The organism is Pseudotabrizicola sp. 4114, from assembly GCF_031457365.1.
GTDB lineage: Bacteria > Pseudomonadota > Alphaproteobacteria > Rhodobacterales > Rhodobacteraceae > Pseudotabrizicola.
Map to the genome: position 1 here is coordinate 334639 of NZ_JAVDWP010000001.1, position 53295 is coordinate 387933.

Below are 53295 nucleotides of genomic sequence, written 5' to 3' on the forward strand. Positions count from 1 at the left end.
GTGCCGGGCTCAACGGTGACATAGCCGCCCGAATGCAGATCCAGCTGATCCTTGACCAGTTCTGACGCCGGGGCATGGCCGATGGCGACAAAAAAGCCGTGGCAGGGCACGTCTTTGATCTCACCCGTCAGCAGATTGCGGGTGCGGACGGCGGTGACCGACAGGGGGGCTTCATCACCGAGAATCTCGGTGACTTCGGAGTTCCACAGCATTTCGATCTTGGGGTGCTTGAACAGCCGGTCCTGCATGATCTTTTCGGCGCGAAGGCTGTCGCGGCGGTGGATCAGCGTGACCTTGGTGGCAAAGTTGGTCAGAAACAGGGCTTCCTCGACCGCTGTATTGCCGCCACCGATCACCACCACCTCTTTGCCCCGGTAAAAGAACCCGTCGCAGGTGGCGCAGGCCGAGACGCCAAAGCCCTTGAACTTTTCTTCCGACGGCAGGCCCAGCCATTTGGCTTGTGCGCCGGTCGCAAGGATCACCGCATCGGCGGTATAGGTGGTGCCGGAATCGGCGCTGGCGACAAAGGGGCGCTGCGACAGGTCGAGCGATGTGATGTAGTCACTGATGATCTCGGCGCCCATAGCCTGCGCATGATCCTGCATCCGCACCATCAGATCGGGGCCCTGCACATGGGTATCGCCGGGCCAGTTCTCGACCTCGGTCGTGATGGTCAGCTGGCCGCCGGGTTGCAGACCCTGCACCAGAATGGGGTTGAGCATGGCACGGGCGGAATAGACCGCCGCCGTGTATCCTGCCGGGCCGGAGCCGATGATCAGAACGCGTGTATGCCGAGTGTTGCCCATGGTGCCCTCATCATTTGCCGTGCGGCTTTGATATAGGCGGTTGCGGGCAGGGCGGAAACCCCCCGTGACGGGCAGCAGCGTTGCAGTATTATGTGATTGGCGGATGGATATATGTGGCTGGCGGATGGATTTGTGAAATAATCCTGCGCGTTGGTGAAACATTGTTGCGCGACAGCGGAGGCGGGCCTAGATAAGCGCAAAAGGAGTTCCCCATGGCCGCGTCAAAGCTTGATCCGATCGACCGTCAGATTCTGGCTGAATTGCAGGCTGACGGGCGGATGACAAATGTGGAACTGGCCAAGCGTGTGGGCATTTCGGCACCGCCCTGTCTGCGCCGGGTGCGGACGCTGGAAGAGGCGGGCTATATCAAGGGCTATCACGCCGACATCGACGCGCGCGAGCTGGGGTTCGAGGTGCAGGTGTTTGCCATGGTGCGGCTGCAAAGCCAGGCCGAGGCCGATCTGGCGACATTCGAGGCGCGCTGCCGGGCATGGCCCTTGGTGCGTGAGTGCCACATGCTGAACGGCGAGATTGATTTCATTCTGAAATGCGTGGCGCCGGATCTGTCGTCGTTCCAGAGCTTTCTGACCGGCGACCTGCTCAAGGCCGAGAATGTGGCCAATGTGAAAACCTCGCTGGTGATCCGCTGCGCCAAGGATGACCCCGGTGTGCCGTTTGATGTGCTGGAGGCGCGGCTGGCCAAGACGGCCTGAGCCGTTTGACGCGCGCTGTGGCGGCCTGACACAGGAATCAGAGGGTTGTATCAGAGGGCTGCAAAAGCAAAAAACGGTCCCGTTAATGTGCCAGAGGAGCACCGGGACCGCTTTTGCCAAAGCAACAATCCTGCTGTCCGACGCTGCCCCCGTTTCTTCGCGTGGGTCTTACACCGTCGGCCAGACCACCAAGCAGGTGGTAGACCGTGATGAGGAGATAATGGCAAGAATCGGGCGCATGGTCAAAGGGTTTTCGCAATTGACGGCCATTTGCGACCAAACCGGGCCGGGCGGCCGTATTGTTGCGGCGCTGGCACCGCAAATCGGCCAATTATGGCCGGACCGTGTTGGTTGCGGGTCAAAAGCAAAACGGGCCGTGCAGTGCACGGCCCGTTTTGTATCGAAATTGATTCGGTAAGTGGGTCGGTCAGCGGGCGGCGATGGCCTGCGGTTTGGCCGGGGTGGCTTTCAGGGCCTCGGGCTTGCGGCGGGACGCGCGGGCCCATGGCAGCGAGACTTGCTGTTCAAAACTGGCGGTGATTGCGGATTTCAGCCAGCGGCGTTCTTTTTTCATGATCCGGTGTCCCTTGTTCTGTCTCTTTCGACCTTGAGACAAATCTGACGGGTCTTTGGGGCAGCCAAGGGGCGGCAAATGTGAAAGATTGTGGTCAGGCTGGGTGGGGCGGCTGGCAAATGTGGCAGGCGGAGTGCCGCGCGGATCACCCGTAAAACAAGGGGGCGCGGAAACAATCGCGGCGAAATCTGCGGGATTGTTTCCGGACTGCGCCGCCAGTTTTGCCGCAATCCTGCCGCAGATCGCGGACGGAGTGCCGCTAGAGCCGGATCACCGAGATCAGGCGGCCATAATCGGCCTCGCCCGCATGGGTGGTACGGCGAAAGGAAAAGAAACGGTCGGCGTCGTGATAGGTGCAGTGCCGGGTCCATTCGGCATGGCCCACGCCTGCCGTGCGCAGCCGGTGCAGGCCAAAGCCGGGCAGGTCAAACAGCATCCGGTCGCCGGTGCCATTGACAAAAAAGCGGCTGTTGGCCGGGTCTTCATCGGTAAAGGTCTCAAAAAACTCCGGTCCCACCTCATAGGCGCGCTGGCTGATGCAGGGGCCGATGACGGCGGCGATGTCGGCGCGGTCTGCCCCCAGCGTCTCCATCGCGTCCAGCGTCGCCTCCAGCACGCCATTGAATGCGCCGCGCCATCCGGCATGGGCGGCGCCGATCACGCCCGCCTTTGCATCGGCGAACAGCACCGGCTGGCAATCGGCGCTCAGCACCGACAGGGCCACGCCGGGGGTGGCGGTCACCAGCGCATCGGCATGCGGGCGCACCGGCAGGGGGCCAGTGGCCGCAATCACCTGCGCCGAATGCACCTGATGCACACCGATCAGGTGATCCAGCGGCACCTGCATCGCGGCGGCCACGCGGGCGCGGTTGATCGCGACCGCATCCGACAGATCGGTCGACCCAGCCCCACAGTTCAGCCCGGCAAAAATGCCCGAAGACGCCCCGCCCTTGCGGGTAAAGAACCCGTGGCGAACCGGCAGCGCGTCTGAGGTGATGATGTCGAGCATGGTGTCAGGCAAATCCGGGTGGTGGGGCTGTGCCGGGGCGGAAAAGCCCAAGCACTTTGAACAACGAACCCATTTCTTCGGGGTGGGTCAAGCGCCGATGCGCTGCAAGGTGCGATTGCAGGGCTGGCCCGGTCAAGGATTGGGCAAGCCGCGCCGCCCGCGCGTCGACCCCAAGGCGGGACAGGAACAGGCCCTGTTTGGTAAAGACATGCGGCAGGCCACACATCCGCGCCAGCGCCTCAAAATCGACATGGGCGGTCAGATCGGCCATGCCCGGCTCGGCCAGCGGGTCGGCAAAGGCGTGGGCGCGCAGGGCCTGAAACGTATCGCCCGTGGACCGCCAGCCGCCGTAATCGACGATCAGGGCAGCACCCCCATGGTCCCGGATGCGGGTGCCGATGGTCTCGGCATAGGGGCGGGCGGCCGGGCAGACCTCGACCACCCGACCCGGCACCGGATCGTTGAAGGCGGGGATATCAAGGGTCTGGTGGATCGGGTCGGACAGGCCAAAGGCCAAGCGCCCGTCCTGCACCCCGACCAGCCGCTCGCGCCACACGGTTCCGTCAAACTGGAACTGGTGGATCGGCAGGGCGTCGAAAAACTCATTCGCCACCAGAAACAGCGGCTGTTCGGGCAGATCGTCGATTTGACCTGCGTGGGTGATGGCATGCGGCTCCAGCCGCTTGCGTTGCTGCGCGCGCAGGGCGGGCGAGGCCTCCAGCAGCACCACTTGCGCGCCCGCGTGAAAGCCCGGCACGGCCCGGGTGGCGCGCAAGACATCGGCCATCAGCGTGCCGCGACCGGGGCCAAGCTCGGCCAGCGTAAAGGGCGCGGGTGCGCCCTGATCCAGCCAGCTTTGCGCCAGCGACAGGCCCAACAGCTCGCCAAACATCTGGCTGATTTCGGGGGCGGTGGTGAAATCGCCTGCCACGCCAAACGGGGGGCGGGTGGTGTAATAGCCGTGATCGGGGTGCAAAAGGCATTCGGCCATATACTCGGCCAGCGTCATCGGGCCGGTGGCCGCAATCCGTGCCGCGATGATCCGGCCCAGCTCTGTCATGCAGGCCGCGCGCGCAGCAGGAGCCACAGCCCTACCGCGATCATCGGCAGTGACAGGATCTGCCCCATGGTCAGCCCATAGCCGCCGATGTGCAGGGCAAGGCCCAGCGGATTGCCGTCGGTGATGAACTGCGCATCGGGCTGGCGGACGAATTCGACCACAAAGCGCGCCGCGCCATAGCCGGTCAGGAACAGCCCGGTCAGCGCGCCCGGCCATTTCAGCCAGCCGCGCCGGTAAGCCAGCCACACCAGCACAAGGCCCAGCAGCAGACCTTCCAGCGCCGCCTCATAGAGCTGGCTCGGGTGGCGGGCGCAGATGCCGGTCACGCCGGGGCAGGTCTGCGCCGCATCGCCGGGAAAGGCCACGCCCCAAGGCAGTGTCGTCGGGCGGCCCCAGAGCTCGGCATTGATGAAATTTGCCACCCGGCCCAGAAACAGGCCCAGCGGCGCGGCCAGTGCCATGATGTCGGCGGCCTTGAGCATCGGGATACCCTCCCGCCGGCAAAAGAGGATGCCGGCCACCACCACGCCCAGAAAGCCGCCGTGGAACGACATGCCGCCCTCCCACACCTTGAGGATCGCGGCGGGGTTCTGCAGATAGAACCCCGGCTGGTAGAACAGCACAAAGCCGAAGCGCCCGCCCAGAATGACGCCGATGATCACCCAGGTCAGCAACCGCTCCACCTGATCGGCGTTCATCGGCGGCGCGCCGTACCACAGCGCGGGCCTGCGCAGCGTATCGAGCGCCAGCCGCCAACCGCCGATCAGCCCGACGATATAGGCCACCGCATACCAGCGCAGGGCAAAGGTCATGCCGAAGATGTCGATGGCAAAGATCTCGGGCGAGATCTGCGGGAACGGAAGGTAAGACATGGCACCTCGGCTGTCGGTTGTCCGATATGTCGGCAGGGGGGTTGTCGGCAGGTGGGGCCGACTTGTCAATGTGCCGCACTGACTTGCGGCATGGGTCTGCGGGGCCATATAAGGATTGCAGAGCAACAAGGACCAGTCCCATGCAAAGCCGCAACAAGATCCTCGACGACATCAGCCAGTTGATGACCAATGCCATGGGCGTGGCGCAAGGTGCCAAGACCGAGGCGGAAACCGCGATGAAGGGTCTGATGGACCGTTGGCTGGCCGACCGCGATTTCGTCACGCGTGAGGAATTTGACGCAGTGCGCACCATGGCGGTCAAAGCGCGTGAAGAAAACGCAGCCCTTGAGGCGCGGATTGCCGCGCTCGAAGCGGGCAGCACCGGCAAGAAAGCCAAACCGGCGGTCTGATCCGCATCGGGCAGGGGTTCTGACGCAAACTTGACAGCAAAGGTCAGGGGCGGAGCCAGCATTCGCTTGATCCGCGTCAGGGCCGCTTTAGAGTGGCGCGCAATGATCCATGCCGGAGTGCGTTTATGTCTGCCCTGAAGCCATTTTTTCTAGCCATTGGTTTTGCGATTACCGCCACGGCCTCACAGGCCGCGTCCTGCTCTGATACCGGGGGCCGGTATGAGGCGTGGAAGCCCGAGATGGCCGCCGAGGCCCGCGCCGAAGGCGTCGGCGAGCGCGGGATCGCGGCCTTGATGGGCACGTCCTATTCGCAGGCCACCATCGGGGCCGACCGTAACCAGAAAAGCTTTCGCTACTCGCTGGACAAGTTCCTGCAGGTGCGCGGGGCCGACACGATCATCAAGCAGGGCCGATCGCGCAAGGCCAAGAATGCCGGAATGTATGACGCGCTGGAGCAGCGCTATGGCGTGCCCGCCGGTGTGCTGATCGCGATTCACGGCATGGAAACCGCCTTTGGCGGCTACATGGGCGATACCAACATCGTCTCGGCCATTGCCACGCTGACCTATGACTGCCGACGCAGCGGCTTTTTCCGCCCGCATCTGATCGGCGCGCTGAAGCTGGTGGACGAAGGCTCGATCACCGCGCGGTCGGTGGGGGCCAAGCATGGCGAATGGGGCCATACCCAGTTCCTGCCCGGCAACGCGCTGATGTACGGGGTGGACGGCAATGGCGACGGCACGGTCGATCTGAACAACCTGACCGATGCCATGGCCTCAACCGCGAATTTCCTGCGGCAAAAAGGCTGGCGCCCTGGCGCAGGCTATCAGGAGGGCGAGCCGAACTTTGCCGTGATCAAGCAGTGGAACGCAGCGACGGTCTATCAGCAGGCCATTGCGATCATGGGCAAACGCATCGACGGCTGAGCCGCAGCAAGAGTGACGGCAGAGCCGCAACAAGAGTCGCGGCTTTGCCGCAACAAAAGTCGTGACTTTGCCGTCACTTTTCCCCTTGCGCGTTGGCGGCGGCTGCCCTATTGACCCCGCCAGTGGCCCGTTCGTCTATCGGTTAGGACACCAGGTTTTCAACCTGGGAAGAGGGGTTCGACTCCCCTACGGGCTGCCACTTCCTTCTGTAAGCTGTTGATTTTGCTGCGAAATATCAAAGTGCCAAAATCCTACTACAGATCTGCTACGGCTAAGAGCGGGCCGCTTGGGCCTGCCAATGCGTTGCGCGCGATCACGCATCTGTGTTCCTCTCGTCCACTTGTAGCCTTTGATGCCTCACCCACCAAGGTCGCTGGAACGCCAACAACTGCGTAAGGTTCGAAAACCAACGTTTTCTTGCGAGCGTTGGTCTTGCAGGTTGACAGGCTACAACATGTTGTGGAAATGCTGACCCAAAGAGAGATTAAGTGAGGTTGGCATGAATTTCGCAGCGCGTTTGCCTATGTATCAGAAGATAGAGCAGGAGCGCGATACGAAGGTAGTGGCCTACGTCACAGGTGATCGACCAAATGCAGAGACCCAAATCGGCTCAGATTGTATCGACATGTTTGTCGATGCGCTTGACGCCATAGGACCAACTAAGCGAATTTCGCTTTTATTGCATACCAATGGCGGGAACACCGCCGCCGCGTGGCGACTTGTTAACCTAATAAAAACATTTTGCGACGAGTTTGAGGTGCTGATTCCTTACAAAGCGATGAGTGCTGGAACACTTATTTCGCTCGGAGCACACCGTATTGTCATGACAAAGCAAGCGGCCCTCGGACCAATCGACCCCAGCTTAATTCACCCACTTGGGCCACAGGTGCCCAATGGAAACCAACTCGCACGTGTCCCGGTCAGCGTTGAAGCAGTTCGGGGTTATATTGATGCCGCTAAACAAGACCTAGGCGTCAATGACCCGTCAGTGCTGGGCGGCATACTTAACGATCTGTCCAACAAGGTTCACCCGTTAGTATTGGGCGAAATCTTTCGGTCACGCACTCAAATTCGATTTTTGGCCGAAAAATTGCTAAACGAGCATGTGCAAGAGTTGGCAAAACGTCAGGCTATAATTGACTTCTTGTGTGCAGACTCAGGTAGCCACGATTATACAATAAACCGACGAGAGGCTTTGGCGCTGGGTCTGCCAATTGAAAAACCTAGCACGGACTTTTATGAAACGCTGAAAGCAATTCATAAAAGTTACAGTGAAGAAATGCTGTTAGGTGTGCCATTTGATCTGATGGCAGTTGCAGTTCCTAACCAAACTACAAACTACTCTTTGGTTCGCGGGATAGTTGAGAGCGTGGATTCCGGGTCATACGGATTTGTGACGCAAGGAAGCATCACAAGGCGACCTGTTCAAACACCCCAAGGGCCACAAGAGCAAATCGAAGAGCAACGCATTTTCGAGGGATGGAAAACGCTATGATTTCTTTCAGAGACACAACCGATGCCACTTTGGTTTATCGCGAGACTTCTGCGCTTCAAACTCTGCGCATGGACCGAACTTCCGATACAGGAAGTTTGCTCGGCGTGATCCGCAACTCTGTGATAGTAATTGGATCGGCAAAAGCTTTGCGCTCCAACGAAAAAGTGCCGGAAAGCCCACTTGGCACCATGGAAGCTGTATCACAAATTTAAAGACCAACTTTTGTGATTGATTGAGTCTCAAGACCTAGCGAAATAAGCAACTTGAATGCCTATGACATTGCCGTCGGGGTCGATACCCGCAGCGGTGCAGGCTTGGCGCATGGTGGCCCCTGTGGCGACCCGCAGCACGGCAACAGCGGGGAAATCGGGCCGTCCTGCCCCTGCAAGCCAAGCGACGTGTTGCGCCCTGTCTGCAAGCCTTGGCTGCCCCTCTGGCGCGGCCCATGTGGGCACATAGCCCGATGCCAGGGTGAACAGGGGCAGACAGCCCGCAGGCGCTTCCGACGGCACGTCGTCAAGCCCGACCGTGACCAATTCCCCGAACGGCCCAACGGGGATGCGATCACCCTTCGGCGACGTGCGGTCGCGTGACGAAGCGGCAAGCCATGCGGCGATTTCGGCGGCGGCGGTCATTGGCCTTCGCCCGTCGCAAGCGGGGCGTCAACTTCGACCCGCGACGCCATGCCAGCTTCAACGCCGGGGTTGTAGAACGTGCGGGGGATTTCCATTGCGACGCTGGCAAGCTTGCGGTCAAGCCCAGCGATTTCAGATGCAACGCGAACCCGTTCCGACGCTTCGGGGGCATGGGCAACGGCAGCGTTCATGCGAAGGGTGTTCATGCGTTCGGGCGAAATGCCGGAAAGCGCGGGCGGTGCTTCGAAAATCGCAGTCGCGAACCGAAGGTCGGTTTCGACCAAGCCCCGCAGTTCGCCGATGAAATCCGGGTCGCCCTTCTTCGACAGCACAAACGCGCGGATTTCGGAACGAACGACTTGCGCGGCGGTATCAATCGAAGGGGCAAGCGCCCGGTCGATTTCAGCCATTGCGACGACTGTTTCTTGGTCGGCCCAAGCTTTCAGTTCGGCGCGGGTCTTGTTGACTTCGGCAACGACCGCTTCGGCGATCTTGCGCCCGGCTTGGTGGCGCTGCGGTTCGGAACGGGTCTTGTCCCATTCTAGCGCCGAAACGCGCTTCACGGCGTCGCCAACCGCATAGTGCAGCTTCGCAAGCTTCGTCGCAGGCGCGGCGTCGTAAATGGTAAAATCGCCCATCATAGCCTTGCGCCCGGCGTCGGTCGAAAGGAATTGCATGGTTTGCAGGGCTTGGGGGGTCTTAACTAGGGCCATTTTTTCAGTTCCTTGTGAGGTTAAAAGCGTCGATTTCGCGACCTTGAATTTCCAGATAGCGGGGCCGTTTCTTTCCAGCGGGAAGCGGCGCAAGGCGATCATTGCCCACAATGGCCGGGGCTTCGGCTTGCGGGTCTTCGCCAAGAAGGGCGGCAAACCCGCGAAGCTGTTCTTGAAGTTCGGCTTGTTGCGTTCGGCAACGTTCGGCCCATTCGTCGTGTTCATAACGCGGCAAACAGTGAAGAACCCCGTCGCGCATAACTTCGCGCCACATCGGCGTTCCATCCACTGACACGCCAAGAACTTTCACCGCGACGCGCTTCGCAGCTTCAAGGCGGTCAATCCGGGCGGCAAGGTTCCGGGTCATGCGGCACCTTCCAAGCTACGAAGCCGTTCTTCCAAATCCGAACTTTCAAAAGAACGTTGGATCAACGACAGCATGTGAATTAGGCGGCTGGCGTCTTCGACCTTGCATTCGCCCCGGCGGGCTTCTTTGAAGATGCGAACCATATGTTCCCGAACGTGAATTACGTTGGAAATGGGCTGAATACGCTTCTTCGCTTCCGGGGGTATGGGGGTGACGGGCGAAGGCCATACAGGCTTGGGGTTTTCCATCGAAATACCGTTCAAATTCGACATGCAAGGCGGGGTTAAGGGTCACTTAGGGCGGTCGTTTTCAGGCTGGCAAGGGGGCAAATTGGGGTCAGACAACGGCAGACAAACCCGGACAAAAGAAAGTTTCTGCGCCCTACAGCCATGCCAATTTCAGCTTGCGAAGGTCGGCCCGGCGCTGCCTTTCGGCGTCATTCCGGGCCTTGCCCCGATCATCCGACCCGCCCGCGTTTTGCAGGCGGTTGTGGCGCTTGGCTGCGGTCGAAGCGTCCCGCTTCATGGCTGCGGCCATATCGGCAAGGTCTTGGTCGGTAAGCTGCGCCGGGTTCGCGAAAGCGGTGCGAAGACGGTCGTTCATTTCGCAACCTTCCGTCGGTCTGCCAGAACGGCAACAATCTTGTCCCGCAGCGCATGGGGATGTGAACCGGGTTCATAGGGCGCGGTCGGGTCTTCGGGGTTGATCTGAAAATGCTTTGCGTAGCGCCCTGCCAAGGCTTCACAATCGCGATTGGTGATTGCCTGCATTAGTTGCGCCAGCCATCGAAGGCGCAGCACATGGCCCAAGTTGTCGAAATGCAGCGGGTAGTTGTCGATAAGGTATTCGGCGGCTGACAACAGGAACTTCGACCCATATTGCTTGCCCTTCTGCTTGAACAAAAGGTTCGACGCTTCGCCGACAAACCCGCGCATTGCGATGCCCATATCGCAGCGCATCAAGCGAATGGTCAGGTTTGCCGCGTCTTCCATTTCGTCGGCAACAGCACAATCAGGCGCGAACATGACGGCAAGCGGCGACTGTCCTTTTGCGAAGGCATCAACGACGGAGGCAAACTTGGCTTCTTCGATAAAGTCGGCGTATTTCTGTTGCTGCGCAACGGTCTTGGCTTTCGATTTCATTTCGGCATTTCCTTAGTAGGTATGTAGTAGGTTTCTTCGACCGTCATTTCAGCTATGTTTTGTAAGGGTGTTTGGCAGCCGTGGGTGCTGCCGTAGTGCCCACACGGGGCAGGCCGACTGTCACACTCTGTCCCTTGCGTGTGTGGGGCGGGTAAGCCGTCCGGGCTGTCCCTTTAATAAGAGAAAGGGGAACCCCCCTGTTCTTCCGCACACGCAAGGGACAATGGCGACAAATAGGGGTTTGGCGGGGTGATCTGTCACACACTGTCGCCACCTTTCCCGAACAGTGACCGCAATTCAGCCTTCGCCTTGTTGCGACGGGTCATTTCGGCGTTTGCACGTTCTGCAAAAAGTGCATGAACTTGCGGGTTTACGACGTGTTTTGTCGAATTTCGGCGCGGGCCTTCAATGCTTTCGATCCAACCCAACGCGGCAAGCTGTTCAAACATTGGCTTGATTTCGTCGTTCTTCAAACTGCGCAAAGCCCGGTCGCCACGCTGCACAGTGCGGGCGTCGATTTCCTGCAACTTGTGGGCAACGATATAGGCGGCAATGTCCTGCAACCTGTCCCAATCCGACGAAAGCCCAAGGATATTCTGATAAAACGCGGCGGCATGTGGCAGAAGAAATTCGTGCATGAAGCGATAAACGCGAACGGCGACGTCTTCTTCAATTTTCGCTATCCGTTGAAAATCAACGGGGCTGCCGTTCAAGCCATTCGCAAGATGGTCAACGACATGAAAGACGACGCAAAGCCGGGCGAAGATGCCGTCATACTTTCCGATATGCGATGCCAGCTTCGGCGAAACGCTTTCGATGGATTGAAGTTCGTTATGCCGAATTTCAGTCCGGCGCTGCACCGCCTGCGCCTCTGGCGTGAACTCAAACGGCTTTGCGACAAGCGCAAAGCTATGACAGCCTTCAACAAGCTTCGAATACCATTCGTCTAAACCGTGTGGCGATGGTTCGGCGCTAGTTACGGTTGCCGGGCGAAGGATGATCGGCAAGAAACGCTGCAACAATCCGTCGTCAGCCGTATTCGCCGCAACTTTGCGGATAGCTTCGGGCTGAATAGCCCCAAGAATGCAGGCCGACCAATTCGGCACAACCCGCGTTCCGCGTTTGATCCTATCAACGACATATTCGCCTCCGTCATATGATTTCAGCCATGCGGCGCGGTCGGCCCCTGCGCTGTTGCCGTAGCGTTCAAGCGACGCAAACCAACCGCTAAGTTCGTCTTGTTTCGACATAACCCCGTTCGGGCTGTCGGCCAAAACTTCCTGCATGGCTTCAATAGTTGCGTCTTCGATCCGAAGGCGGGTCATTACAGGCGGCTTTTTCGCCTTACGTTCTTCGGGGGAAAGCGCGTCGTATTCGTCTTTGCGGCGCAGATAATCCCGAACAAGTCGGGCGTCTATTCGGCTCAAAGGTTCGGTCGCGGCGTTGAGGGTCGGCGTCTTCTTCGCCGACGGCGGGCCGATAAGCTTTGCCCACACGCGGGGACTTTCCAGCCAATTTCCATTCGGCTTGACCTTGACCATATGCCTGTCAGGGATTGCGGCGGCACAAGTGACCAAGGCCGACACGATCAACCCGGCGGGGTCGCAGCCAAGTTCTTTGGCCTTTGCGTTCGCCCACCATTCGATAATCGCGGGCGGCAAACCTGTGGGCACAGTCGGCGGTTGCAACTGCCCAAACAAGTCAACAGGTTGCGTCGCGGCAAGCTTTTCGCGCCCCGCTTCGACAAGAGCGGTATGATCGACGGCTTCAAATTCGCGGTCCAAGCCCTTCGCAATCAGGCCGTTCATATAGTCGTCGCGTTTCGCCTTATCGCGTTGACCCAAAGCTGAACTTCGGAACATGCGGGCAATCTGCGCTTTGTTCTTCGTGTAAAACGCGATGATATTGACCAAAGCTTGATCGGCTTCCGACTGCGACGGATAGTCGATCTGCCATTGCCCCGCCCGCAGGGCGCGGTATTTGTCGCCGTTGACGGCTGATGCTGCCCATTGGTCAACGTCTTCGTCAGACGCGGTTTGCGGGGCGTCAGGCACGTCCTGCGAAGCCTGCGGGGCTCTATCACCCAAGCTTGCCCACACGGCTTGAAACAGGTCTTGTTGCGGCTCCACAGGGCCGGGGCGGAACACATCGCCCGTCATGGTCATGTAGCGTTCGGACGAATAGACTTCGACCTTGCCGCGACGACGACCCGACGGAACCTGACCTTTGCCGATGATGTGAACGCCGCGACCCGAAGGCGACCGTTCGACATAGCCCCGGCTGCGTTCCAAGATCGACTGTTGCGCGTCGCTCGGGTCTTCCCCGTCTTCAACGTCCAAGTCGATAAACGCGAAGGGGTCGCTTTCGGTCAGAACGAAGCCGATACCGTCGCCGTTGCCAGCCGCATATGCCGCGCAAACTTCGGCGAACGTAGCCCATGTCGAAGGGTCAGTAACGGAAGCCCCGCGATTGCTTCGGGCGCAGTAGGGAACTTTAGTCTGTTTACCGTCGCGAACTTCGTAACGCCAAATGACCCATTGCGCCCAAGGCTTCATTTCGTCGGGAATGTGTTCGAACTTTTGCGGTCGCATCTTTTGGGCCATTCTGTATTAGGTTCTTAATAGCAATCGCGGGCATAATTTTTCCCCTTTTGCTTCAAACTCTTAGCTGTTATTTCGGCAGCCTATCCGGCTGCCATTACGCGCAATGCTTGCGGGCGGCAGTCAGTTGAATGACCAAGGCGCGAATTTCGTCGTCAGACTTTCCGGCGATACGGGCGGCAAGAATGGCGTTCACTTCGAACGCGGGCCACGCCGAAGACTTCGACCCCAACTTAATCGGCGGGGTCATAAGCCCGGCTGCAATCCAAGCGTAGATGGTGGCGCGTGAAGCACGGGCGACGTTGCCCAAGTCAGGCACCCCAAGCAAGGCGTTGGGCACAATCTGCATTGCGCCTTTCGGATGATCGGGCTGCGGGCTGGCAGTCGTGTTAGCAAGGGTGTTCATTGGTGCAGTCCTCATATGTTTCTGAGGATCACCATAGATTGGGCAGCACATGCCCGGCAAAGTCGAACAAAAAACGTCTTCGGTTAAGCTATTGTGAAAGCTTCGAAATTTCCGACGTTAGTTGCGATTTGAAGTAGCGACGCGATACGGTCATGCCTTGCGCGTATTCGGCGAAGAACTTTTCGACAGTGATTTCAACGTTCGCTTCGGCAGTAGCAACGTGCCATTCTGCGGCTTTACTAATGACCGCAGATTTGTGGGTTTTACGCGATCTGTTTCGTTTGCCCGTCTTTGCCTTATCCGTTGCGCCTTTCGGCCTTCCGCCTTTGTCGGGGTTGTGCGCCCCATGCAGCACGTCTTCGGGAACTTCCGGGGGCATTATCCATTCAGCCATCACGCAACCCCCGCCCGCATTTGAACGACCTTCGCGGCAACCGCTTCGCCCCGACAGAAGCCCGCCCAAGCCGCCATCATGGCCCGGCGCTGTTCAACAAGATCGGTTCGGCGATAACGCTGTTCGACTTCGTTGCCGACGCGATGCGCCAAGGCGATTTCGGATTGAATGTTGTCGATACCCGCTTCGGTCGCCCAATCCTTGAAGGTGCTGCGAAGGCCATGCGGCACGGCGGGGCGCGGTTGCGGGGTTTCGGCGGGGTCTTCGGGTTGTGTCAGAACATGCGGGTCAATCCAGCCCTTGCCGTTCTTCTTCGCCTTGGCTTCGTTCATGCGCTTCATAACGGCGGAAATGGTGGCGTCTGACATTTCGCCACCACGGGGGGCCGGGAAGACAAGCGCCTTCGGGTCGTTGTGATCGGCTTCGAAGGTCGGAAGCGCCTTCAAGACGGCAATCGTGGCGTCGGACAAGGGCACCGAATGCGGCTTTTTCATCTTCATGCGAACGGCGGGGATTGTCCAAATCTTCGCGGCAAGGTCAATTTCGCCCCATGTCGCGCCGCGAACTTCGCCCGACCGCGACGCGCAAAGGGTCACAAATTCCAGCGCCCGCGCTGCCATGCCTTCACGCTGGCGAAGATCGGCAAACCATGTGGGCAAGTCGGCTTGCGGGATAGCAGGATGGTTCTGCGCTTCGGCCTTCTTTTGGTTCCCTATCCAGACTTCAAGCGTCTTCGGCGAAGCCGGGTTGTCTGTTTCGCGGCAACCTTCGTCAATCGCCCATGCGAACACGCTTTCCATGCGACCGCGAACCCGGCGGGCCGTGTCGGTCTTCGTCGCCCAAATCGGCTTCAAAACTTCCTTCACGTCGTCAATCGTGATGGTGCCCACATCCTTGTCGCCAATCTTCGGCACGGCATGAAGGTCAAGGCTTGCCCGCCATTGCTTGCGGTGCTTGTCGCTGCGGAAGTCTTCGATACGACCCGACTTCATGTATTCGTCAAGCGCGTCGGCAAAGGTTACGACCTTTGGCGCGTCGGGCACGACCTTCTTTGCGCGGCGTTCTTCGACAGGATCACGCCCTTCCCGAACGACGACCCGTAGCCGATCAACTTCAATGCGGGCTTCTTTCAACGAAACGTCTTCATACGACCCAAGGCCCATGCCGCGCATTTTGCCGTTGATGGTGTAGCGGAAGACCCAAGACTTCGTGCCCCAAACCGACACTTGCAGGTAAAGCCCCCTGCCGTCGCGGTAGTGACCGGGCTTCGTCTTGGCCTTCACCGTCTTGTCGTCCAGAAGATCGGAACCCCGTGCCATGTGCTATCCTACTCAATTCCTACTACAGAAATTTGGCAGAAACAGGTGGACAACACAAGACGGCGGCAGACGACACAATGGGGCAAGCAATTAGAAACAATGGGTATTTTAGACGGTCCTAGACGCTGGCAGACATACCAATGGAAGCCCTACGGGCTGCCACTTTTCCTTGATCGACACTCTGCATGCCACCTTCGGGTGTTCGGTTATCGTCTGCCGTCTGTGCAGGCGCTAGCGGCGTTTCTTTTGCCGCTCTCCTCCTTCTCACGATCATTTGTCTCTCATCCGCTTTTGCCATTTGTGCCTTTCGCCATACTTCGCTCTAATGGGCTGCAACCAACCCCAAGGAGGCATCGACATGGCCATTTCCCCCCCCGAAGCCGATCTTGTGGCAGCGATTGAAGGTCTGGGTGACCGGCTGGGGCAGGCCAAGGCCTCGATCAATCAGCGCTTTATCGGGCAGGAAAAGGTGGTCGATCTGGTGCTGGCCTCGATGCTCTGCGGCGGCCATGCGCTGCTGGTGGGCCTGCCGGGTCTGGGCAAGACGCGGCTGGTCGATACGCTGGGCACCGTGATGGGTCTGTCGGCGAACCGCATCCAGTTCACCCCCGATCTGATGCCCGCCGATATTCTGGGCTCCGAGGTGCTGGAAACGGCAGAGGGCGGCGCGCGTGCGTTCCGCTTCATCGAAGGGCCGATCTTTTGCCAGCTGTTGATGGCGGATGAGATCAACCGCGCCAGCCCGCGCACCCAATCGGCGTTGTTGCAGGCGATGCAGGAAAAGGAAGTCACCATCGCGGGCCAGCACCGCAAGCTGGGGCAACCGTTTCATGTTCTGGCGACCCAGAACCCGATTGAACAGGAAGGCACCTATCCGCTGCCCGAGGCGCAGCTGGACCGCTTTCTGGTGCAGGTCGATGTCGAATATCCGACCCGCGCGACCGAGCGCGACATTCTGATCGCCACCACCGGGGCCGAAGATGCGCAATCGACGCAGGTGTTTACCGCCGATGAACTGATCGCGGCGCAGTCGGTTATCCGCCGGATGCCGGTGGGGGAGGCGGTGGTGGAGGCGATCCTCGACCTCGTCCGCGCCTGCCGCCCCGGTGAGGCCGAAGGCCGCGATCTGGAGGGCAGCCTGAGCTGGGGCCCCGGCCCCCGTGCCGCGCAGGCGCTGATGCTGACCGTCCGGGCGCGGGCGCTCTTGGACGGGCGGCTGGCACCGTCGGTGGCCGATGTGGCGGCGATGAGCCGCCCGGTCCTGACGCACCGGATGGCGCTGTCCTTTGCCGCACGCGCCCGCGGCGAGACCTTGTCGGGCATCATCGACCGGGTGACCTCGCGCATCCTGCGGCTTGAGGCTGCTGCGTGAGCCTTGACCTCCAGTCCCGCGCCGAGACGCTTGGCCAGTCGCTGCCGCCGCTGATGGCAGAGGCGGAATTGCTGGCCGCCACCGTGATGATGGGCGAGCACGGGCGCAGGCGCGCGGGGCAGGGGGATGAATTCTGGCAATACCGTCCGGTGAACGCGGGCGATTCGGCGCGGCTGATCGACTGGCGCCGCTCGGCGCGGGGCGATGCGCATTTCGTGCGCGAGCGCGAATGGCAGGCGGCGCAGTCGGTGACACTCTGGGTCGATCCGGCGAAGTCGATGGCGTTTTCGGGTGACAAATCCCGCGCGCCGAAATCTGACCGGGCCAAGCTCTTGGGGCTGGCCACGGCCGTGCTCTTGTTGCGCGCGGGCGAACGGGTGGGGCTGGCGGGTGATGCCGCACCCCCGCGTCCCGGCCGGGCGCAGATCGTGAAACTGGCGGCGGTGCTGTCGGGTGCGGCAGAGGGCGCGGAATATGGTGCCCCCACGGCGACCGGCATGGTCAGCCATGGCCGCGCGCTGTTCCTGTCGGATTTCTTTGGCGATCTGACCGCGCTGGAGGCGGCCTTGACCGCCGCCGCCGACCGTGGCGTGCGTGGCGCGCTGGTGCAGGTGCTAGATCCGGCAGAGGAAGAGTTTCCGTTCTCGGGCCGCACGATCTTTGAATCGATGGGCGGCGGCATGCGGCATGAGACGCAGCAGGCGGGCGATCTGCGGGCGCGCTATCTGGCGCGGCTGGCCGAACGTAAGGACCGGCTGGCCGATCTGGCCCGTGCGGTCGGCTGGCATGTGACCACGCATCACACCGGGCAACCGGCGCAGGCCGGTTTGCTGTGGATTTACACCGCCTTGCAGGGGGGGCGCTGATGTTCATGCTTGGCCCCGTCGGTTTTGCCACGCCCCTGCTGTTGCTGGGTCTGATCGCGCTGCCGCTGCTGTGGCTGCTCTTGCGCGCCGTGCCGCCCGCGCCGATCCGCCGGCGCTTTCCCGGTGTCGCGCTGCTTTTGGGGCTGCGCGATGACGAGGCCGAGGCGGACAAGACGCCGTGGTGGCTGCTCTTGCTGCGGATGGCGGCGATTGCCGCCGCTATCATTGCCTTTGCCGGGCCGGTGTTGAACCCGGTCGAACGGCAGGCGGGCAACGGGCCGCTCTTGATCGCGATGGATGCGACCTGGGCCGATGCCCGCGACTGGCCGCGCCGGATCGACCGCGCCGCGGCGCTGGTGGATGAGGCGGCGCGCGATGGCCGCCCGGTGGCGGTGATCCGGCTGACCGACGCGCCGGGGCAGGTGGCGTTTCAGGCCGCCGATGCGGTGGCCACCCGGCTGGGCGGGGTCACGCCGCAGGCATGGTCGCCGCGTGATCTGGGGGCTTGGGCTGGTGCGCTGCCCGAGGGCGGGTTTGACACCTTCTGGCTGTCGGACGGTCTGGATCATCCGGGCCGCGCGGCGCTGATGGCAGCACTTGGGGCCAAGGGCAGCGTGACGGTGTTTGAGAGCCCCCGCCCGGTGTTTGCCTTGCACCCTGCCACCTATGATGAGGGCGCGATCCAGCTGGCCGCCACCCGTCTGCCCGCCGCTGATCCGGTGTCGGTCGAGGTGTCGGCGCGCGGTCCCGATCCGTCGGGCGTTGAACGCGAACTGGCCCGCATCGCGCTCGACTTTGGCCTTGGGGATGAGCGGGCCGAGGCCGCGCTGTCGCTGCCGCCGGAACTGCGCAACCGGATTACCCGGTTTGAAATCGCGGGCCTGCGCTCGGCGGGGTCGGTCAGCCTGACCGATGACAGCCTGAAACGCCGCAAGGTGGCGCTGATCGGCGGCGGGGCGGATCGTGAAGGGCTGCAACTGTTGTCGCCGCTGCACTATCTGCGCCAGGCGCTGGAGCCGGTGGCGGATCTGATGGAAGGCTCGCTGACCGACCTGCTGCTTGCGTCCCCGGATGTGGTGATCATGGCCGATGTGGCGCGGCTGTCGCAAACCGACACCGATGCCTTGCTCGACTGGCTCGACAACGGCGGGCTGCTCTTGCGCTTTGCCGGGCCGCAGCTGGCGGCCTCTGACCTCAGCCGCACCAGTGAAGACCCGCTGATGCCGGTGCGCCTGCGTGAAGGCGGGCGCGCGGTCGGTGGCGCGATGAGCTGGGGCGAACCAAAGGCGCTCGCGCCGTTCCCCGAGGACTCGCCGTTCCACGGTCTGCCCTTGCCGCAAGATGTGACCGTCACCGCACAGGTGCTGGCGCAGCCCGACCCCGAGCTGGCGAACCGCACCATTGCCGCGCTGGCGGATGGCACGCCACTGGTTACGCGCAAGACCGTGGGGCAGGGGCAGGTGGTGCTGGTGCATGTCACCGCCAATGCCGAATGGTCCAACCTGCCGCTGTCGGGCCTGTTCATGTCGATGCTGGAACGGCTGGCGGTCTCTACCCGCCCTGCCGCCCCCGAAGCGGCCGATCTGGCGGGCCAGACCTGGGTGCCGGAAATCGTGCTGGATGCCTATGGCCAGTTGCAGGACGCGGGCGATCTGCCCGGCCAGCCGGGCGAGGCTTTGGCGCAGGCAATGACCGCAGGCCCCGGCCCGGATCAACCGCCGGGGCTGTATGCCGGGTCTGACCGCCGGGTGGCGCTGAACGTGATCAACGCAGATACCACGCTGACCGCCGCTGCATGGCCGCAGGGCACGGTGATCGAGGGGCTGGAAAGCCCGCCCGAACAGGCGCTGAAAAGCGCGTTTCTGTCGGGCGCGCTGGTGCTTTTGATGCTCGATATTCTGGCGGCGCTTTGGGTGTCTGGCCGTCTGGGCGGCTTTGCGCGCGGCGCGGCGGTGCTGGCGGCATTGCTGCTGACCACGCCGGATGCTCAGGCGCAGGACATGCCGGATGATGCCAAGGCGCTGGAAGCCACGACCGGGCTGGTGCTGGCCCATGTGCTGACCGGCGATGCGCGGTTGGATGACACGGCTGCCGCCGGGCTGACGGGACTGGGTGAAATCCTGTGGCAGCGCACCTCGATCGAGCCGGACCAGCCCATCGGCGTGAACATCGAAACCGATGAGCTGGCGTTCTTTCCGTTCCTGTACTGGCCGGTGTCTACCGCGCAGCCGCTGCCGTCCTCTGCCGCCTATTCGAAACTGAACGACTATCTGCGCACCGGCGGGATGATCCTGTTTGACACCCGCGACGCGGATATGGCTGGCGGGTCTTCGCCCGAAGGCCAGCACCTGCAACGGCTTGCTGCCGGGCTGAACATCCCGCCGCTGGAGCAGATTCCGGCAGATCACGTGCTGACCCGCACCTTCTATCTGTTGCAGGACTTTCCGGGCCGCCACCAGCGCAGCCCGCTGTGGGTGGAGGCCGCTCCGCCCGATGCCGAACAGGTGGAGGGGATGCCGTTCCGCAACCTGAATGACGGGGTGACGCCGGTGGTGATCGGCGGCAATGACTGGGCCTCGGCCTGGGCGGTGAATGCCTCTGGCGCGCCGCTTCTGCCGGTAGGGCGCGGCTTTGCCGGGGAACGGCAGCGCGAGCTGGCATATCGCTTTGGCGTCAACCTGATCATGCATGTGCTGACGGGGAACTATAAATCCGATCAGGTCCACGTGCCTGCGCTGCTCGACAGGTTGGGACAATGACGCAAAGCCTTATCTTCGCCCCGCTGATCCCGTGGCCGCTGATCTGGGGGGCTTTGGCCTTTGCCATCGTCCTGCTGACGCTGGCCGTGGTGCGCGGGTTGTCGGGCTGGGGCCTGCGGGCGGTGGCGGCGGGCGTGGTGCTGCTGGCGCTGGCGAACCCGGCCTTGCAGGAGGAAGACCGCAGCCCGCAGTCGGATATCGTGATCGCGGTGGTCGATGACAGCGCCAGTCAGCAGCTGGCCGACCGGCCCGACCAGACCGCCCGCGCGCTGGCGGCACTTCAGGCCGAAGTCGCGGCGCTGGACAATACCGAGTTGCGCGTCACCCGCGTGCCCGACGGGCCCGAGGATGCGGGCACGCTTGCCATGACCGCATTGGCCGAAGCGCTGGCCGAAGAGCCGCGCGCCCGTGTGGCAGGCGCGGTGATCCTCAGCGACGGGCAGGTGCATGATCTGGAGCTTGCCCCCGACATGCCCGCGCCCTTGCACCTGTTGCTGACCGGCGAGCCAGAGGATTGGGACCGCCGGTTGATCGTGAAAAACGCCCCCGCCTTTGCCATCCTGGGCGAAGAGGTGATGCTGACCCTGCGGGTCGAGGATCAGGGCGACGTGCCCGCCAACATCAGCCCGATGGCCGAGCTGACCATCGCCGTCGATGCCGACGCGCCGCAAACCTACACCGTGCCGGTGGGCGAAGATCTGGAGCTGCCCGTCACCCTGCCGCATGGCGGCATGAACGTGCTGCAATTCACCGTCGCCACCGTCGAGGGCGAGTTGACCGACCGCAACAATGCCGCCGTGGTGCAGATCAACGGCGTGCGCGACCGCTTGCGGGTGCTCCTGGTCTCGGGTGAGCCGCATGCGGGCGAGCGGGTCTGGCGCAACCTGCTGAAATCGGATGCCTCCGTTGACCTCGTGCATTTCACCATCCTGCGCCCGCCGGAAAAGCAGGATGGCATTCCGGTCAGCGAGTTGTCGCTGATCGCCTTTCCCACGCGCGAACTGTTCGTGGAAAAGATCGAGGAATTCGATCTGATCGTGTTCGACCGCTATTCCATGCGGGGCATCCTGCCGATGTCTTACATGGACAATATCGTGCAATATGTGCGCGGGGGCGGCACAGTTCTGGTCGCTGCCGGGCCGGAATATGGCGCGGTTGACAGCCTGTGGCGATCCCCCCTTGCCGAAATCCTGCCCGCCGACCCCACCGCCCGCGTGATCGAAGGCGGCTTTCAGCCGCAGCTGACCGACCTTGGCCGCCGTCATCCGGTGACCGAAGGGCTGGAAGATCTGGCCCCCGAAGGCGGCTGGGGCCGCTGGTTCCGCATGGTGGATGTGATCCCGCGCGAGGGGCAGGTGGTGATGGAAGGGCCGGACAACCGGCCGCTGTTGATCCTGAACCGGGTGGATGAAGGGCGGGTGGCGATCCTCGCGTCCGATCACGCCTGGCTCTGGGGGCGCGGGTATGAGGGCGGCGGGCCGCAGCTGGAATTGCTGCGCCGTCTGGCGCACTGGATGCTGAAAGAGCCGGAGCTGGAGGAAGAAACCCTGTCTGCCACCGTCTCGGGCCAGACCCTGACCGTGACCCGGCGCAGCATCGAGGAAACTCCGCCCGGTGATGTCACCATCACCGGGCCGGATGGCGCGGAAACCGCCGTGCCGCTGACCGAGATCTCCCCCGGCCGGCATGAGGGCGTGTTCGATGCGCCCACCGTTGGCCTGTACCGGATGGAGCAGGGCGAGCTGAGCCGGGTGGTCGCCATCGGCCCCTCCTCCCCACGCGAGTTCATTGAGACCATCGCCTCGGGCGAGCCGCTGGCGGCCACCGTGGCGGCGACCAATGGCGGCGTGATGCGCCTGTCAGACGGCGCGCCCGATGTGCGTCTGGTGCGCGACGGGCGGCCAGCCTCTGGCCGGGGCTGGATCGGGATCACCCCGCGCGGGGCTTATGTCACGCAGGATGTGCGGGTCGCGGCGCTGTTGCCCGGCTGGGCCTGGCTGCTGCTGGTGGCGGTGTTTGCCATCGCCGCCTGGCTGATCGAGGGCCGCAAGGGCGCGCGCAAGCTGACCTGACGGGGTTGCGCGCCGCCGCAGCGCTGATCCGGATCAGCGCGCCAGCATGACCTGACGCGAGGCCGAGGCGAATTCGCGGCGCAACAGCACGATGCAGGTGATGCCGGTCGCCGCCAGCAGCGCCCATGGCCCCAGCAGCCAGGTGATCGCAGCCAAAGCGAAGTAGATCGCCTGCAGCCCGCGATTGAAGCTTTTGGCCGCCGTGATGTTGATCGCCGCCGCCTGCGCCGCGCGCGGATAGGCCAGCGGGTCGGATACATCATTCGGCACCGCCGCCATCAGAATAGCGCAATAGCCGAACAGCCGGTGCGACCAGACGAATTTCAGCAGCGCATTGGCCAGAAACAGCAGCACCAGAATGATCTTCAGCTCGACCCGCACCCCAGCCGCCTCGAGCGTCAGGTCATGCGCCAGCCCTTCCAGCGTGCTGACATTGCCGATCAGCGCCACCCCGCCGCCGATGGCGATCATCGAGGCCGAGGCAAAGAACGCCGTGCTCTGCCGCAGTGAGTCGATGATATTGGCATCAAAGATGCGCGGCGAGCGGGTCACGAACTGCCGCAGCCAGTCGCGGCGGTACTGGGCCATCAGCACCGTGACCGAAGGCCGCGATTTTGGCGGGTGCTCGACGAGCCAGCCGGTCAGAACCCATGTCAGGATCAGCACTGAAAGCGCGATGGCGTCAGCCATACCAAGGGAGAGCGTTGAAAAAACCGGTGTCATGACCCAAGAATAGCCGGAGCGTTTCCGCTTTCCTATGCCCAAAATTGGTTATTTCGTTTTACCAATTGCTGCTATACATTAAGGCAGTCTAAGACAGATCACACTCTCGCAGGTCAGGGGTTGCCGATGGAAATGCCAGTGCCCGATACCATGGTCCTTTCGGCCAAAGCCCGCATCGTGGCGCGGCTGCGCACGGTCTTGCCCGCCGACGCCGTGATCGACGACGCAGCCGAGACTCGGGCCTATGAATGCGATGCGCTGACCGCCTATCGCTGCCCACCGCTGGCCGCCGTGCTGCCGCGCACCACGGCAGAAGTCTCGGCAGTGCTGCGGATCTGCCATGAAGAGGGCGTGCCGGTGGTGCCGCGCGGATCGGGCACGTCGCTGGCGGGGGGCGCACTGCCGACGGCGGATTGCGTTATACTGGGCGTGGCGCGGATGAATGGCGTGATCGAGACCGATTATGACAACCGCTATATCCGGGTGCAGTCGGGCCGCACCAACCTGTCGGTGACCGGCGCCGTTGAATCCGATGGCTTTTTCTACGCCCCCGACCCGTCCAGCCAGCTGGCCTGCGCCATCGCGGGCAATATCGCGATGAATTCGGGCGGGGCGCATTGTCTGAAATACGGGGTGACCACCAACAATCTGCTGGGCGTGACGCTGGTGCAGATGGATGGCACCGTGCTGGAGATCGGCGGGCCGTATATGGACCCCGGCGGGCTGGACCTTTTGGGCGTGATCTGCGGATCTGAGGGTCAGCTGGGCGTGGTGACCGAGGCGACCTTGCGCATTTTGCCAAAGCCAGAGGGCGCGCGCCCGGTTCTGGTCGGCTTCGATTCAAACGAAGTCGCCGGGCAATGCGTGTCGGATATCATCAAGGCCGGCGTGCTGCCGGTGGCGATCGAATTCATGGACCGCCCCTGCATCCGCGCCTGCGAGGCATTTGCCAAGGCCGGCTACCCCGATTGCGAGGCGCTGCTGATCATCGAGGTCGAAGGCAGCCCGGCTGAAATTGACGAACAGCTGGCGCTGATCAAGGCGATTGCGCTGCGCCACAACCCGGTCGAATTCCGCGAGGCGGCGGATGAGGAACAGGCCAAACGCATCTGGCTGGGCCGCAAATCGGCCTTTGGCGCGATGGGGCAGATCAATGACTACATGTGCCTGGATGGCACCATCCCCGTGTCGTCGCTTCCGTTCGTGCTGCGCCGGATTGCCGAGATGTCAAAGGCGGTGGGTCTGGATGTGGCCAATGTGTTCCACGCGGGCGACGGCAACATGCACCCGCTGATCCTGTTCGACGCCAACAAACCCGGTGATCTGGAGCGGTGCGAGGCGCTGGGCGCCGACATCCTGCGGCTTTGTGTCGAGGTCGGCGGTTGCCTGACCGGCGAGCATGGTGTGGGGGTCGAGAAACGCGATCTGATGGGCGTGCAGTTTGCGCCCGACGATCTGGAAGCGCAGTTGCGGGTAAAGGATGTGTTCGACCCGAAATGGCTGCTGAACCCCGCCAAGGTGTTTCCGCTGAGCGTGACTGCCAGTCGTCGCGCGGGTTGAGAATGCGGACTGGGGCGCTGCCCCAGACCCCGGAGTATTTTTGCCAAGATGAAAGGGCAGGGAATGCGTCCTGCGACTGAGGCCGACCTGGCCGGGATTATCCGTGACGTGACCGGGCCGGTTGTGGTGCGGGGCGGCGGTACGCGCTCTGTCGGCGCGTGCCGGGGCGAGGTGCTGGAGACCAGCGGGTTGTCAGGCGTCGCGCTGTATGAGCCCGGCGCGCTGACGCTGGTGGCGGGCGCGGGCACGCGGCTGGCCGAGGTCGAGGCGCTGCTGGCCGCCGAGGGGCAGCGGTTGCCGTTCGAGGTGCCCGATATGCGCGGGCTGCTGGGGCGGACGGGCGAGAGCACGCTGGGTGGGGTGGTGGCGGCCAACGCCTCTGGCCCGCGCCGGGTGCAGGTCGGGGCCTGCCGCGACAGCCTGATCGGGGTGCGCTTTGTCGATGGCGCGGGCACGGTGATCAAGAATGGCGGCCGGGTGATGAAGAATGTCACCGGCTATGATCTGGTCAAGCTGATGGCCGGGTCCTGGGGCACCTTGGGGGTGCTGAGCGAGGTCAGCTTCAAGCTGCTGCCGGTGCCGGAGGCGGGGGCGACGCTGATCCTGCCGGGTTTGAGCGACGCGCAGGCGGTGCAGGCGATGGCGGCGGCGCTGGGCTCGCCCTTTGAGGTGAACGGGGCGGCGCATTGGCCGGGGCAGGGCACGTTTCTGCGGATCGAGGGCTTTACGGCCTCGGTCGCCTACCGCGCCGCGCAGTTGCAGCGCCATCTGTCCGCGTTCGGCGCGGCGGAGGTGGAGCCGGGCACCGCGCGCTGGGCGGCGATCCGCGACGTTGAGCCGTTTCACGCGCAAGCGGGCGATGTCTGGCGGGTGGCGGTCAAACCCTCCGACGCGCCGGCACTGGTGGCGCGCATGGGGGCAGAGGCGGTGCTGTATGACTGGGGCGGCGGGCTGATCTGGGCGTTGACCGCGCCGGGCAGCGACCTGCGGGCGCAGCTGGGCGAGTTTGCGGGCCATGCGACGCGGGTGCGGGGCGACGGGCCGGGGGCCTATCGGGGGGCCTTTGCCACCGAGCCGCCGGGCGTGGCGGCGCTGACCCAAGGGCTGCGGGCAAAGTTTGATCCGCGCGGCATTCTGAATTCCGGCCTGATGGGGGCATGACATGCAGACCACCTTTACCCCTGAACAGCTGAAAGACCCCGGCATTGCCCGGGCCAATGAGGTGCTGCGCTCCTGCGTGCATTGCGGTTTTTGCACCGCGACCTGCCCGACCTATCAGGTGCTGGGCGACGAACTGGACAGCCCGCGCGGCCGGATCTACCTGATCAAGGATATGCTGGAACAGGGCCGCCCCGCCGATGCCCACACGGTCAAGCATATCGACCGCTGCCTGTCCTGCCTTGCCTGCATGACCACCTGTCCGTCGGGGGTGCATTACATGCATCTGGTGGACCACGCGCGGGAGTATATCGAGGCGACCTACAAGCGACCGCTGATGGACCGGGCTTTGCGCGCGGTGCTGGCGCGGATCATCCCCTATCCCAAACGGTTCCGGCTGGCGATGCTGGGGGCCAAACTGGCGCGGCCGTTCCGCGCGCTGGTGCCTGATGCCCGCCTGCGCGCCATGCTGGACATGGCGGCGGTGCCGATCCCGCCAGTCAGCCGCAACGATGACCCGCAGGTGTTTGCCGCGACCGCGCCAAAGCGGATGCGGGTGGCGCTGCTGACCGGTTGTGCGCAAAAGGCCTTGAACACCGATATCAACGACGCCACCATCCGCATTCTGCGCCGGTTGGGGGCCGAGGTGGTGGTGGCGCAAGGTGCCGGCTGTTGCGGCGCGCTGACTCATCACATGGGCAAGGCCGATCTGTCGCATGCCTCTGCCGCTGCCAATATCCGGGCCTGGATGGCAGAGCGGGAGGACGCGGGGCTGGATGCTGTCGTGATCAACACCTCGGGCTGCGGCACCACGGTCAAGGATTATGGCCATATGTTCCGCAACGATCCGCTGGCCGCGGATGCGGCGACCATCGCCGGGCTGGCGATGGATGTGTCAGAGGTGCTGACAAAGCTGGGGTTGCCCGAGGGCGCGCCGAAGGGGCTGCGCGTTGCCTATCACGCCGCCTGCAGCCTGCAGCATGGCCAGCAGATCAAGACCCTGCCGAAAGACCTGCTCAAACGCGCGGGCTTTACCGTGGTGGAGCCTGCCGACAGCCATCTGTGTTGCGGCTCGGCGGGCACCTACAACCTGTTGCAGCCCGAGATCAGCCAGCAGCTGAAGGCCCGCAAGGTCCAGACGCTGGAGGCGAAAGCCCCCGATGTCATCGCGGCGGGCAATATCGGCTGCATGATGCAGATCGGCTCGGGCACTGCTGTGCCCATCGTGCATACGGTCGAGCTGCTGGACTGGGCCACTGGCGGGCCAAAGCCCCGCGCGCTGGCGGCGCAGGGCTAGACTGGTGTGGTGCGCCCGCTGACCGGCGGGGGGGATCCGCGAATTATATCTGGGTTGGCGGCGGAGGTGGTGGCGGCGGTGGCGGCGGAGGCGGTGGTGGCGGAGGCGGCGGTGGTGGCGGAGGCGGTGGCGGCGGTGTGACAGGGGCAGGCGCCGGGGCAGGCGCTGGTGCCGGAGCGGATTTCTTGCGGCTGTTGGCCAGACCAAGGCCGACACCGACATCCACACCGCCACTGCCGAAATCAAAGCCGATATCCATGCCGACATAGCTTTTCGTGGCCAGATAGGCGACGCCGACATTGGGCCGCACCCGCTGCGTGCCCAGCATGTAGTCGACCCCCAGAGAGCCGACAAACGTCCCGCGCTCATCATCGGAAAACACCCGCAGGCCGATGCCGGTGTCGCCCCTGGAGCCGCCGCCCCAGGTAAAGGTCACGCCAAGACCCAAGGCCGGATCGGCGGCCGCCGGGGCTGACAGCGCCGCCACCATTGCAAGTGCGATAAAGGAAGATTTTTTCTGCATTCACTATGACCTGTCTGCTGCACCGGGTAATTCCGGCGGGCCGGCTCATTCCGGTTTGCACAAGGAGCCTAGCGCTGTATCGGCATTCCGGCAACCATTGGCATGGCCGGGGTGGGCGGCTCTGGTCAAACCGGCCAATCCCGGCCACAAATCCGACAAACTCGGCTGGCACAGCGCAAGTCTCGGTTAACGGAGGTTCCATGCACCCCATTCGCGCCCTGATCGCTGGTCTTGCGACCCTGCTCACCCTTTGCACCCCGGTCGGCGCGCAGGATTTCGGCCTGCGCAGCCTGCAGACCGGCGACGACTCGCGCGGCTGGGAAGCGGTGGGGCGGATAAATCTGGGCGACCGGGGCTTTTGCACCGGGGCGCTGATTGCCGAAGATCTGGTGCTGACCGCCGCGCATTGCCTGTTTGACAAGGAGTCGGGGGCCAGCATCGACGCGCGGGACATGCAGTTTCTGGCCGGATGGCGCAACGGGCGGGCAACGGCCTATCGCGGTGTCCGCAAGGCGCTGGCGCATCCGGAATATGTTTACGGCGGGCGTGAAAGTGCCGAACGGGCGCCGTTTGATCTGGCGCTGCTGCAACTGGATCAGCCGATCCGCCTGCCGTCGGTTCAACCCTATGCCACCGATGCCCGCCCGCAGACCGGCGATGAGGTGGGGGTGGTGTCCTATGCGCAGGACCGGGCCGAGGCCCCGTCGCTGCAACAGGTCTGCCATGTGCTGGGGCGGCAATCGCTTCAGCGGGCCGGGGTGATGGTGCAACGGAGCGACACCTTTGACACGCTGGTGTTGTCCTGCGATGTCGATTTCGGCTCGTCCGGCGCGCCGGTGTTTTCGCTGCGTGATGGCACCTTGCGGATCGTGTCGGTGATTTCGGCCAAGGCCGAGGTGGACGGGCAAAAAGTGTCGCTGGGCACGCCGCTGGCCGATCATGTCGCGTTTCTGCGCGCAAAACTGGCCGAGGGCGGCTCGCGTCTGCGGCCCGCCAATGTGCGGGTGTTGTCGGGCGGATCGGGCGGAAAATTCGTGCAGCCCTGAGCGTTCAGGGCTCGCGCGCTGGTCTGCAAAAAGACCCTTGAAACGCCGCATCAGCCTTCCCAGATATCTGTCATCCGGGTGCCACAACGGGCCCGGATCACCGACTGGCCCGCCCCTGACCGGGGGGCCATCTCTGACATCGCTTTTGAAAAGGATGACCCATGCGTAGCTTTGATCTTGCCCCGCTCTATCGTGCCACCGTCGGCTTTGACCGCATCGCCGACCTGATGGACCGTGCGCTGACCGCCGATGTGGCGCAGCCGACCTACCCGCCCTACAACATCGAAAAGACCGCCGATGATGCCTATCGCATCTCGGTCGCCGTTGCCGGTTTCACCCCTGACGAGCTGTCGGTCGAGGTGAAAGAGGGCGCTTTGCATGTCACCGCCCGCAAAACCGCCGAGGCAGAGGGCAAAACCTATCTGCACCGTGGCATCGCCACCCGCGCGTTTGAGCGGCGCTTTGCGCTGGCCGATCATGTCCGTGTGACCGGCGCTGTGCATGAGCATGGTATGCTGCACATCGACCTGATCCGCGAAACGCCCGAGGCGCTGAAACCCCGCCGCATTGAAATCGGCCGCCCCGCCGATGTCGAGGCCAAGGCGCTGGAAACCACCACGGTCTGATCGCAGCGCAGATCTGACAAAAAGGCCCGCCGGAGCATGCTCTGGCGGGCCGTTTCTTTTGCCATCCGCGAAAGCCGCTCAGCCGCTGAACAAAAAGTGCAGCACGTCGCCGTCCTTGACCTCATAGGTCTTGCCTTCGACCCGGAACTTGCCGGCTTCTTTCGCGCCAGCCTCGCCCTTGCCGGCAATGTAATCGGCATAGGCAATCGTCTCGGCCCGGATGAAGCCTTTTTCGAAATCGCCATGGATCACGCCCGCCGCCGCCGGGGCAAGCGTGCCCTTCAGGATGGTCCAGGCCCGCGCCTCTTTCGGCCCCACCGTGAAATAGGTCTGCAATTCCAGCAGCTCGTACCCGGCGCGGATCAGCCGGTCCAACCCCGCCTCGGTCAGCCCCATTTCGTCAAGGAACATCGCCGCCTCATCCTCGGGCAGCTGGCTGATCTCTTCCTCGATCCGGGCGGAAATCACCACCGTGCCCGCGCCTTGGGCCTTTGCCATCTCGACCACCCGCGCCGACTGGCTGTTGCCAGAGGCCGCCGACGACTCTTCGACGTTGCAGACATAGAGCACGGGTTTGGAGGTCAGGAGTTGCAGCAGCCGCCAGGCGCGCAGGTCATCCGCCGCCACGGCAATGGTGCGCGCCGGTTTACCCTCTTCCAGAACCTTCTGCGCCATGGCGAGCAATCGGTCCTGATCCGCGCTTTCCTTGTCGCCGCCCTTCATCTTGCGGGCAAGGTTCGCCCGCCGCCGCTCGATGCTTTCCAGATCGGCGAGCATCAGCTCGGTCTCGATGGTCTCGGCATCGGCCACCGGGTCGATCCGGCCTTCGACATGGGTAATATCGCCATCCTCAAAGCAGCGCAGTACATGGGCAATCGCATCGCATTCGCGGATATTGGCGAGAAACTGGTTGCCCAGGCCCTCACCCTTGCTGGCACCCCGCACCAGCCCTGCAATATCGACAAAGGTCATCCGCGTCGGGATGATCTGCTTTGACCCGGCAATCGCCGCCAGCTTGTCGAGCCGCGCGTCGGGCACTGCCACCTCGCCGACATTGGGTTCAATCGTGCAGAACGGAAAGTTCGCGGCCTGCGCCGCCGCCGTCCGGGTCAGCGCGTTGAACAGGGTCGATTTGCCGACATTCGGCAGACCCACGATACCCATCTTGAAACCCATCTCGCGCACTCCCTGACCATGCCGGGCCGCTTCTAGTGGCCAGTGCCGGGATTATCAAGTTCCGCGACTCGGGGGCGCCGTGTTAGCCTGACCGCCCCAGACCGGAGGCGATGCCATGCCGATGCCATATATCCACTTTCAGGGCCATTGCGCCGAGGCCCTGACCTTTTATGCCGATGTGTTCGGGGCCAGTGACCTGTCGATGATGCGCTACTCGGACGCGCCCGAAATGGATGATACCCTCCGCGATCCCACCCGTGTGATTCATGGCCAGCTGACCCTGCCGGATGGTGTGCTGATGGCGTCGGATTTCCCGCCCGGCATGACCGGCGATCCGCAGGCCGCCGTGTCGCTGATGACCGTGGCCGACACCGTGACAGAGGCAAAGCGCATCTTCACCGCGCTGGCAAAGGACGGCGCGGTCATTCAGGATTTCGGCTCCACCTTCTTTTCGCGCGGCTTTGGCATGCTGAAAGACCGCTACGGCACGCATTGGATGGTCTCTGTCACACCCGAGGCGCCGCTTGATGCCACGGCCGATGCCTGACGCGGCCATTGATTTTCCCGCGCCAGCCGTGCAAACCGCTGGGGAACAACGGGATGGGGCTGAACATGACCAGAATCGACGATACCTTCGCACGCCTGCGCACGCAGGGGAAAAAGGGCTTCGTCGCCTATATCATGGCCGGTGATCCGGATATTGCCACCTCATCAGCGGTGATGAAGGGTCTGCCGGGGGCAGGGGTCGATATCATCGAACTCGGCATGCCGTTTACCGACCCGATGGCCGATGGCCCGACGATCCAGCTGGCCGGTCAGCGCGCGCTGGACCACCATATGAAGATGGATCAGGTGCTGGATATGGTGCGCGACTTCCGCAGCGCCGACACGACCACCCCCATTGTGCTGATGGGCTATTACAACCCGATCTATGCGCGTGGCGTCGACCGCTTTCTGGTGGATGCGGTATCGGCAGGCATCGACGGGCTGATCGTGGTCGACCTGCCGCCCGAGGAAGATTCCGAGCTGTGCCTGCCCGCACAGGCCGCCGGGCTTAACTTCATCCGGCTCGCCACGCCGACGACCGATGCCAAACGCCTGCCTGCCGTGCTGAAAAACACCTCCGGCTTTGTCTACTACGTCTCGGTCACCGGCATCACCGGCGCCGCCGCCGCGCAAGCCGCCGACGTGGGGCCAGAGGTCGCACGCATCAAGCAATCCACCGACCTGCCGGTGATCGTCGGCTTTGGTATCAACACGCCGGATCAGGCACGGGCCATTGCAGGCGTCGCCGATGGCTGCGTGGTGGGGTCCGCGATTGTGAAGGATATCGGCGCAGGCAAGCCGGTGGCCGAGGTGCTGGCGAATGTCGCGGCTCTGGCGGCAGGGGCGCACGCGGCATAGCGCCTTGCGCCTCCAGGCGTGTGTCCCTACGGTAAGTCTCTCCAGACCCTGAACAAATCGTCAGACCGAACCGACAGGAGATCGCCTTGCCCTTCCTCATTGCTCTGCTCGCCGCTGCCGGAGGCATCATCTGGTGGTGGATCCGGTCAAACCCGCGCGACGCCTTGTCCCTCGCAGACGATGCCATCACGGTTGTGCGCAATGCCCCCCGCAAGATCGCCTTCCGGCGGCAGGCCCAGGAACATGCCGTCGAAGGCATCGACGATGCAAGACTGGCGGTCGCAACCATCGCCGAGGCGTTTCTCCATCTTGACGATCTGCCGACAAAGGAAGCCCGGCACCGCCTGCACGAGGCGCTGCGCCGGTTGTACAGCCTGAGCCCGGAGCAGGCCGAAGAGATGGACGTGCTGGCCCGCTGGTTGCAGGACCAATGCGGCAGCCCGTCTGCTGCAATCAGCCGCGTCGGACGCAGGCTGTTCAAGATTGATGCGGACAAATCCTGGGGCGAATTGACCGAGGCGCTCGGTGCCGCCAGCGGCGACACCATGTCCGCACGGCAGGAAGAGGCCATCGCCGACTTGCGGATCGCCTTCCGGCGGCGCTAGGTTGGCGGGCGTGTGATGCCGCCGGGCGGCTCAACGCTCCCTGACGGTCGCTTTTCGCGAAGCGGGACCGCAAGGGACCGATGAGCATCAGGGTCAGGACGTCAACCGATTCCTGATTTTACAGCTATAACCGGTTGACTGAAAAAGAACTTTCCCCCTGTAACACAGGGGGAAGCCCTCGCGTTACAGCCCGGCCGTCTCGTCCATCCCCAGCATCAGGTTCAGGTTCTGCACCGCCGCCCCTGACGCGCCTTTGCCCAGGTTGTCCAGCGTCGCCAGCAGCACCACCCGGTCGCCGTCCGGCCCGGCGTGGACCGACAGCTCCATCACATTGGTGCCGTTCAGCCGCTCCGGGTTGACCCGGGGCAGCAGGCTGGCCGCGTCGACCACCTTCACGAACGGGCCGCCCTCATAATGCGCGGTCAGGGCCGCCTGCAGATCGCCCGCCGTCTGGCCGGCAGGCAGATGCAGCGGGATCTGCACGATCATCCCCTGAGCATAATTCCCGACTGAGGGAACAAAGATCGGCCGCCGCGTCAGGCCGGTGTGGGCCATCATCTCAGGCACATGCTTGTGCTTGTGCTCCAGCCCGTAGACGAAATACGCCCCGGCGGTGCCCGCTTCAAATTCCGCAATCATCGCCTTGCCGCCGCCCGAATAGCCCGAGACCGCGTTGATCGACAGGGCCGCATCCGGGTCGATCAGACCTGCCGCCACCAACGGGGCCAGCAGGGCAATGGCCCCGGTGGAAAAACACCCCGGGTTGGAGACGCGGGTCGCCGAGACAATCCGGTCGCGGTTGGCCGCAGACAGTTCCGGAAAGCCAAACGCCCAGTCCGGGTTGACCCGGTACGCCGTGCTGGCGTCGATGATCCGCGTCGGCAACCCCTCGCACAGCGCGACCGCCTCGACCGCCGCCGCGTCGGGCAGGCACAGGATCGCCACATCAGCCGCCGCAAACGCCTCGCGCCGCGCCTCGGGGTCCTTGCGCCGGGCGGGGTCCACCTGCACCAGTGCGATATCGTTGCGCGCGAGCAGTCGGTCCCGGATCTGCAACCCGGTGGTGCCTGCTTCGCCGTCAATGAACACCGATGCTGTCATGGGGATCTCCTTTGTCTGAGGCGGTGCTAGCGCATCCTGACCAAAGGGGAAACAGGCTTTGGCCCGCTTGTGATTGCAATTGCGCGGATCAGCGCCAATTGGTAATCCGGACTGACCACATCAGAGGGAACGGAAGATGCCAGTGATTACCTGTATCGAGGATCTCAAACGCATCTACAAACGCCGCACCCCAAAGATGTTCTACGATTACGCGGAATCGGGCAGCTATACCGAGCAGACCTTTCGCGAAAACACCTCGGATTTCGCCCAGCTTCGTCTGCGCCAGAAGGTTGCGGTGGATATGCTGGGCCGCAACATTGCCAGCACCATGGCAGGATTGCCGGTCACCATGCCGGTGGCGCTTGCCCCCATTGGCCTGATGGGAATGCAGGCGGCGAATGGCGAGATCAAATCTGCGCGGGCTGCTGCCAGATTTGGCGTGCCCTATACCCTTTCGACCATGTCGATCTGCTCGATTGAAGATGTCGCCGCAAATTCCCCCGCGCCGTTCTGGTTCCAGCTTTACGTGATGCAGGATGAGGATTTCGTTGACCGCATCATCCAGCGCGCCAAGGATGCAAAGTGCAGCGCATTGGTGCTGACGCTGGATCTGCAGATCCTGGGCCAGCGGCACAAGGATCTGAAAAACGGCCTGTCTGCCCCGCCGAAACTGACGCTGCCGGTCTTGCTCGACCTTGCCACCAAATGGGGCTGGGGGCTGGAGATGCTGGGGACAAAGCGCCGCCAGTTCGGCAATATCGTGGGGCACGTCAAGGGGGTGGGCGATACTTCCAGCCTGATGAGCTGGATTTCCGACCAGTTCGACCCGCAGCTCGACTGGACCAAGATCGCCCGGATCCGCGACCAATGGGGCGGCAAGTTCATCATCAAGGGCATCATGGATGAGGATGACGCCCGCAAGGCTGCCGATTTCGGGGCCGATGCGATTATCGTGTCCAACCATGGCGGGCGGCAGCTGGACGGGGCGTCATCCTCCATCCGCATGCTGCCGCGCATTGTCGATGCGGTGGGCGACCGGGTGGAGGTCTGGATGGACTCTGGCATCCGGTCCGGTCAGGACGTGCTGAAGGCCCTTGCCATGGGGGCGAAGGGCACCATGATCGGGCGCAGCTATGTCTATGGTCTGGGCGCGATGGGGGAGGCGGGGGTGACAAAGGCGCTGGAGGTGATCCGCAAAGAGCTGGACACCACCATGGCGCTGTGTGGCGAGCGCGATGTGCATGACCTTGGCCGCCACAACCTGCTGATCCCCAAGGGGTTCTCTGACGGCTGGGAGTGATCAGCGCTGCATGCGCGCCATAAGGGGTGACAGCACCAGCACCATCATCAGCAGGCAGGCGGCAAAGACAAAGGCCATGCGCAAGCCAAAGCTGCCCGCGATAAAGCCGAGCATCGGCGGGCCGAAGAAATAGCCGAAATAGCCGAACAACGTGGCGCGGGCGACGGCGCGCGCCCGTGCCTCGGGCCGCGCCAGCCGCCCCACCAGCGAAAACGCGGTCGGGGCGATGACGGAGGCCCCAAGGCCCATCACGATGAACCCGGCATAGGCCATCAGCGGTGTCTGCGCCGCCGCCGCGCCCAGGGCTCCGATCGCCGCAATCACCGCGCCGCCGGTCAGCAGCCGGTAGGGGCTGACATGCGCCACCAGCCCCTGGCCCGCCAGCCGGGCAAAGCCCATGGTCAGCGCAAGTGCGGCAGGCCCCAGCGCGCCCTGCTCCGGGCTGCCGCCCAGCGTTTTCTCGATATGCAGCGCGGACCATGCCTCGGCGGCGTTTTCGGTCATGAAGGCGATCAGCACCACGCCACCGCCCAGCACCGGCAACCAGCCCAGAGCGGCGGCACCCGGGCCTTTCGGTTTGCGCAATCCGTCGATCTGGCCATCATGCTCCCACGTCATCAGTGCGAGGCTGCCTGCCACCAGCGCCATCACCCCCAGCACCCAACCCGGCCCCCAGTCGGCCCCGCGCATCATGCCGGTGACAATCGCGGCCCCGGCATAGCCAAAGCTGTAGGCGGCGTGGCACAGGTTCATCAGGTGGATCTTGCGGGTGTTTTCCAACTCGGCCACGCGGGCGTTCATCAGCACATCTGTCAGGCCAGTGCCCGCGCCGCAGACCATCATCGCCAGCGGAAACAACAGCAGGCTGGCGGTTTGCCCCGGCAAGGCAATGCCCAGACCCATGGTGAGCGCGGCCAAGGGCAGGGCCATACGCCCCATCGCGGCCCCAAAAGCCGGGGCCAGCAGCATCGCCGTGACCGCTGCCAGCGGGGTGAACAGCAAGAGGAACCCCAGCTGCGCCTCATCCACCGCCAGCATCGTCTTGATGTCCGGCAAAGCAGCCGCAAACGTGCCCCAGATCACACCCATGGCAGCAAAAGCCGCCAGCGGCGCGCGTGCGATTGTCAGGATGCTGGCCATCGGGGGGACTCCGTTCTTGCCCGCCGCAAATAGCAGAGCCCCGGTGTGATCTCCATCCCAGAGTGCCACGTTTGATCATCTTCTTGTATCCCCGCAGCCCGGGGCAGCGTTTGCTTTTGCAAGCGCGTTCGGGTTGCAGGGGATAGCGTTGAACGCGAGACGCGGTTTGCGCGTTGCGGTCTATGCGTCGTGAAACAGCAAGGCGTGATGCGCCGCCGATCCGGCCCGTGCCCCGTCTGCGGCAGCAAACAGCGCGCCATACATCGGACGGCACAGATCGCCCGCCGCAAATACTCCGGGCACCGAGGTGTTCTGCATCATGTCCACGCTGACAAACGGGCCGGTCATGCCGTCCTCTGTCCGGCAGCCAAGCTGTGCGGGCAGATCGCAGGACGGCTCGGAGCGGGAGACCAGATAAACCACCGCCCGCTGAACCTGTTGACCGTCTGCCAGCAGCAGGGTCCGGCTCTTCCCCTCATCCCGGATCGCCACAACCGGCAGATCATAAATCGGAATGCCCCATCCTGCCGCTTTGGCCCGTACCTCATCGGGCAGCGGGTGGCCGTTGCAGAACAGCGCCAGATCATGGGTCCAGTCGCGCAGCATGGTCAGGTGATGCGGCACGGCGGGGCTGGTCATCAGGATGCCGGTGGGCTGATCGGCGACCTCATACCCGTGGCAATAGGGGCATTGCATCGCCCATTGGCCCCAGCCTGCCTCCAGCCCCGGAATATCGGGCAGGATGTCGCGCATGCCATGGGCAAGAATGACCTTGGCCGCGCGCCACGGCGCACCGGCCTGCAGTTCAAACCCGCCGTCGCGGGCGCGGATGGTGGTGACCCGTGCCCGCTCGATCCGGGCGGTCGGATAGGCCAGCAGATCGGCCTGCCCGCGCCGCTGCATTTCCGCCGGGGCCAGACCGTCCATGCCCAGAAAGCCATGCCCCTCGGCTGCAAAGCGGTTGCGGGTCTGGCCGTCGTCAAACACCACCACCCGCCTGCGCGCCCGTGCCAGCATCAGCCCCGCCGCCAGTCCGGCAAAGCTGCCGCCCACGATGGCCACATCAATCTCGTTGCTCATGAGTTTTCCTTGCATCTCGCGAATCACGTAACTATGATAGTTACATGAAGCGAAACAACAAGCTCTCTCTCGCCCTGCACACGCTGGGTCATATGGCGGCAGCCCCGGATCAGGCGTTCACGTCAGAGGTGATTGCCGGGCACAATGCGACCAATCCTGTGGTGGTGCGGCGGGTGCTTGGCCTGCTGCGGGTGCAGGGGATTGTGGTGTCGGGCAAGGGTCATGCGGGTGGCTGGCGGCTGGCAAAGCCGGCCGACAGCATCACCGTCGCCGATGTCTACGCGGCCATCGGCGCGCCGCTGATGACGGTGGAGCCGCTGGCGGCACCGGATGGCTGCGCCATCGTGGCCGCGCTGCACAGCACGATGACCGAAGCGGTGGCCGAGGCAGAAGCGGTGCTGCGCCGCCACTTTGCCCGCCGCACCATTGCCGATCTGGCGCAGGCCATGGAGCAGGGCGCAAAGAAAAAAGGCGATTTGCGCTTTCCCCCGCGTTGATTCCCCGCTATAGCCCCCCGGTCGCGCCGCGCACCCTTGGAGGGCGGTGGACTTATTTATATGGAGAACTGCAATGGCTGGTGAGATCCCTGATCTGATCGCCGAGGCACGTACGGGGACAGGCAAGGGGGCCGCCCGTCAAGCTCGTCGTGAGCAACTCGTGCCCGGTATTGTTTACGGTGGTGGTGTAGACCCGCAACCGATCAACATCAAATACAACTATCTTCTGACCAAACTGCGCAAGGGACGTTTCCTTTCGACGCTGTTCAACCTGAAAGTTGAAGGTCAGGAAGATGTCCGCGTGATCTGCCGCGGTGTGCAGCGCGATGTGGTCAAGGATCTTCCGACCCACGTCGACCTGATGCGCCTGCGTCGCACCTCGCGGATCAATCTGTTCATTCACGTGAACTTTGAGAATCAGGACAAGGCCCCCGGCCTGAAGCGTGGCGGCACGCTGACCGTGGTGCGTCAGGAAGTCGAACTGGAAGTGACCGCCGGGGAAATCCCGGATCACATCACGGTTGACCTGACCGGCAAGAACATCGGCGACGTCATCCACATCGACGATGTTGTGCTGCCCGAAGGCGTCAAGCCCTCGATCGCGCGCAACTTTGTCATCGCCAACATCGCGGCCCCGTCGGGTCTGCGGTCGGAAGACAACGCGGACGACGCAGCCGAAGAGTGATCTTTGGCCTCCGGGCCTGAAGGTCGCAACAGATAGAGGCGCGGCAGGGAAACCTGCCGCGCTTTTTGAATATGAGGCGGTCTTACGTTCGTGCCGCCATCTCCAGATGATGTTCGTGGCGCGGGTCATTCCCGGCGGACCTGCCCGCCTTGGCCGCCAGCCGCGCCACATAGTCGGCACAACACAGGTGATGCAGGCGGGCGACATCGGGCAGGGCCATCAGTGCGCTGTGCTCTGCTTCAAACGCAGTTGCATGGCGCAGGGCGCTGTTGTCGAAAATCTCATTCCGGTTGTAGCGGTCAAAGAAGCTGTCGGTGTAGCGGTCCTTGCCCGCGACCGAAGACAGCGTGCCCTTTTTCAGCCCGAAGCTTTCTTCGGAACGGATCATGTAATGGTTCATCTGCGCCGTCGCATGACTGACCCGCGCCATCGGCACCCGGCGCAGGTAGTCGCCATCCGGCGTCCATTCCGGCAGGGCATCGCCATCGGCGTTGACCCAGGCCATGCCGTCTTGCCCCCAGCGTCCCGCATGGCGCGGCAGCAGTCGTTTCGGCCCATGCTCCCCCAGACGGCGGAACCAGCTGGGCTGGGCGTGGATCGTCTTGATCCAGGTCGAGGGGAAATCCCGGCTTTCACTGGCGCGCAGGAACTGGCGGTGGACCAGCCCATCCTCCCACGCCACCCGCCCGGATGTGCCGAACACCCGCCAGTTGATCGCCATGCCCAGAAACCCGGCATCATCAGGGATCAGATCGGTGATCCGGCCCGCCCCCCGGTGGATCACCAGAAACTCATCCACATCACAGACCAGCACCCAATCGGCACCGCTGACCTGTGGCAGCGCCTTGGCTGCCTCCAGCTTGCGGGCGCAGATGTTGGTGCCGCCCGGCACGTCATGGCGCAGATGGGTCACGCCTGCGGGGGCCATGGCATCGAGCAATCCGGGCGAATGATCGGTGGAGTCATTGGTCACCACCACAATATCGGTGAAGCCCAGATGCCGGTACCACGCCACCCATTCCACCAGAAACGGCCCTTCGTTGCGGACAGAACAGACAACGGCAAAGCGCATGATGGCTCCCTTTTCCTGCCCGATGCTTGACGGCTGCCGCCCTCTTCGTCAAGGAAGGGGCAACAGGAGAACGCAATGAAACTGCTTGTAGGTCTTGGCAACCCGGGTGCGAAATACGCGGGCAACCGGCACAATATCGGATTCATGGCAGTGGACCGGATTGCGGCGGATCACAGCTTTGGCCCGTGGAAACCGGCGTTCAAGGGCGAGGTGGCCGAGGGGCGGCTGGGGGATGAAAAGGTGCTGGTGCTGAAACCCGGCACCTTCATGAACCTGTCGGGCCAGTCGGTGCAGGCGGTGATGGCGTTTTACAAGCTGGCACTGGGCGATATCACCGTGTTTCATGACGAGCTGGACCTTGCCCCCGGCAAATGCCGGATCAAGCAGGGCGGGGGTCATGCCGGACACAACGGGCTGCGCTCGATCAGTGGCACTGTGGGCGAGGGCTATGGCCGGGTGCGGCTTGGCATCGGCCATCCGGGGCACAAGGATGCGGTGGCGGCTTACGTGCTGCACGATTTCGCCAAGGCCGATCAGGACTGGCTGGAGGATCTGCTGCGCGGTCTGTCAGATGGGGCGGCGCATCTGGCGGCAGGCGACGGCCAGAAATTCATGAACGCCGTCGCCCTGCGCGTGGCCCCGCCAAGGTCGTCAGACAAGGCGCGGCCTGAGACGAAACGGGAGCCCAAGTCAGACGCCCAACCCGAGGCCAAACCGGCACCCGCCGCCGAGGAACCCGACAACCGCAGTCCGATGCAGAAACTTCTAGACCGGTTTCGCTAACGACACGGGCAGAAGCGCTCCGCGCGGGAGTATTTCAGAAAGGTGCAAGCGCATGGGGTGTGGACCTTTGCCGCTGGCGTGCCTAGCTTTGCGGTCAAAGGAGACCCCCATGACCGTTTTCGCCCAAGACTGGACCACGCCCTTTGGCCTGCCGCCGTTTGACCTGATCCGGGACGAGGATTTTACCCCCGCATTCGACGCGGCCCTGACCGAGGCGCGGGCCAATATCGCTGTGATCGCGGCGAGTGACGAGGCCCCGACCTTCGCCAATGTGATCGACGCGCTGGAGCTGGCCGAGGGCAGCTTGGACCGGGTGGCGGGGGTGTTTTACAACCTTGCCGGGGCAGACTCGAATGACGCGCGCGAGGCGCTGATGCGTGATCTGGCCCCGAAGATGAGCGCGTTTTCATCCGAAGTGTCGAACAACAAGGCGCTGTTTGCCCGGATCGAGACCTTGTGGCAGGGGCGCGACGCGCTGGACCTGACGGCGGAGCAGATGCGGGTGCTGACCCTGTACCGCCAGATGTTCGTCCGCTCCGGCGCGCAGTTGGAGGGCGACGCGGCGGCGCGGCTGACGGCGGTGAAATCGCGGCTTGCCGTGCTGGGCACCCAGTTCAGCCAGAACCTGCTGGCGGATGAGCGCGACTGGTTCCTGCCGCTGGCCGAGGCCGATCTGGAGGGGTTGCCCGAGTTCGTGGTGGCAAGCGCCCGTGCCGCCGGGCAGGAGCGCGGGGCCGATGGCGCGGTGGTGACCCTCAACCGCTCGCTGATCGTGCCGTTCCTCCAGTTCTCGCCGCGCCGCGCGTTGCGCAAACTGGCCTATGAGGCCTGGGGCGCGCGGGGGGCGAATGGCAATGACCATGACAACCGGGGAATCGCGGCAGAAATCCTGGCGTTGCGGGACGAACGGGCGAAGCTGTTGGGCTATGCCAGCTTTGCCGCGTACAAGCTGGAACCGGAGATGGCGAAAACCCCGGCGGCGGTGCGCGATCTGCTGATGCGGGTCTGGCAGCCTGCGCGGGCCAAGGCCGAAGCAGATGCAAAGGTGCTGGAGGCGATGCTGCTGGCCGATGGCATTGCCGGGCCGCTGGAGCCGTGGGACTGGCGCTTTTACAGCGAAAAACGCCGCCGCGCCGAGCATGATCTGGATGAGGCCGCGCTGAAACCCTATCTGTCTCTGGATGCGATGCTGGCCGCGCAGTTCGACTGCGCCAACCGGCTGTTCGGGCTGGAATTCCGTGAACTGGACGGCCCGTTCTATCACCCGGACGTGCGCGGCTGGGAGGTCACCCGCAACGGCGCGCATGTGGCGGTGTTCCTGGGCGATTACTTTGCGCGCGGGTCAAAGCGGTCTGGCGCGTGGTGCTCGGCCATGCGCTCGCAGCGCAAGCTGGGTGGTGAGGTGCGGCCCATCGTCGTCAACGTCTGCAACTTCGCCAAGGGCGATCCGGCGCTGCTGTCTTATGACGATGCGCGGACCCTGTTCCATGAGTTCGGCCATGCCCTGCATCAGATGCTGTCGGATGTGACCTATGGGTTCATTTCCGGCACCTCGGTCGCCCGCGATTTCGTGGAACTGCCGAGCCAGCTTTATGAGCATTGGCTGGAGGTGCCTGCCGTGCTGGAACAGCACGCCCGGCACTGGCAGACGGGGGAGCCGATGCCTGCGGACATGCTGGAACGATTGCTCGCCGCCAGTACCTATGATCAGGGCTTTGGCACGGTGGAGTTCATCGCCTCTGCCATGGTCGATCTGGAGTTCCATGAAGGCCCGCCCCCCGCCGATCCGATGCAGAAACAGGCCGAGGTGCTGGAGGCGCTGGGGATGCCGCGGGCGATCCGGATGCGGCATGCGACCCCGCATTTCGCCCATATCTTCACCGGCGACGGCTATTCCTCCGGCTACTATTCCTACATGTGGTCCGAGGTGATGGATGCCGACGCCTTTGCCGCCTTTGAGGAGGTGGGGGATGCCTTTGACCCGGCCACCGCCGCCCGGCTGGAACGGTTCATTCTGGCTGCGGGCGGGTCGGAGGAGGCGGAGCAGCTGTACCTGCAGTTCCGGGGCAAGATGCCTGGGGTGGAGGCTTTGCTGAAGGGACGGGGGTTGCTGGAGGAGGTTTGAGTGCCCCCTGTGTTACATTCTGCCAGCTATAACGAAATCAAGGACTTGATCCTGCCGGTTTAAGACTTTCTTCATCTTCTGGGGAAAGGGGGCGCTGCCCCCTTGGGCCTTTGGCCCATCCCCCGGAGTATTTTTGAAAGGTGCAATTCAGCAGGGACAGTCTTTGCATTGCTGCTTTCTAAGTACTCCGGGGGGGCCGAAGGCGGGGGGCAGCGCCCCCCTGCGCCGTTGGCGGACAGTGCGGCGGCGGGGCGTGGTGGCGGGGGGGCGAGGAACCGCTTACCAGACGGCGGACCGGCAGGCCGATGCTGACGGTCATGGGTCCGGGCGCGGTGGCCTTCGACCATATCGGCGCTGGCCAGCACCGGGGCGATCTTTGGAATCGAGCAATGCGGCAGCATCAGCACGGCGATGTCGGGCGGGATGCGGGCCGGGGCAAAAGAGTGCATTTTCCGCCATGCGGATTTCGTAAATCGCAAAGCGCAGGCTGAGTGGCGCGCTACGCTGGTGGCAACAAAAGGGGATCCCATGCCATTGACCATGAACCGCGAGGTTTTCATCACCTGTGCCGTGACCGGATCGGGGGCCACGCAAGACCGCAGCCCGCATGTGCCGCGCAGCCCGAAGCAAATTGCCGACTCTGCCATTGATGCGGCCAAGGCGGGGGCGGCGGTGGTGCATTGCCATGTGCGCGACCCCGAGACCGGCAGGCCGTCGCGCGCGTTGGCGCTGTACCGCGAAGTCACCGAGCGCATCCGTGATGCGGGCGAGGATGTGGTGCTGAACCTGACCGCCGGAATGGGCGGCGACATCTTTTTCGAGGGCACCGAGGATATGGGCCGGATCGGCCCGCGCTCTGACATGGCCGGGGCTGCCGAGCGGGTGGCGCATATCGTTGAGTGTCGGCCCGAGATCTGCACGCTCGATTGCGGCACAATGAATTTCAACGAGGCCGATTATGTGATGGTCAACACGCCGGGCATGTTGCGCGACATGGCGCGGCGGATGACGGCGGCGGGCGTGCGGATCGAGATCGAGGCGTTTGACACCGGGCATCTGTGGTTGGCGAAAGAACTGGTGCGCGAGGGCGTGATCCCCGAGCCGGTGCTGGTGCAGCTGTGCATGGGCGTGCCCTGGGGGGCGCCGGATGACCTCAACACCTTTATGGGCATGGTCAACAATGTGCCCGCCGGCTGGCACTGGTCGGCCTTTGCGCTGGGTCGGCACCAGATGCCCTATGTTGCGGCCTCGGTGCTGGGCGGCGGCAATGTGCGGGTCGGGCTGGAGGACAACCTTTGGCTCGACAAAGGGGTGCTGGCGACCAATGCTCAGCTGGTCGAGCGCGCGGCCACGATCATCGAGACCATGGGCGCGCGGGTGATCACGCCCGCAGAGGTGCGGGCGCGGCTGAAACTGGAGAAAAGGGCCCCGCTATGAAACGACTTCTTTTGTTGGCTGTGTTGGCTTTGGCGGGGTGCGACCCGCATACGCCATCGCCGCGTTATGCCGCGGCACCGATGTATCTGCTGGATCTCGCGCCAGAGCGCTTGCTGGGAACGTGGTACGAGGTGGCAAGCTTTCCCGCGCCGTTTCAGGACGGGTGCAGCCATACGACCGCCACCTATGGCGTGGCCGAGGGTGGGCTGAGCGTGGTCAACCGCTGCCGCCGGGATGGTCAGCTGGTGCAGATCACCGGAACGGCGGCACAGGTCGGGCCGGGGCAGTTCAAGGTCAGGCTGGCCGGGGTGCCGTTTGCCGGGGATTACTGGGTGATCGGCCAAAGCCCGGACGGGCGCACGGTGCTGGTCGGCACGCCGACCCGGCTGGCGGGCTGGATGCTGCACCGTGACCGCGAGGTGACGGCAGCCGAGCGGCGCTGGGCGGGGCAGGTGTTCCGCAAGAACGGCTATGATGAGGCTGCGTTGCAGCGGACGGATCAGCGGTAGCATCCCGCGCGGCGGTGGGGTCTTTTGCGCCTCCCTCCCCCCTTGTGGGGGAGGGATGGGGTGGGGGGCCGCGCCGCCGGTAACAGCAAGTGACAGGGGATGACGCATGGCGCGCAAGGCGGCAATCATTGGCGGTGGGGTGATCGGCGGCGGCTGGGCGGCGCGGTTCCTGCTCAACGGCTGGGATGTGGCGGTGTTCGACCCCGACCCCGAGGCCCCGCGCAAGCTGGGCGAGGTGCTGGACAACGCCCGTGCGGCGCTGCCCGCGCTGTCGGGCGGGCCGATGCCCGTCGAGGGGCGGCTGAGCTTTGCCGGGACGATCACCGAGGCGGTCGAGGGCGCGGAGTACATCCAGGAATCGGTCAGCGAACGGCTGGAGCTGAAGCACCGGGTCTTTGCACAAATCCAGCAAGTTGCCCCCGATACGCCGCTGGGAAGCTCGACTTCCGGCTTCAAACCTTCACAATTGCAACAAAACGCCGCCAACCCGGCGGTGATCTTTGTCGCCCATCCGTTCAACCCGGTCTACCTGTTGCCGCTGGCCGAAGTGGTGCCGTCGCCCGCCTCTGACCCGGCCGTGATCGAGGCGGCAAAAGAGATCTTGCGCGAGATCGGCATGTTCCCCCTTCATGTGCGCAAGGAGATCGACGCCCATATCGCGGACCGCTTCCTGGAAGCGGTCTGGCGTGAGGCGTTGTGGCTGGTCAAGGACGGGGTGGCCACCACGGAAGAGATCGACGAGGCTATCCGCATGGGCTTTGGCCTGCGCTGGGGCCAGATGGGGCTGTTCGAGACCTATCGGGTGGCGGGCGGCGAGGCCGGGATGAAGCATTTCATGGCGCAGTTCGGGCCCTGCCTGCAATGGCCGTGGTCGCGGCTGACCGATGTGCCGGAGTTCACCGAGGAGCTGGTCGATCTGATCGCGGGCCAGTCGGATGCCCAATCCGGGCACCACAGCATCCGCGCGCTGGAGCGCATCCGCGACCAGAACCTGACCGGGTTTCTGCGGGTGCTGAAAGAGCGCAACTGGGGCGCGGGCAAGGTGCTTTTGGAGCATGACGCCCGCCGCCGGGCCAACCTGCCCGCGCCGGTGCCGGGCGACGGGCCGATGGAGGCGGCGCGGCTGACGGTGCTGCCGGGCTGGATCGACTATAACGGTCACATGACCGAAAGCCGCTACCTGTTCGCCTGTTCCGAAACCGTGGATGCATTTCTGCGCCATATCGGCGCGGATATCGCCTATGTCGGCACCGGCTTCAGCTATTACACCGCCGAGACCCATCTGGTGCATCTGGGCGAGGCAAAGCTGGGCGACGCGCTGACCGGCACCGTGCAGGTGCTGGCGGCGGATGAGAAACGGCTGCACCTCTTTATCCGCATCCTGCGAAACGGCCAGCCGGTGGCCACGCTGGAACAGATGCTGCTGCATGTCGATATGGCACGCGGCAAGACCTGCGCAGCGCCTCAGGCGATCCTCGACCGGCTGCTGCCGATCGCGCAGGCCCATGCCGCCCTGCCGCGCCCCGAAGCGGCGGGCCGTCATGTCGGGCAAAGGAGCAGCTGACATCGTTTGGCCTGACAGATGTGCAGCGTTTTTTGACCATGAGGAAAGGGCATCGCAATGGCAAAGCATGACTATACCAGCCGGATCGTATGGACCGGGAATACGGGGGAGGGCACCCGCAGCTATCGCGGCTATGCGCGGACCTGGCAGATTGCGGTGCCGGGCAAGGCGGTGGTGCAGTGCTCCAACGATCCGCTGCTGGGCGGCGATCCGGGCAAGATGAACCCGGAGGATCTGCTGCTTTCGGCGCTCTCGGCCTGTCATATGCTGTGGTATCTGCATTACGCCTCGGAAGCGGGAATTGTGGTGACGGGGTATGAGGATTGCCCGGTCGGCACCGGAGAAATCGGGCCGGGCGGCGCGGGGCGGTTTACGGCGGTGGAGCTGCGGCCGGTGATCACGGTCGCGCCGGGGGCGGATCTGGGGATCGCAGAAGCCCTTCACCACCGCATTCACGCGGTCTGTTTCATCGCGCGTTCGGTGGCGTTTCCGGTCAGCTATGCGCCGCGCCTTGAGGTCAGCGCATAGCTGCGACGCCGGATGTCGCATTCGCGCAAGTGGCGGCCCGACGCGCGGCTAGGCTGGCGGCTGGTCAACACGTGGCACAGCAGTCAGGGCAATATGGAAGACAGCGATTACATCATCGTGGGCGCAGGGTCGGCCGGCTGTGTGCTGGCCGAGCGGCTGAGCGCCTCGGGGCGGCACAAGGTGACGCTGATCGAGGCCGGGGGCAGTGACCGGCGGTTTTATGTGCAGATGCCGCTGGGCTATGGCAAGTTGTTCTATGACCCGGCGGTGAACTGGATGTACCGCGCCGAGCCTGATCCGGGGCTGGCGGGCAACCGTGATCACTGGCCACGCGGGCGGCTGCTGGGCGGGTCATCGGCGATCAACGCGATGGTGTGGATCCGGGGGCACCGGGCCGATTACGACGACTGGGGCACGGCGGCACCGGGCTGGGGCTGGGACGACTGCCTGCCCGCCTATCGCCGGATCGAGGACAACGAGGCCGGGGCCGATGATTGGCGCGGTCAGGGCGGGCCGCTGTTCATCTCGGCCAACCGGCAGGGGCTGCATCCGCTGGTGCGCGACTACATTGCCGCCTGCGGCGAGGCCGGGCTGCCGGAGGTGGCGGATTTCAACGGCGCGTCGCAGGAAGGCGCGGGTGTCTATCAGATGACCATCAAGGGCGCACGGCGCAATTCCACCGCGCGGGCGTTTCTGCGCCCGGCGATGAAGCGGCCCAACCTGCGGGTGCTGACCCATGCGCAGGTGACACGGGTGATCATCGAGGCCGGCCGCGCCGTGGGGGTGGAGCTGCGACAGAACGGCGAGACGCGCAGCTTGCGGGCGCGGGGCGAGGTGATCCTGTCGGGCGGCGCGATCAACAGCCCGCAGCTGTTGCAGTTGTCGGGCATCGGGCCGGGGGCGCTGTTGCAGGCGATGGGGCTGCCGGTGGTGGTCGACAACCCCAATGTGGGCAGGCATCTGAGTGACCATCAGGGCATCAACTATACCTGGTCGATGCGGGTGCCGACCTATAACGACATCCTGCGCCCCTGGTGGGGCAAGGCGCTGGTGGGGTTGCAATATCTGCTGGGGGGGCGGGGGCCGCTGGCCAAGTCCATCAACCATGCGGGCGGGTTCTTCCGCACCGATCCGGGCCTCGCGCGGCCGAACATGCAACTGTACATGCAGGCGTTTTCGACGCTGATCCCGCGCGATGGCGAGCGCCCGATCCTGTCGCCGGACCCGTGGTCGGGCCTGTCGCTGGGGCTGTCGAACTGCCGCCCGACCTCGCGCGGGGAGATCCGGCTGGCCAGCCCTGATCCGCTGGCGCATCCGGTGATCGTGGCGAATGCCTTTGCGACCGAGCATGATGTCGCTGAGATGCTGGATGCGGTCAAATTCCTGCGCCGGATCGCGGCGCAACCGGCGATGGCGCGGCTGATCAAGGAAGAGTTGCGTCCGGGGCCGCAGGTGCGCGCGGACGAAGATCTGATCGCGGATTTCCGGGCGCGGTCGGGGACGGTCTATCACCCGTGCTGCACCTGCCGGATGGGGGCGGACCCCGCGACCAGCGTGCTGGACGCGCGGCTGCGGGTGCGGGGCGTGGCGGGGCTGCGGGTGATAGACGCCGCGAGCTTTCCCAACATCATCGCGGGCAACACCAATGCCCCGGCGATCCTGACCGGGTGGAAGGGCGCGCAGATCGTGCTGGAAGATGCACGCTAGCGTGACCTTTGCGCCGGGTGCCGCCTCGGGGGGCATCGAGCCCCCGCTCGGCGGCGTTGCCACGGGATGCGGGACGGTGCCGCAAGACTTGCAGTGTGGCGCGGCTTTGGCGGCGGACGCTCCGCGGGGAGTATTTTTGAAAGCTGCAAGCCATTTGCACCTTTCTTAAATACTCCCGCCGGAGGCGTCTGTCGGTGGCAGCGCACTATTCGCCCCGAGGATAGCGGCTGGTGTCCTCCAGCACGTTGAGGTCCATGTGGTTGCGCATGTAGCGTTCGGAGGCGGCGCGCAGGGGTTGGCAATCCCAGGGGAAATAGGCGCCGTTGCGCAGGGCATCATAGACCACCCAGCGGCGGGCCTGGCTTTCGCGGACGGCGGCGTCGAACCGGGGCAGATCCCAGCGGGCATCTGCGGCGGCGCGGAAGTGGTCGAGGACCGGAGCGGCGCGGGGATCGGTGGCGAGATTGTTGCGTTCTTCCGGGTCGGCGGCGAGATCGAAGAGCTGTTCGGGGTCGGCGGCGCAGCGGATGTATTTCCATGCGCCCTCGCGCAGGGCGATCATCGGGGTGATCGTGCCTTCGGCGGCGTATTCCATGGCGACCATCGGGCGACTGCCACCAGTGGCCATCGGGGTCAGGTCAACGCCATCGGTCCATGGCATCACCCCGGACATATCCACGCCGGCGAGAGCGGCGAGGGTGGGGGTGAGGTCGATGGTGGAGACCGGGTCGGTGATCAGGCCGGGGGCGAGGTCGGGGGCAGAGATCATCAGTGGGACGCGGGCGGAGCCTTCAAAGAAGTTCATCTTGAACCAGAGGCCACGTTCGCCCAGCATTTCGCCGTGATCCGACAGGAAGACCACCACCGCTTCTTGCCGCGACGCCTCCAGCACGGCGAAGAGTTCGCCGATCTTGTCGTCGATGTAGGAGATGTTGGCGAAGTAACCTTGCCGCGCACGACGGATCTGCTCGGGTGAGATGTCGAAGCTGCGCCAGTCGCAGGCATCCATCAGGCGTTTCGAATGGGGGTCTTGTGCCGCGTAGGGGATCGGCTCGGGCGGGGTGAGTTCCGGCGCGCCGTCATACAGATCCCAGTATTTGCGGCGGGCGACAAAGGGGTCGTGCGGGTGGGTGAAGCTGACGGTGAGGCACCAGGGGCGCGGGTCTTTTCCGCGCGACAGGTCGTAGAGTTTCTGCACAGCCTGAAACGCGACATCATCGTCATATTCCAGCTGGTTGGTGATTTCGGCCACGCCCGCGCCCGTGACCGAGCCGAGGGTGTGATACCACCAGTCGATGCGTTCGCCCGGTTTGCGGTAATCCGGGGTCCAGCCGAAATCGGCGGGGTAGATGTCGGTGGTCAGCCGGTCCTCAAACCCGTGCAACTGGTCGGGACCGACGAAGTGCATCTTGCCCGAGAGCGCGGTATAGTAGCCGGCGCGGCGCAGATGATGGGCATAGGTCGGGATGTCCGAGGCAAATTCTGCGGCATTGTCATAGACCCGGGTGCGGCTGGGCAGCTGGCCCGACATGAACGAGGCCCGCGCCGGCGCGCAGAGCGGCGAGGCGGTGTAGCAGTTCTGAAACCGCAGCGCATGGCGCGCCAGCAGCCGCAGGTTGGGCGTGTGCAGAAAATCGGCGGGGCCGTCGGGAAACAGCGTTCCGGTCAGCTGGTCCACCATGAGGATCAGGATATTAGGGCGCTGGGGCGTGGCATCGGTGTTTTTTGGGTCTGTCATGACGGTCCGTCCTTTTGTCCCGGGGGCTGGCCGGAAGGGGCTGGCCAGAGTCAGCCTTGGCGTGAACGCTTGCGCGCGGGGCAAGCCGGATGCGCCACAGGCGGTGCAGAGGAGAGATCGCATGAAAACTGTTAAAAGTTTCCCAAAACTTGGGTCGAATTTGAAGAGGGGGGTCATTTTATGCCCATGCAGGCCCGGGGTTGGGCGCGGCTATGGGCTGATGGACGCGGGCCTTTGCATCGCGCTCTGGCGGGGCTGGGGGGCAACCCTTGCAACCTGCGCACCGCGCGCATGAAAAAGGGCGCAGCCGGGGAGGTGCGCCCTTTCGAAGTCAAATGCTGTGGCGATGCAGGCTGCCGCGCCTGGGCTGGGATTAGGACAGCGACAGGTTGGTGGCGGATTCGCGACCGTCACGACCGGCTTCGATATCGAAGGTCACGGCCTGACCGTCCTTGAGGCCGCGCAGACCGGCCCGTTCCAGTGCGGTGATGTGGACGAAGACATCTTTTTTACCGCCCTCGGGGGCAATGAAACCGTAGCCTTTAGTCTCGTTGAACCATTTCACGGTGCCCTTGGCCATCGTGAAGTCTCCTGTAGAAATGTCGCCCGCGGGATTGCGGCGACCCGGCGCAGTCAGCTGATCGTCGATTGCTGTGGCCGTGAGGCGGAGACAGTGGTCGAAATAGTTAACGTCGCCCTGTAAATATGGCGTCAGACGCCAAAAAAGGCAAGAATATTTGCGGGAATTGCCGGTCAGACCGCGTGGGCATCGGCGCTGATCGGCTTGGCCCGCGCGCGGGCGGCACGGCGGTTCAGAAGCGAGAGGCCGAGGCCCAGAACAACGACTGTCAGACCCGCGCCGGACCAGATCGCAAGCGCGAGGAGCAGGCTGGTATCCAGCAGGATCAGCGAGGCGATGGCCGATGCGAAACCAAAGATGCCACCTGCCAGAATGAAAACCGCAGCCATCAGATCCTCCTGTTATTGCAGGATCAGAGTCGCGATTGATTCGGGCGCAAATGTGACCTGCGGCTGACCCCGGTGTGGTGCCGGGTGAAAGTGCGGAACGTCCCGGCCGGGTCAGACCGGCCAGGTTTTTGCCGCCTCTTTCAGATGGGTCAGAAAGGCCTGCACCTTGCGCGTGCGGTGCAGGTCAACATGGGTAACGATCCACAGCGGCGCATCCCATTCGGGGCGCGGCGGCAGGATTTCGACCAGATCGGGGTTGGCCGAGGCCTTGTAGACCGCAGAAAAGCCGATGCCCGCGCCCTGCAAAACCGCCTCTTCCAGCGCGGCGGGTTCGGTGCCGCGAAAGCTGATGGCAGAGGCCGGAATCGTGTTGCGCAGCCAGCGGTAGAACGGCGCGCGGGTGGTTTCACTGTCGACGCAGACAAAGCGGTGGTTGGCAAATTCTGACTCGTCCTTTGGCTGCCCGTGTCGGGCGATATAGCCACGGGAGGCATAAAGCCCGGTCCGGATCGGTGGCAACGGTTGCGCCACATTGTCCGGTTCTTCCGGGGTGGCTCCGGCGCGGATCGCGACATGCGCCTCGCCATAATCCAGCCGGAACACCCGCATGTCGGTGAGGAAACGCACCTGCACCAGCGGATACAGCTCCTGAAACTCCGTGAGCAACGGAACCAGCAGGTCGGCGATACCGGCAATCGAGGTGATCGTCAGCTCGCCGCCCACCACCTCGCCCTGACCCTTGATCCGGCTGGACAGCTGGGCGAACTGTTCTTCGGTGGTCTGGGCTACGGTGAGCAGATCCCGCCCCGCCTCGGTCGGGGTGTAACCGCGCGCGTGGCGCTGAAACAGCTTGGTCCCCAGCGTTTTTTCCAGGGCGTCTATGTGGCGGATCACGGTGGCGTGATGCACGCCAAGCACCTCGGCGGCACCGGAAACCGTGCCAAGCCGGGCTACCTGAAACGCGGTTCTGATCTCATCCCAGGCAGGTTGGGCCATGGTGGCAGCTCCCTTGTTATTCACGGATTATCACATAATTTTGCTGTGCGCTAATGCACAGACTGAGGGCAGAGTTCTGTAATGTAAAGGAAAAATGAAACGACTAACTTCCTCTCACCGAACAAAACACGGGTTGCCGCGAAACTTTTACAGAAGCGGCCCCGTTCCATAACCACCCGCTGCACATACGCAGCATCTCGATGAAGGAAGACCAAAATGCGTACTCTGATGATTTCTGCTGCCGCCCTTGCACTGACCGCTGGCATTGCTGCCGCCAACCCCGGCACCAACCAGCTGGCCGCTCAGGCCGGCGTTTCGGCAAATGATTACACCCAGAGCCAGCTGATCCAGCTGTTGCAGGCTCAGAAAGACAATGATCAGGCCCGTATCCGTTTTATCATGTCGCAAGCCGGTGAAGGCACCGGTGCGGCCTCGACCGACGTACAGCTGGCTGCTGCGGCCGGTGTGGAGCCGGGCCGCTTTACCATCAATGAGCTTCAGCTTCTGATCGAGGCAAAGCGCGACAATGACACCCAGATGACCAACTTCATCCTGTCGGGCCAGAACCGCGCCAATGGCAAGCCCGCCGAGGTTGTGACCCCCGGTAAAGCGCAGCTGGCAGCTGTGCTGGGCGTCGATGCCTCGCAATACACGCTGACCGAACTGACGGCGTTGTATCAGCAAACCGTCGGCAACCGTTCGTAAGACAGGTTGCGGCTCCGGGGGGCGCGCGCGCTCCCCGCGCTTTTCCCCGGATGCCCGAAGGCCCGCACCCCCCAGGTGCGGGCCTTTGTCTGCAAGGCCACGCGGCTGGCGTGACTTGACTCGCGCGGCGGGTCGGCCTATCAGGCATCCAATTCCCCCGGAGGCTGTCGCTTCCGGTCCCTTGGCTTTTGCCGGGATCGCCATCTGCCAGCGCGTTGCGCCCGCAGGTGCCCTTGGCCATTGCTGTAACGCCCTCTGCGGGAGACGACCATGTTCGAGAGCCTTTCAGACCGCCTTGGCAGCGTCTTTGATCGCCTGACCAAACAGGGCGCGCTGTCCGAGGCGGATGTGATTGCCGCCCTGCGCGAGGTGCGGACCGCCCTGCTGGAAGCCGACGTGTCGCTGCCGGTGGCGCGCGATTTCATCAAGCGGGTGCAGGACAAGGCGACCGGGTCGGCGGTGACAAAGTCGATCACGCCGGGGCAGATGGTTGTCAAGATCGTGCATGACGAGCTGATCCGGGTGTTGGCGGGGGATGAACCCGCCGATGCGCTGAAGATCGACAACCCGCCTGCCGCGATTCTGATGGTGGGTCTGCAAGGCTCGGGCAAGACCACCACCACCGCCAAGCTGGCCAAGCGGTTGAAGGACCGCAACGGAAAGCGGGTGCTGCTGGCGTCTCTAGATACCAACCGCCCGGCGGCGATGGAGCAGCTGGCGATCCTGGCCGC

56 protein-coding genes and 1 tRNA gene (2 of these 57 cut by a window edge) are annotated in these 53295 nt (G+C 63.8%); 31 read left to right on the top strand and 26 right to left on the bottom strand.

Annotation, left to right across the window (positions count from 1 at the left end; all coding sequences use genetic code 11):
- Window positions 1–806, bottom strand: partial view of a thioredoxin-disulfide reductase gene (gene trxB, locus J2X53_RS01650; RefSeq protein ID WP_349035741.1) — the 5' portion only. The gene continues 157 nt to the left of window position 1, outside the view; only the first 806 of its 963 coding nucleotides appear in the window; it begins with the start codon at window positions 804–806; its stop codon lies off the left edge, out of view.
- Window positions 807–1018: 212 nt separating this feature from the next.
- Between trxB and J2X53_RS01655 the strand changes: the two genes are divergently transcribed.
- Together J2X53_RS01655 and J2X53_RS01660 are read left to right on the top strand one after the other, a co-directional pair.
- Window positions 1019–1519 carry an Lrp/AsnC family transcriptional regulator gene (locus tag J2X53_RS01655; protein WP_349035742.1) on the top strand — a complete coding sequence of 167 codons (501 nt, stop codon included), beginning with the start codon at window positions 1019–1021 and terminating at the stop codon, window positions 1517–1519.
- An 85-nt stretch (window positions 1520–1604) separates the two neighbouring features.
- Window positions 1605–1937 (top strand): hypothetical protein, encoded by a 333-nt coding sequence (locus tag J2X53_RS01660; protein ID WP_349035743.1) that lies wholly within the window; start codon window positions 1605–1607, stop codon window positions 1935–1937.
- A gap of 9 nt (window positions 1938–1946) precedes the next feature.
- Here J2X53_RS01660 and J2X53_RS01665 read toward each other — a convergent pair whose 3' ends face one another.
- From J2X53_RS01665 to lgt, 4 genes are all read right to left on the bottom strand, one after another.
- Window positions 1947–2093 (bottom strand): hypothetical protein, encoded by a 147-nt coding sequence (locus J2X53_RS01665; protein WP_349035744.1) that lies wholly within the window; start codon window positions 2091–2093, stop codon window positions 1947–1949.
- A gap of 259 nt (window positions 2094–2352) precedes the next feature.
- Complete coding sequence (gene pgeF / locus J2X53_RS01670) at window positions 2353–3102, bottom strand: peptidoglycan editing factor PgeF (RefSeq protein ID WP_349035745.1); 750 nt, start codon at window positions 3100–3102, stop codon at window positions 2353–2355.
- Between the two features lie 4 nt (window positions 3103–3106).
- Window positions 3107–4162 carry an SAM-dependent methyltransferase gene (locus tag J2X53_RS01675; protein ID WP_349035746.1) on the bottom strand — a complete coding sequence of 352 codons (1056 nt, stop codon included), beginning with the start codon at window positions 4160–4162 and terminating at the stop codon, window positions 3107–3109.
- Complete coding sequence (lgt, locus tag J2X53_RS01680) at window positions 4159–5034, bottom strand: prolipoprotein diacylglyceryl transferase (RefSeq protein WP_349035747.1); 876 nt, start codon at window positions 5032–5034, stop codon at window positions 4159–4161. Before lgt ends, J2X53_RS01675 begins: the two co-directional genes overlap by 4 nt.
- 140 nt (window positions 5035–5174) lie before the next feature.
- Here lgt and J2X53_RS01685 point away from each other — a divergent pair, with 140 nt between their 5' ends.
- From J2X53_RS01685 to J2X53_RS01705, 5 genes are all read left to right on the top strand, one after another.
- Entirely contained in the window at window positions 5175–5444 is a 270-nt protein-coding gene (locus J2X53_RS01685; protein ID WP_349035748.1) for an accessory factor UbiK family protein, read from the top strand.
- 125 nt (window positions 5445–5569) lie between these two features.
- Window positions 5570–6370 (top strand): lytic transglycosylase domain-containing protein, encoded by an 801-nt coding sequence (locus J2X53_RS01690; RefSeq protein ID WP_349035749.1) that lies wholly within the window; start codon window positions 5570–5572, stop codon window positions 6368–6370.
- Between the two features lie 124 nt (window positions 6371–6494).
- Window positions 6495–6569, top strand: a tRNA-Glu gene (locus J2X53_RS01695).
- Between the two features lie 300 nt (window positions 6570–6869).
- Window positions 6870–7865 carry a hypothetical protein gene (locus tag J2X53_RS01700; RefSeq protein ID WP_349035750.1) on the top strand — a complete coding sequence of 332 codons (996 nt, stop codon included), beginning with the start codon at window positions 6870–6872 and terminating at the stop codon, window positions 7863–7865.
- Window positions 7862–8077 carry a hypothetical protein gene (locus J2X53_RS01705; protein ID WP_349035751.1) on the top strand — a complete coding sequence of 72 codons (216 nt, stop codon included), beginning with the start codon at window positions 7862–7864 and terminating at the stop codon, window positions 8075–8077. Before J2X53_RS01700 ends, J2X53_RS01705 begins: the two co-directional genes overlap by 4 nt.
- Window positions 8078–8104: 27 nt before the next feature.
- On the opposite strand, the gene J2X53_RS01710 is transcribed toward J2X53_RS01705, so the two are convergent.
- From J2X53_RS01710 to J2X53_RS01755, 10 genes are all read right to left on the bottom strand, one after another.
- The gene (locus J2X53_RS01710; RefSeq protein WP_349035752.1) at window positions 8105–8500 is read right to left on the bottom strand and encodes a hypothetical protein; all 396 of its coding nucleotides are present in this window, start codon (window positions 8498–8500) and stop codon (window positions 8105–8107) included.
- Window positions 8497–9315: a hypothetical protein gene (locus J2X53_RS01715; protein ID WP_349035753.1), complete on the bottom strand. Its 819-nt coding sequence runs from the start codon at window positions 9313–9315 to the stop codon at window positions 8497–8499. Before J2X53_RS01715 ends, J2X53_RS01710 begins: the two co-directional genes overlap by 4 nt.
- Complete coding sequence (locus J2X53_RS01720; RefSeq protein WP_349035754.1) at window positions 9218–9580, bottom strand: hypothetical protein; 363 nt, start codon at window positions 9578–9580, stop codon at window positions 9218–9220. Before J2X53_RS01720 ends, J2X53_RS01715 begins: the two co-directional genes overlap by 98 nt.
- Entirely contained in the window at window positions 9577–9828 is a 252-nt protein-coding gene (locus tag J2X53_RS01725) for a hypothetical protein (RefSeq protein ID WP_349035755.1), read from the bottom strand. Before J2X53_RS01725 ends, J2X53_RS01720 begins: the two co-directional genes overlap by 4 nt.
- A gap of 133 nt (window positions 9829–9961) precedes the next feature.
- Window positions 9962–10183: a hypothetical protein gene (locus J2X53_RS01730; RefSeq protein ID WP_349035756.1), complete on the bottom strand. Its 222-nt coding sequence runs from the start codon at window positions 10181–10183 to the stop codon at window positions 9962–9964.
- On the bottom strand, window positions 10180–10722 hold the full coding sequence (locus tag J2X53_RS01735; protein ID WP_349035757.1) for a hypothetical protein: 543 nt from the start codon (window positions 10720–10722) through the stop codon (window positions 10180–10182). The genes J2X53_RS01730 and J2X53_RS01735 overlap by 4 nt, the downstream gene beginning before the upstream one ends.
- A 257-nt stretch (window positions 10723–10979) precedes the next feature.
- Window positions 10980–13325, bottom strand: a complete 2346-nt coding sequence (locus tag J2X53_RS01740; protein ID WP_349035758.1) for a DUF3987 domain-containing protein — start codon at window positions 13323–13325, stop codon at window positions 10980–10982.
- Window positions 13326–13419: 94 nt separating this feature from the next.
- On the bottom strand, window positions 13420–13728 hold the full coding sequence (locus tag J2X53_RS01745; RefSeq protein WP_349035759.1) for a hypothetical protein: 309 nt from the start codon (window positions 13726–13728) through the stop codon (window positions 13420–13422).
- Window positions 13729–13816: 88 nt separating this feature from the next.
- Window positions 13817–14122 (bottom strand): hypothetical protein, encoded by a 306-nt coding sequence (locus J2X53_RS01750; RefSeq protein ID WP_349035760.1) that lies wholly within the window; start codon window positions 14120–14122, stop codon window positions 13817–13819.
- Window positions 14122–15441: an integrase arm-type DNA-binding domain-containing protein gene (locus tag J2X53_RS01755; protein ID WP_349035761.1), complete on the bottom strand. Its 1320-nt coding sequence runs from the start codon at window positions 15439–15441 to the stop codon at window positions 14122–14124. Before J2X53_RS01755 ends, J2X53_RS01750 begins: the two co-directional genes overlap by 1 nt.
- Before the next feature lie 358 nt (window positions 15442–15799).
- On the opposite strand from J2X53_RS01755, the gene J2X53_RS01760 reads away from it, so the two are divergent.
- The 4 genes from J2X53_RS01760 to J2X53_RS01775 are packed head-to-tail and all read left to right on the top strand — an operon-like array spanning window position 15800 to window position 22510.
- Window positions 15800–16813 (top strand): MoxR family ATPase, encoded by a 1014-nt coding sequence (locus J2X53_RS01760; protein WP_349035762.1) that lies wholly within the window; start codon window positions 15800–15802, stop codon window positions 16811–16813.
- 53 nt (window positions 16814–16866) lie between these two features.
- On the top strand, window positions 16867–17679 hold the full coding sequence (locus tag J2X53_RS01765) for a DUF58 domain-containing protein (RefSeq protein WP_349036278.1): 813 nt from the start codon (window positions 16867–16869) through the stop codon (window positions 17677–17679).
- The gene (locus J2X53_RS01770) at window positions 17679–20438 is read left to right on the top strand and encodes a DUF4159 domain-containing protein (protein ID WP_349035763.1); all 2760 of its coding nucleotides are present in this window, start codon (window positions 17679–17681) and stop codon (window positions 20436–20438) included. The genes J2X53_RS01765 and J2X53_RS01770 overlap by 1 nt, the downstream gene beginning before the upstream one ends.
- Entirely contained in the window at window positions 20435–22510 is a 2076-nt protein-coding gene (locus J2X53_RS01775; protein ID WP_349035764.1) for a hypothetical protein, read from the top strand. The genes J2X53_RS01770 and J2X53_RS01775 overlap by 4 nt, the downstream gene beginning before the upstream one ends.
- Before the next feature lie 33 nt (window positions 22511–22543).
- On the opposite strand, the gene J2X53_RS01780 is transcribed toward J2X53_RS01775, so the two are convergent.
- A complete protein-coding gene (locus J2X53_RS01780; protein ID WP_349035765.1) occupies window positions 22544–23200 on the bottom strand; it encodes a DUF599 domain-containing protein in 657 nt (218 codons plus the stop codon).
- A gap of 159 nt (window positions 23201–23359) precedes the next feature.
- Between J2X53_RS01780 and J2X53_RS01785 the strand changes: the two genes are divergently transcribed.
- From J2X53_RS01785 to glcF, 3 genes are all read left to right on the top strand, one after another.
- Window positions 23360–24793 (top strand): FAD-linked oxidase C-terminal domain-containing protein, encoded by a 1434-nt coding sequence (locus tag J2X53_RS01785; RefSeq protein WP_349035766.1) that lies wholly within the window; start codon window positions 23360–23362, stop codon window positions 24791–24793.
- 63 nt (window positions 24794–24856) lie between these two features.
- Window positions 24857–25954, top strand: coding sequence for an FAD-binding protein (locus tag J2X53_RS01790; RefSeq protein ID WP_349035767.1), 1098 nt, complete (start codon window positions 24857–24859; stop codon window positions 25952–25954).
- 1 nt (window position 25955) lies between these two features.
- Window positions 25956–27248 (top strand): glycolate oxidase subunit GlcF, encoded by a 1293-nt coding sequence (glcF, locus tag J2X53_RS01795; protein ID WP_349035768.1) that lies wholly within the window; start codon window positions 25956–25958, stop codon window positions 27246–27248.
- A 43-nt stretch (window positions 27249–27291) separates the two neighbouring features.
- On the opposite strand, the gene J2X53_RS01800 is transcribed toward glcF, so the two are convergent.
- Window positions 27292–27771 carry a hypothetical protein gene (locus tag J2X53_RS01800; protein ID WP_349035769.1) on the bottom strand — a complete coding sequence of 160 codons (480 nt, stop codon included), beginning with the start codon at window positions 27769–27771 and terminating at the stop codon, window positions 27292–27294.
- Window positions 27772–27971: 200 nt separating this feature from the next.
- On the opposite strand from J2X53_RS01800, the gene J2X53_RS01805 reads away from it, so the two are divergent.
- Window positions 27972–28817: a trypsin-like serine protease gene (locus tag J2X53_RS01805; RefSeq protein ID WP_349035770.1), complete on the top strand. Its 846-nt coding sequence runs from the start codon at window positions 27972–27974 to the stop codon at window positions 28815–28817.
- A 161-nt stretch (window positions 28818–28978) separates the two neighbouring features.
- Window positions 28979–29443 (top strand): Hsp20 family protein, encoded by a 465-nt coding sequence (locus tag J2X53_RS01810; protein ID WP_349035771.1) that lies wholly within the window; start codon window positions 28979–28981, stop codon window positions 29441–29443.
- Between the two features lie 78 nt (window positions 29444–29521).
- On the opposite strand, the gene ychF is transcribed toward J2X53_RS01810, so the two are convergent.
- Window positions 29522–30619, bottom strand: coding sequence for a redox-regulated ATPase YchF (gene ychF, locus J2X53_RS01815; protein WP_349035772.1), 1098 nt, complete (start codon window positions 30617–30619; stop codon window positions 29522–29524).
- A gap of 115 nt (window positions 30620–30734) precedes the next feature.
- Between ychF and J2X53_RS01820 the strand changes: the two genes are divergently transcribed.
- The 3 genes from J2X53_RS01820 to J2X53_RS01830 all read left to right on the top strand — a co-directional run bounded on the left by J2X53_RS01820 (window position 30735) and on the right by J2X53_RS01830 (window position 32628).
- On the top strand, window positions 30735–31166 hold the full coding sequence (locus tag J2X53_RS01820) for a VOC family protein (protein ID WP_349035773.1): 432 nt from the start codon (window positions 30735–30737) through the stop codon (window positions 31164–31166).
- Window positions 31167–31231: 65 nt separating this feature from the next.
- Window positions 31232–32023: a tryptophan synthase subunit alpha gene (gene trpA / locus J2X53_RS01825; protein ID WP_349035774.1), complete on the top strand. Its 792-nt coding sequence runs from the start codon at window positions 31232–31234 to the stop codon at window positions 32021–32023.
- Between the two features lie 86 nt (window positions 32024–32109).
- Window positions 32110–32628 (top strand): hypothetical protein, encoded by a 519-nt coding sequence (locus J2X53_RS01830; RefSeq protein ID WP_349035775.1) that lies wholly within the window; start codon window positions 32110–32112, stop codon window positions 32626–32628.
- Between the two features lie 183 nt (window positions 32629–32811).
- Here J2X53_RS01830 and argC read toward each other — a convergent pair whose 3' ends face one another.
- The gene (gene argC, locus J2X53_RS01835; RefSeq protein WP_349035776.1) at window positions 32812–33729 is read right to left on the bottom strand and encodes an N-acetyl-gamma-glutamyl-phosphate reductase; all 918 of its coding nucleotides are present in this window, start codon (window positions 33727–33729) and stop codon (window positions 32812–32814) included.
- A 136-nt stretch (window positions 33730–33865) separates the two neighbouring features.
- Between argC and J2X53_RS01840 the strand changes: the two genes are divergently transcribed.
- The gene (locus J2X53_RS01840) at window positions 33866–35029 is read left to right on the top strand and encodes an alpha-hydroxy acid oxidase (RefSeq protein WP_349035777.1); all 1164 of its coding nucleotides are present in this window, start codon (window positions 33866–33868) and stop codon (window positions 35027–35029) included.
- On the opposite strand, the gene J2X53_RS01845 is transcribed toward J2X53_RS01840, so the two are convergent.
- Entirely contained in the window at window positions 35030–36169 is a 1140-nt protein-coding gene (locus J2X53_RS01845; RefSeq protein ID WP_349035778.1) for an MFS transporter, read from the bottom strand.
- Between the two features lie 180 nt (window positions 36170–36349).
- Window positions 36350–37249 carry an NAD(P)/FAD-dependent oxidoreductase gene (locus J2X53_RS01850; protein WP_349035779.1) on the bottom strand — a complete coding sequence of 300 codons (900 nt, stop codon included), beginning with the start codon at window positions 37247–37249 and terminating at the stop codon, window positions 36350–36352.
- 44 nt (window positions 37250–37293) lie between these two features.
- Here J2X53_RS01850 and J2X53_RS01855 point away from each other — a divergent pair, with 44 nt between their 5' ends.
- The gene (locus J2X53_RS01855) at window positions 37294–37746 is read left to right on the top strand and encodes an Rrf2 family transcriptional regulator (protein WP_349035780.1); all 453 of its coding nucleotides are present in this window, start codon (window positions 37294–37296) and stop codon (window positions 37744–37746) included.
- Window positions 37747–37819: 73 nt separating this feature from the next.
- Window positions 37820–38431, top strand: a complete 612-nt coding sequence (locus J2X53_RS01860) for a 50S ribosomal protein L25/general stress protein Ctc (RefSeq protein ID WP_349035781.1) — start codon at window positions 37820–37822, stop codon at window positions 38429–38431.
- Window positions 38432–38513: 82 nt separating this feature from the next.
- Here J2X53_RS01860 and J2X53_RS01865 read toward each other — a convergent pair whose 3' ends face one another.
- Complete coding sequence (locus J2X53_RS01865) at window positions 38514–39503, bottom strand: glycosyltransferase family 2 protein (RefSeq protein ID WP_349035782.1); 990 nt, start codon at window positions 39501–39503, stop codon at window positions 38514–38516.
- A gap of 75 nt (window positions 39504–39578) precedes the next feature.
- On the opposite strand from J2X53_RS01865, the gene pth reads away from it, so the two are divergent.
- The 7 genes from pth (at window position 39579) to J2X53_RS01900 (ending at window position 48156) form a co-directional block, all read left to right on the top strand.
- Window positions 39579–40286, top strand: coding sequence for an aminoacyl-tRNA hydrolase (pth, locus tag J2X53_RS01870; RefSeq protein ID WP_349035783.1), 708 nt, complete (start codon window positions 39579–39581; stop codon window positions 40284–40286).
- A gap of 109 nt (window positions 40287–40395) precedes the next feature.
- Entirely contained in the window at window positions 40396–42411 is a 2016-nt protein-coding gene (locus J2X53_RS01875; RefSeq protein WP_349035784.1) for a M3 family metallopeptidase, read from the top strand.
- A gap of 528 nt (window positions 42412–42939) precedes the next feature.
- Window positions 42940–43848 (top strand): 3-keto-5-aminohexanoate cleavage protein, encoded by a 909-nt coding sequence (locus J2X53_RS01880; RefSeq protein WP_349035785.1) that lies wholly within the window; start codon window positions 42940–42942, stop codon window positions 43846–43848.
- Complete coding sequence (locus J2X53_RS01885) at window positions 43845–44357, top strand: lipocalin family protein (protein WP_349035786.1); 513 nt, start codon at window positions 43845–43847, stop codon at window positions 44355–44357. The genes J2X53_RS01880 and J2X53_RS01885 overlap by 4 nt, the downstream gene beginning before the upstream one ends.
- Window positions 44358–44463: 106 nt before the next feature.
- Entirely contained in the window at window positions 44464–45921 is a 1458-nt protein-coding gene (locus J2X53_RS01890) for a carnitine 3-dehydrogenase (RefSeq protein ID WP_349035787.1), read from the top strand.
- Window positions 45922–45978: 57 nt separating this feature from the next.
- Window positions 45979–46449 carry an OsmC family protein gene (locus tag J2X53_RS01895; RefSeq protein ID WP_349035788.1) on the top strand — a complete coding sequence of 157 codons (471 nt, stop codon included), beginning with the start codon at window positions 45979–45981 and terminating at the stop codon, window positions 46447–46449.
- A gap of 12 nt (window positions 46450–46461) precedes the next feature.
- On the top strand, window positions 46462–48156 hold the full coding sequence (locus tag J2X53_RS01900) for a GMC family oxidoreductase N-terminal domain-containing protein (protein WP_349035789.1): 1695 nt from the start codon (window positions 46462–46464) through the stop codon (window positions 48154–48156).
- 205 nt (window positions 48157–48361) lie between these two features.
- Here J2X53_RS01900 and betC read toward each other — a convergent pair whose 3' ends face one another.
- From betC to J2X53_RS01920, 4 genes are all read right to left on the bottom strand, one after another.
- On the bottom strand, window positions 48362–49894 hold the full coding sequence (betC, locus tag J2X53_RS01905) for a choline-sulfatase (protein ID WP_349035790.1): 1533 nt from the start codon (window positions 49892–49894) through the stop codon (window positions 48362–48364).
- Between the two features lie 373 nt (window positions 49895–50267).
- On the bottom strand, window positions 50268–50474 hold the full coding sequence (locus J2X53_RS01910; protein WP_100197370.1) for a cold-shock protein: 207 nt from the start codon (window positions 50472–50474) through the stop codon (window positions 50268–50270).
- A 173-nt stretch (window positions 50475–50647) separates the two neighbouring features.
- On the bottom strand, window positions 50648–50863 hold the full coding sequence (locus tag J2X53_RS01915; protein ID WP_349035791.1) for a hypothetical protein: 216 nt from the start codon (window positions 50861–50863) through the stop codon (window positions 50648–50650).
- A gap of 111 nt (window positions 50864–50974) precedes the next feature.
- Window positions 50975–51859 carry a LysR family transcriptional regulator gene (locus J2X53_RS01920; RefSeq protein ID WP_349035792.1) on the bottom strand — a complete coding sequence of 295 codons (885 nt, stop codon included), beginning with the start codon at window positions 51857–51859 and terminating at the stop codon, window positions 50975–50977.
- A gap of 216 nt (window positions 51860–52075) precedes the next feature.
- Here J2X53_RS01920 and J2X53_RS01925 point away from each other — a divergent pair, with 216 nt between their 5' ends.
- Together J2X53_RS01925 and ffh are read left to right on the top strand one after the other, a co-directional pair.
- Window positions 52076–52564, top strand: a complete 489-nt coding sequence (locus J2X53_RS01925; protein ID WP_349035793.1) for a hypothetical protein — start codon at window positions 52076–52078, stop codon at window positions 52562–52564.
- A 270-nt stretch (window positions 52565–52834) separates the two neighbouring features.
- Window positions 52835–53295 carry the 5' end (the start) of a signal recognition particle protein gene (ffh, locus tag J2X53_RS01930; protein WP_349035794.1) on the top strand. It continues 1033 nt past the right edge of the window, so only the first 461 of its 1494 coding nucleotides appear in the window; the start codon lies at window positions 52835–52837; its stop codon lies beyond the right edge, outside the window.

What these genes read in the sequence shown, in the direction of transcription:
- J2X53_RS01675 (WP_349035746.1), bottom strand. Translation starts at nt 4,162, where the DNA reads ATGACAGAGCTGGGCCGGATCATCGCGGCACGGATTGCGGCCACCGGC.
- J2X53_RS01665 (WP_349035744.1), bottom strand. Translation starts at nt 2,093, where the DNA reads ATGAAAAAAGAACGCCGCTGGCTGAAATCCGCAATCACCGCCAGTTTT.
- J2X53_RS01840 (WP_349035777.1), top strand. Translation starts at nt 33,866, where the DNA reads ATGCCAGTGATTACCTGTATCGAGGATCTCAAACGCATCTACAAACGC.
- J2X53_RS01860 (WP_349035781.1), top strand. Translation starts at nt 37,820, where the DNA reads ATGGCTGGTGAGATCCCTGATCTGATCGCCGAGGCACGTACGGGGACA.
- J2X53_RS01805 (WP_349035770.1), top strand. Translation starts at nt 27,972, where the DNA reads ATGCACCCCATTCGCGCCCTGATCGCTGGTCTTGCGACCCTGCTCACC.
- J2X53_RS01920 (WP_349035792.1), bottom strand. Translation starts at nt 51,859, where the DNA reads ATGGCCCAACCTGCCTGGGATGAGATCAGAACCGCGTTTCAGGTAGCC.
- ychF (WP_349035772.1), bottom strand. Translation starts at nt 30,619, where the DNA reads ATGGGTTTCAAGATGGGTATCGTGGGTCTGCCGAATGTCGGCAAATCG.
- J2X53_RS01690 (WP_349035749.1), top strand. Translation starts at nt 5,570, where the DNA reads ATGTCTGCCCTGAAGCCATTTTTTCTAGCCATTGGTTTTGCGATTACC.
- J2X53_RS01740 (WP_349035758.1), bottom strand. Translation starts at nt 13,325, where the DNA reads ATGGCCCAAAAGATGCGACCGCAAAAGTTCGAACACATTCCCGACGAA.
- J2X53_RS01715 (WP_349035753.1), bottom strand. Translation starts at nt 9,315, where the DNA reads ATGATCGCCTTGCGCCGCTTCCCGCTGGAAAGAAACGGCCCCGCTATC.
- J2X53_RS01900 (WP_349035789.1), top strand. Translation starts at nt 46,462, where the DNA reads ATGTCGCATTCGCGCAAGTGGCGGCCCGACGCGCGGCTAGGCTGGCGG.
- J2X53_RS01885 (WP_349035786.1), top strand. Translation starts at nt 43,845, where the DNA reads ATGAAACGACTTCTTTTGTTGGCTGTGTTGGCTTTGGCGGGGTGCGAC.
- J2X53_RS01890 (WP_349035787.1), top strand. Translation starts at nt 44,464, where the DNA reads ATGGCGCGCAAGGCGGCAATCATTGGCGGTGGGGTGATCGGCGGCGGC.
- J2X53_RS01765 (WP_349036278.1), top strand. Translation starts at nt 16,867, where the DNA reads ATGGCAGAGGCGGAATTGCTGGCCGCCACCGTGATGATGGGCGAGCAC.
- J2X53_RS01820 (WP_349035773.1), top strand. Translation starts at nt 30,735, where the DNA reads ATGCCGATGCCATATATCCACTTTCAGGGCCATTGCGCCGAGGCCCTG.
- J2X53_RS01875 (WP_349035784.1), top strand. Translation starts at nt 40,396, where the DNA reads ATGACCGTTTTCGCCCAAGACTGGACCACGCCCTTTGGCCTGCCGCCG.
- J2X53_RS01780 (WP_349035765.1), bottom strand. Translation starts at nt 23,200, where the DNA reads ATGGCTGACGCCATCGCGCTTTCAGTGCTGATCCTGACATGGGTTCTG.
- J2X53_RS01705 (WP_349035751.1), top strand. Translation starts at nt 7,862, where the DNA reads ATGATTTCTTTCAGAGACACAACCGATGCCACTTTGGTTTATCGCGAG.
- J2X53_RS01700 (WP_349035750.1), top strand. Translation starts at nt 6,870, where the DNA reads ATGAATTTCGCAGCGCGTTTGCCTATGTATCAGAAGATAGAGCAGGAG.
- J2X53_RS01925 (WP_349035793.1), top strand. Translation starts at nt 52,076, where the DNA reads ATGCGTACTCTGATGATTTCTGCTGCCGCCCTTGCACTGACCGCTGGC.
- J2X53_RS01850 (WP_349035779.1), bottom strand. Translation starts at nt 37,249, where the DNA reads ATGAGCAACGAGATTGATGTGGCCATCGTGGGCGGCAGCTTTGCCGGA.
- argC (WP_349035776.1), bottom strand. Translation starts at nt 33,729, where the DNA reads ATGACAGCATCGGTGTTCATTGACGGCGAAGCAGGCACCACCGGGTTG.
- betC (WP_349035790.1), bottom strand. Translation starts at nt 49,894, where the DNA reads ATGACAGACCCAAAAAACACCGATGCCACGCCCCAGCGCCCTAATATC.
- J2X53_RS01710 (WP_349035752.1), bottom strand. Translation starts at nt 8,500, where the DNA reads ATGACCGCCGCCGCCGAAATCGCCGCATGGCTTGCCGCTTCGTCACGC.
- pgeF (WP_349035745.1), bottom strand. Translation starts at nt 3,102, where the DNA reads ATGCTCGACATCATCACCTCAGACGCGCTGCCGGTTCGCCACGGGTTC.
- trpA (WP_349035774.1), top strand. Translation starts at nt 31,232, where the DNA reads ATGACCAGAATCGACGATACCTTCGCACGCCTGCGCACGCAGGGGAAA.
- lgt (WP_349035747.1), bottom strand. Translation starts at nt 5,034, where the DNA reads ATGTCTTACCTTCCGTTCCCGCAGATCTCGCCCGAGATCTTTGCCATC.
- J2X53_RS01725 (WP_349035755.1), bottom strand. Translation starts at nt 9,828, where the DNA reads ATGGAAAACCCCAAGCCTGTATGGCCTTCGCCCGTCACCCCCATACCC.
- J2X53_RS01660 (WP_349035743.1), top strand. Translation starts at nt 1,605, where the DNA reads ATGTGCCAGAGGAGCACCGGGACCGCTTTTGCCAAAGCAACAATCCTG.
- J2X53_RS01800 (WP_349035769.1), bottom strand. Translation starts at nt 27,771, where the DNA reads ATGCAGAAAAAATCTTCCTTTATCGCACTTGCAATGGTGGCGGCGCTG.
- J2X53_RS01745 (WP_349035759.1), bottom strand. Translation starts at nt 13,728, where the DNA reads ATGAACACCCTTGCTAACACGACTGCCAGCCCGCAGCCCGATCATCCG.
- J2X53_RS01755 (WP_349035761.1), bottom strand. Translation starts at nt 15,441, where the DNA reads ATGGCACGGGGTTCCGATCTTCTGGACGACAAGACGGTGAAGGCCAAG.
- J2X53_RS01730 (WP_349035756.1), bottom strand. Translation starts at nt 10,183, where the DNA reads ATGAACGACCGTCTTCGCACCGCTTTCGCGAACCCGGCGCAGCTTACC.
- J2X53_RS01845 (WP_349035778.1), bottom strand. Translation starts at nt 36,169, where the DNA reads ATGGCCAGCATCCTGACAATCGCACGCGCGCCGCTGGCGGCTTTTGCT.
- glcF (WP_349035768.1), top strand. Translation starts at nt 25,956, where the DNA reads ATGCAGACCACCTTTACCCCTGAACAGCTGAAAGACCCCGGCATTGCC.
- J2X53_RS01770 (WP_349035763.1), top strand. Translation starts at nt 17,679, where the DNA reads ATGTTCATGCTTGGCCCCGTCGGTTTTGCCACGCCCCTGCTGTTGCTG.
- J2X53_RS01760 (WP_349035762.1), top strand. Translation starts at nt 15,800, where the DNA reads ATGGCCATTTCCCCCCCCGAAGCCGATCTTGTGGCAGCGATTGAAGGT.
- J2X53_RS01895 (WP_349035788.1), top strand. Translation starts at nt 45,979, where the DNA reads ATGGCAAAGCATGACTATACCAGCCGGATCGTATGGACCGGGAATACG.
- J2X53_RS01655 (WP_349035742.1), top strand. Translation starts at nt 1,019, where the DNA reads ATGGCCGCGTCAAAGCTTGATCCGATCGACCGTCAGATTCTGGCTGAA.
- J2X53_RS01750 (WP_349035760.1), bottom strand. Translation starts at nt 14,122, where the DNA reads ATGGCTGAATGGATAATGCCCCCGGAAGTTCCCGAAGACGTGCTGCAT.
- J2X53_RS01720 (WP_349035754.1), bottom strand. Translation starts at nt 9,580, where the DNA reads ATGACCCGGAACCTTGCCGCCCGGATTGACCGCCTTGAAGCTGCGAAG.
- J2X53_RS01785 (WP_349035766.1), top strand. Translation starts at nt 23,360, where the DNA reads ATGGAAATGCCAGTGCCCGATACCATGGTCCTTTCGGCCAAAGCCCGC.
- J2X53_RS01775 (WP_349035764.1), top strand. Translation starts at nt 20,435, where the DNA reads ATGACGCAAAGCCTTATCTTCGCCCCGCTGATCCCGTGGCCGCTGATC.
- J2X53_RS01685 (WP_349035748.1), top strand. Translation starts at nt 5,175, where the DNA reads ATGCAAAGCCGCAACAAGATCCTCGACGACATCAGCCAGTTGATGACC.
- J2X53_RS01915 (WP_349035791.1), bottom strand. Translation starts at nt 50,863, where the DNA reads ATGGCTGCGGTTTTCATTCTGGCAGGTGGCATCTTTGGTTTCGCATCG.
- J2X53_RS01810 (WP_349035771.1), top strand. Translation starts at nt 28,979, where the DNA reads ATGCGTAGCTTTGATCTTGCCCCGCTCTATCGTGCCACCGTCGGCTTT.
- pth (WP_349035783.1), top strand. Translation starts at nt 39,579, where the DNA reads ATGAAACTGCTTGTAGGTCTTGGCAACCCGGGTGCGAAATACGCGGGC.
- J2X53_RS01910 (WP_100197370.1), bottom strand. Translation starts at nt 50,474, where the DNA reads ATGGCCAAGGGCACCGTGAAATGGTTCAACGAGACTAAAGGCTACGGT.
- J2X53_RS01865 (WP_349035782.1), bottom strand. Translation starts at nt 39,503, where the DNA reads ATGCGCTTTGCCGTTGTCTGTTCTGTCCGCAACGAAGGGCCGTTTCTG.
- J2X53_RS01790 (WP_349035767.1), top strand. Translation starts at nt 24,857, where the DNA reads ATGCGTCCTGCGACTGAGGCCGACCTGGCCGGGATTATCCGTGACGTG.
- J2X53_RS01880 (WP_349035785.1), top strand. Translation starts at nt 42,940, where the DNA reads ATGCCATTGACCATGAACCGCGAGGTTTTCATCACCTGTGCCGTGACC.
- J2X53_RS01735 (WP_349035757.1), bottom strand. Translation starts at nt 10,722, where the DNA reads ATGAAATCGAAAGCCAAGACCGTTGCGCAGCAACAGAAATACGCCGAC.
- J2X53_RS01855 (WP_349035780.1), top strand. Translation starts at nt 37,294, where the DNA reads ATGAAGCGAAACAACAAGCTCTCTCTCGCCCTGCACACGCTGGGTCAT.